The organism is Leifsonia sp. 10N434 (assembly GCF_056394405.1).
This window is the reverse complement of the sequence record NZ_JBFTHV010000001.1, coordinates 509,917-565,051: the sequence shown is the minus strand read 5'-3', so window position 1 is coordinate 565,051 and position 55,135 is coordinate 509,917. Positions and strand designations below refer to the sequence as shown.

56 protein-coding genes and 1 tRNA gene (2 of these 57 running past the window's edge) are annotated in these 55,135 nt (G+C 68.1%); 34 read left to right on the top strand and 23 right to left on the bottom strand.

Annotation, left to right across the window (positions count from 1 at the left end):
- Positions 1-440, bottom strand: the beginning of a protein-coding gene (locus tag AC1DB1_RS02700; RefSeq protein ID WP_477199693.1) for an MFS transporter. It extends 958 nt beyond the left edge of the window; only the first 440 of its 1,398 coding nucleotides appear in the window; the start codon lies at positions 438-440; its stop codon lies off the left edge, out of view.
- Positions 441-495: 55 nt separating this feature from the next.
- On the opposite strand from AC1DB1_RS02700, the gene AC1DB1_RS02695 reads away from it, so the two are divergent.
- The 4 genes from AC1DB1_RS02695 (at position 496) to AC1DB1_RS02680 (ending at position 4,038) form a co-directional block, all read left to right on the top strand.
- Positions 496-1,455 (top strand): ArsR/SmtB family transcription factor, encoded by a 960-nt coding sequence (locus AC1DB1_RS02695; protein ID WP_271176855.1) that lies wholly within the window; start codon positions 496-498, stop codon positions 1,453-1,455.
- Positions 1,456-1,487: 32 nt separating this feature from the next.
- Complete coding sequence (locus tag AC1DB1_RS02690; RefSeq protein ID WP_271176856.1) at positions 1,488-1,916, top strand: helix-turn-helix domain-containing protein; 429 nt, start codon at positions 1,488-1,490, stop codon at positions 1,914-1,916.
- A gap of 63 nt (positions 1,917-1,979) precedes the next feature.
- Positions 1,980-2,390, top strand: a complete 411-nt coding sequence (locus AC1DB1_RS02685; RefSeq protein WP_271176857.1) for a VOC family protein — start codon at positions 1,980-1,982, stop codon at positions 2,388-2,390.
- Between the two features lie 412 nt (positions 2,391-2,802).
- A complete protein-coding gene (locus AC1DB1_RS02680) occupies positions 2,803-4,038 on the top strand; it encodes an MFS transporter (protein ID WP_477199692.1) in 1,236 nt (411 codons plus the stop codon).
- Positions 4,039-4,048: 10 nt separating this feature from the next.
- Here AC1DB1_RS02680 and AC1DB1_RS02675 read toward each other — a convergent pair whose 3' ends face one another.
- Complete coding sequence (locus AC1DB1_RS02675; RefSeq protein ID WP_271176859.1) at positions 4,049-4,249, bottom strand: hypothetical protein; 201 nt, start codon at positions 4,247-4,249, stop codon at positions 4,049-4,051.
- Positions 4,250-4,274: 25 nt separating this feature from the next.
- Positions 4,275-5,729: a right-handed parallel beta-helix repeat-containing protein gene (locus AC1DB1_RS02670; RefSeq protein WP_477199691.1), complete on the bottom strand. Its 1,455-nt coding sequence runs from the start codon at positions 5,727-5,729 to the stop codon at positions 4,275-4,277.
- Positions 5,730-5,907: 178 nt separating this feature from the next.
- On the opposite strand from AC1DB1_RS02670, the gene AC1DB1_RS02665 reads away from it, so the two are divergent.
- Positions 5,908-6,441, top strand: a complete 534-nt coding sequence (locus AC1DB1_RS02665; protein ID WP_477199690.1) for a GNAT family N-acetyltransferase — start codon at positions 5,908-5,910, stop codon at positions 6,439-6,441.
- 11 nt (positions 6,442-6,452) lie between these two features.
- Here AC1DB1_RS02665 and AC1DB1_RS02660 read toward each other — a convergent pair whose 3' ends face one another.
- Complete coding sequence (locus tag AC1DB1_RS02660) at positions 6,453-6,884, bottom strand: VOC family protein (RefSeq protein WP_477199689.1); 432 nt, start codon at positions 6,882-6,884, stop codon at positions 6,453-6,455.
- A gap of 201 nt (positions 6,885-7,085) precedes the next feature.
- Here AC1DB1_RS02660 and AC1DB1_RS02655 point away from each other — a divergent pair, with 201 nt between their 5' ends.
- From AC1DB1_RS02655 to AC1DB1_RS02615, 9 genes are all read left to right on the top strand, one after another.
- Complete coding sequence (locus AC1DB1_RS02655; RefSeq protein WP_477199688.1) at positions 7,086-7,853, top strand: DUF2510 domain-containing protein; 768 nt, start codon at positions 7,086-7,088, stop codon at positions 7,851-7,853.
- A gap of 76 nt (positions 7,854-7,929) precedes the next feature.
- Positions 7,930-8,019 (top strand) — tRNA-Ser (locus AC1DB1_RS02650).
- Between the two features lie 211 nt (positions 8,020-8,230).
- The gene (locus AC1DB1_RS02645; RefSeq protein ID WP_477199687.1) at positions 8,231-9,391 is read left to right on the top strand and encodes an ABC transporter substrate-binding protein; all 1,161 of its coding nucleotides are present in this window, start codon (positions 8,231-8,233) and stop codon (positions 9,389-9,391) included.
- 24 nt (positions 9,392-9,415) lie between these two features.
- Positions 9,416-11,218: an ABC transporter permease gene (locus AC1DB1_RS02640; RefSeq protein WP_477199686.1), complete on the top strand. Its 1,803-nt coding sequence runs from the start codon at positions 9,416-9,418 to the stop codon at positions 11,216-11,218.
- A complete protein-coding gene (locus AC1DB1_RS02635; RefSeq protein ID WP_271176866.1) occupies positions 11,215-12,072 on the top strand; it encodes an ABC transporter ATP-binding protein in 858 nt (285 codons plus the stop codon). The genes AC1DB1_RS02640 and AC1DB1_RS02635 overlap by 4 nt, the downstream gene beginning before the upstream one ends.
- Complete coding sequence (locus tag AC1DB1_RS02630) at positions 12,069-12,794, top strand: ABC transporter ATP-binding protein (RefSeq protein ID WP_271176867.1); 726 nt, start codon at positions 12,069-12,071, stop codon at positions 12,792-12,794. The genes AC1DB1_RS02635 and AC1DB1_RS02630 overlap by 4 nt, the downstream gene beginning before the upstream one ends.
- Complete coding sequence (locus AC1DB1_RS02625; protein WP_477199685.1) at positions 12,791-13,831, top strand: putative FMN-dependent luciferase-like monooxygenase; 1,041 nt, start codon at positions 12,791-12,793, stop codon at positions 13,829-13,831. The genes AC1DB1_RS02630 and AC1DB1_RS02625 overlap by 4 nt, the downstream gene beginning before the upstream one ends.
- Before the next feature lie 44 nt (positions 13,832-13,875).
- Positions 13,876-14,463 (top strand): CMD domain protein, encoded by a 588-nt coding sequence (locus AC1DB1_RS02620; protein WP_477199684.1) that lies wholly within the window; start codon positions 13,876-13,878, stop codon positions 14,461-14,463.
- The gene (locus tag AC1DB1_RS02615) at positions 14,460-15,068 is read left to right on the top strand and encodes an alkylhydroperoxidase domain protein (RefSeq protein ID WP_477199683.1); all 609 of its coding nucleotides are present in this window, start codon (positions 14,460-14,462) and stop codon (positions 15,066-15,068) included. Before AC1DB1_RS02620 ends, AC1DB1_RS02615 begins: the two co-directional genes overlap by 4 nt.
- A gap of 49 nt (positions 15,069-15,117) precedes the next feature.
- Here AC1DB1_RS02615 and AC1DB1_RS02610 read toward each other — a convergent pair whose 3' ends face one another.
- The gene (locus tag AC1DB1_RS02610; RefSeq protein WP_477199682.1) at positions 15,118-16,140 is read right to left on the bottom strand and encodes a LacI family DNA-binding transcriptional regulator; all 1,023 of its coding nucleotides are present in this window, start codon (positions 16,138-16,140) and stop codon (positions 15,118-15,120) included.
- Positions 16,141-16,274: 134 nt separating this feature from the next.
- Between AC1DB1_RS02610 and AC1DB1_RS02605 the strand changes: the two genes are divergently transcribed.
- The 3 genes from AC1DB1_RS02605 to AC1DB1_RS02595 are packed head-to-tail and all read left to right on the top strand — an operon-like array spanning position 16,275 to position 21,226.
- Positions 16,275-17,768, top strand: coding sequence for an MFS transporter (locus AC1DB1_RS02605; RefSeq protein WP_477199681.1), 1,494 nt, complete (start codon positions 16,275-16,277; stop codon positions 17,766-17,768).
- A gap of 12 nt (positions 17,769-17,780) precedes the next feature.
- Entirely contained in the window at positions 17,781-18,767 is a 987-nt protein-coding gene (locus AC1DB1_RS02600) for a Gfo/Idh/MocA family protein (protein WP_477199680.1), read from the top strand.
- A 20-nt stretch (positions 18,768-18,787) separates the two neighbouring features.
- Positions 18,788-21,226, top strand: a complete 2,439-nt coding sequence (locus AC1DB1_RS02595; protein WP_477199679.1) for a glycoside hydrolase family 2 TIM barrel-domain containing protein — start codon at positions 18,788-18,790, stop codon at positions 21,224-21,226.
- An 85-nt stretch (positions 21,227-21,311) separates the two neighbouring features.
- On the opposite strand, the gene AC1DB1_RS02590 is transcribed toward AC1DB1_RS02595, so the two are convergent.
- Complete coding sequence (locus AC1DB1_RS02590; protein WP_477199678.1) at positions 21,312-21,884, bottom strand: TetR/AcrR family transcriptional regulator; 573 nt, start codon at positions 21,882-21,884, stop codon at positions 21,312-21,314.
- Positions 21,885-21,995: 111 nt separating this feature from the next.
- On the opposite strand from AC1DB1_RS02590, the gene AC1DB1_RS02585 reads away from it, so the two are divergent.
- The 3 genes from AC1DB1_RS02585 to AC1DB1_RS02575 all read left to right on the top strand — a co-directional run bounded on the left by AC1DB1_RS02585 (position 21,996) and on the right by AC1DB1_RS02575 (position 23,792).
- Positions 21,996-22,562 (top strand): hypothetical protein, encoded by a 567-nt coding sequence (locus tag AC1DB1_RS02585; RefSeq protein ID WP_477199677.1) that lies wholly within the window; start codon positions 21,996-21,998, stop codon positions 22,560-22,562.
- Positions 22,563-22,621: 59 nt separating this feature from the next.
- Entirely contained in the window at positions 22,622-22,927 is a 306-nt protein-coding gene (locus AC1DB1_RS02580; RefSeq protein ID WP_271176877.1) for an EthD family reductase, read from the top strand.
- A 136-nt stretch (positions 22,928-23,063) separates the two neighbouring features.
- The gene (locus AC1DB1_RS02575; RefSeq protein WP_477199676.1) at positions 23,064-23,792 is read left to right on the top strand and encodes a hemerythrin domain-containing protein; all 729 of its coding nucleotides are present in this window, start codon (positions 23,064-23,066) and stop codon (positions 23,790-23,792) included.
- A gap of 18 nt (positions 23,793-23,810) precedes the next feature.
- Here the strand turns inward: AC1DB1_RS02575 and AC1DB1_RS02570 are convergent, their stop codons facing one another.
- Both AC1DB1_RS02570 and AC1DB1_RS02565 read right to left on the bottom strand, forming a co-directional pair.
- Positions 23,811-24,782, bottom strand: coding sequence for a nucleoside hydrolase (locus AC1DB1_RS02570; protein WP_271176879.1), 972 nt, complete (start codon positions 24,780-24,782; stop codon positions 23,811-23,813).
- 80 nt (positions 24,783-24,862) lie between these two features.
- Positions 24,863-26,284, bottom strand: coding sequence for an MFS transporter (locus tag AC1DB1_RS02565; RefSeq protein WP_477199675.1), 1,422 nt, complete (start codon positions 26,282-26,284; stop codon positions 24,863-24,865).
- A 146-nt stretch (positions 26,285-26,430) separates the two neighbouring features.
- On the opposite strand from AC1DB1_RS02565, the gene AC1DB1_RS02560 reads away from it, so the two are divergent.
- From AC1DB1_RS02560 to AC1DB1_RS02535, 6 genes are all read left to right on the top strand, one after another.
- Positions 26,431-27,219, top strand: coding sequence for a GntR family transcriptional regulator (locus AC1DB1_RS02560; protein ID WP_271176881.1), 789 nt, complete (start codon positions 26,431-26,433; stop codon positions 27,217-27,219).
- Positions 27,216-28,082 carry a PfkB family carbohydrate kinase gene (locus tag AC1DB1_RS02555; protein WP_477199674.1) on the top strand — a complete coding sequence of 289 codons (867 nt, stop codon included), beginning with the start codon at positions 27,216-27,218 and terminating at the stop codon, positions 28,080-28,082. The genes AC1DB1_RS02560 and AC1DB1_RS02555 overlap by 4 nt, the downstream gene beginning before the upstream one ends.
- Positions 28,083-28,266: 184 nt before the next feature.
- Complete coding sequence (locus tag AC1DB1_RS02550; RefSeq protein ID WP_271176883.1) at positions 28,267-29,982, top strand: ABC transporter ATP-binding protein; 1,716 nt, start codon at positions 28,267-28,269, stop codon at positions 29,980-29,982.
- A 1-nt stretch (position 29,983) separates the two neighbouring features.
- A complete protein-coding gene (locus tag AC1DB1_RS02545; RefSeq protein ID WP_477199673.1) occupies positions 29,984-32,041 on the top strand; it encodes an ABC transporter ATP-binding protein in 2,058 nt (685 codons plus the stop codon).
- Positions 32,042-32,093: 52 nt separating this feature from the next.
- Complete coding sequence (locus tag AC1DB1_RS02540) at positions 32,094-33,125, top strand: alpha/beta fold hydrolase (RefSeq protein WP_477199672.1); 1,032 nt, start codon at positions 32,094-32,096, stop codon at positions 33,123-33,125.
- 89 nt (positions 33,126-33,214) lie between these two features.
- Positions 33,215-33,892: a class I SAM-dependent methyltransferase gene (locus AC1DB1_RS02535; protein ID WP_477199671.1), complete on the top strand. Its 678-nt coding sequence runs from the start codon at positions 33,215-33,217 to the stop codon at positions 33,890-33,892.
- Between the two features lie 55 nt (positions 33,893-33,947).
- Here the strand turns inward: AC1DB1_RS02535 and AC1DB1_RS02530 are convergent, their stop codons facing one another.
- Entirely contained in the window at positions 33,948-34,364 is a 417-nt protein-coding gene (locus AC1DB1_RS02530; RefSeq protein ID WP_477199670.1) for a hypothetical protein, read from the bottom strand.
- Between the two features lie 120 nt (positions 34,365-34,484).
- Here AC1DB1_RS02530 and AC1DB1_RS02525 point away from each other — a divergent pair, with 120 nt between their 5' ends.
- Positions 34,485-35,666, top strand: a complete 1,182-nt coding sequence (locus AC1DB1_RS02525) for an MFS transporter (protein ID WP_477199669.1) — start codon at positions 34,485-34,487, stop codon at positions 35,664-35,666.
- Between the two features lie 32 nt (positions 35,667-35,698).
- Here AC1DB1_RS02525 and AC1DB1_RS02520 read toward each other — a convergent pair whose 3' ends face one another.
- The 7 genes from AC1DB1_RS02520 to AC1DB1_RS02490 are packed head-to-tail and all read right to left on the bottom strand — an operon-like array spanning position 35,699 to position 42,291.
- The gene (locus AC1DB1_RS02520; protein WP_477199668.1) at positions 35,699-37,360 is read right to left on the bottom strand and encodes a CDP-alcohol phosphatidyltransferase; all 1,662 of its coding nucleotides are present in this window, start codon (positions 37,358-37,360) and stop codon (positions 35,699-35,701) included.
- A complete protein-coding gene (locus AC1DB1_RS02515) occupies positions 37,357-38,103 on the bottom strand; it encodes a RibD family protein (RefSeq protein ID WP_477199667.1) in 747 nt (248 codons plus the stop codon). The genes AC1DB1_RS02520 and AC1DB1_RS02515 overlap by 4 nt, the downstream gene beginning before the upstream one ends.
- The gene (locus AC1DB1_RS02510; RefSeq protein ID WP_477199666.1) at positions 37,985-39,052 is read right to left on the bottom strand and encodes a lysylphosphatidylglycerol synthase transmembrane domain-containing protein; all 1,068 of its coding nucleotides are present in this window, start codon (positions 39,050-39,052) and stop codon (positions 37,985-37,987) included. Before AC1DB1_RS02510 ends, AC1DB1_RS02515 begins: the two co-directional genes overlap by 119 nt.
- Entirely contained in the window at positions 39,049-39,867 is an 819-nt protein-coding gene (locus tag AC1DB1_RS02505; protein WP_477199665.1) for an SAM-dependent methyltransferase, read from the bottom strand. Before AC1DB1_RS02505 ends, AC1DB1_RS02510 begins: the two co-directional genes overlap by 4 nt.
- A complete protein-coding gene (locus tag AC1DB1_RS02500; protein WP_477199664.1) occupies positions 39,864-40,919 on the bottom strand; it encodes a glycosyltransferase family 4 protein in 1,056 nt (351 codons plus the stop codon). Before AC1DB1_RS02500 ends, AC1DB1_RS02505 begins: the two co-directional genes overlap by 4 nt.
- Entirely contained in the window at positions 40,916-41,314 is a 399-nt protein-coding gene (locus tag AC1DB1_RS02495) for a 6-pyruvoyl trahydropterin synthase family protein (RefSeq protein WP_477199663.1), read from the bottom strand. Before AC1DB1_RS02495 ends, AC1DB1_RS02500 begins: the two co-directional genes overlap by 4 nt.
- Positions 41,314-42,291: a zinc-dependent alcohol dehydrogenase gene (locus tag AC1DB1_RS02490; RefSeq protein ID WP_477199662.1), complete on the bottom strand. Its 978-nt coding sequence runs from the start codon at positions 42,289-42,291 to the stop codon at positions 41,314-41,316. The genes AC1DB1_RS02495 and AC1DB1_RS02490 overlap by 1 nt, the downstream gene beginning before the upstream one ends.
- Before the next feature lie 98 nt (positions 42,292-42,389).
- Between AC1DB1_RS02490 and AC1DB1_RS02485 the strand changes: the two genes are divergently transcribed.
- A complete protein-coding gene (locus AC1DB1_RS02485) occupies positions 42,390-43,148 on the top strand; it encodes a CDP-alcohol phosphatidyltransferase family protein (protein ID WP_477199661.1) in 759 nt (252 codons plus the stop codon).
- Between the two features lie 9 nt (positions 43,149-43,157).
- Here the strand turns inward: AC1DB1_RS02485 and AC1DB1_RS02480 are convergent, their stop codons facing one another.
- On the bottom strand, positions 43,158-43,994 hold the full coding sequence (locus tag AC1DB1_RS02480; protein ID WP_477199660.1) for an undecaprenyl-diphosphate phosphatase: 837 nt from the start codon (positions 43,992-43,994) through the stop codon (positions 43,158-43,160).
- 103 nt (positions 43,995-44,097) lie between these two features.
- Between AC1DB1_RS02480 and AC1DB1_RS02475 the strand changes: the two genes are divergently transcribed.
- Both AC1DB1_RS02475 and AC1DB1_RS02470 read left to right on the top strand, forming a co-directional pair.
- Positions 44,098-44,868: a hypothetical protein gene (locus AC1DB1_RS02475; RefSeq protein WP_477199659.1), complete on the top strand. Its 771-nt coding sequence runs from the start codon at positions 44,098-44,100 to the stop codon at positions 44,866-44,868.
- Positions 44,869-44,981: 113 nt separating this feature from the next.
- Positions 44,982-45,740, top strand: a complete 759-nt coding sequence (locus AC1DB1_RS02470; protein WP_477199658.1) for a DUF3800 domain-containing protein — start codon at positions 44,982-44,984, stop codon at positions 45,738-45,740.
- 103 nt (positions 45,741-45,843) lie between these two features.
- On the opposite strand, the gene AC1DB1_RS02465 is transcribed toward AC1DB1_RS02470, so the two are convergent.
- Entirely contained in the window at positions 45,844-46,497 is a 654-nt protein-coding gene (locus tag AC1DB1_RS02465) for a DUF1697 domain-containing protein (RefSeq protein ID WP_477199657.1), read from the bottom strand.
- A 107-nt stretch (positions 46,498-46,604) separates the two neighbouring features.
- Entirely contained in the window at positions 46,605-48,080 is a 1,476-nt protein-coding gene (locus AC1DB1_RS02460; RefSeq protein WP_271176901.1) for an MFS transporter, read from the bottom strand.
- Positions 48,081-48,201: 121 nt separating this feature from the next.
- Between AC1DB1_RS02460 and AC1DB1_RS02455 the strand changes: the two genes are divergently transcribed.
- Positions 48,202-48,837: a TetR/AcrR family transcriptional regulator gene (locus tag AC1DB1_RS02455; protein WP_477199656.1), complete on the top strand. Its 636-nt coding sequence runs from the start codon at positions 48,202-48,204 to the stop codon at positions 48,835-48,837.
- Here AC1DB1_RS02455 and AC1DB1_RS02450 read toward each other — a convergent pair.
- Complete coding sequence (locus tag AC1DB1_RS02450; RefSeq protein ID WP_271176903.1) at positions 48,803-49,441, bottom strand: TetR/AcrR family transcriptional regulator; 639 nt, start codon at positions 49,439-49,441, stop codon at positions 48,803-48,805. The genes AC1DB1_RS02455 and AC1DB1_RS02450 overlap by 35 nt on opposite strands.
- Positions 49,442-49,573: 132 nt before the next feature.
- Between AC1DB1_RS02450 and AC1DB1_RS02445 the strand changes: the two genes are divergently transcribed.
- The 3 genes from AC1DB1_RS02445 (at position 49,574) to AC1DB1_RS02435 (ending at position 53,707) form a co-directional block, all read left to right on the top strand.
- Positions 49,574-51,070 (top strand): MFS transporter, encoded by a 1,497-nt coding sequence (locus AC1DB1_RS02445; protein WP_271176904.1) that lies wholly within the window; start codon positions 49,574-49,576, stop codon positions 51,068-51,070.
- 68 nt (positions 51,071-51,138) lie between these two features.
- Complete coding sequence (locus tag AC1DB1_RS02440; RefSeq protein WP_271176905.1) at positions 51,139-53,169, top strand: hypothetical protein; 2,031 nt, start codon at positions 51,139-51,141, stop codon at positions 53,167-53,169.
- A 67-nt stretch (positions 53,170-53,236) separates the two neighbouring features.
- Positions 53,237-53,707, top strand: a complete 471-nt coding sequence (locus AC1DB1_RS02435; RefSeq protein WP_477199655.1) for a heme-binding protein — start codon at positions 53,237-53,239, stop codon at positions 53,705-53,707.
- A gap of 40 nt (positions 53,708-53,747) precedes the next feature.
- Here AC1DB1_RS02435 and AC1DB1_RS02430 read toward each other — a convergent pair whose 3' ends face one another.
- The 3 genes from AC1DB1_RS02430 to AC1DB1_RS02420 form a co-directional block, all read right to left on the bottom strand.
- Positions 53,748-54,131: an SHOCT domain-containing protein gene (locus AC1DB1_RS02430; protein WP_477199654.1), complete on the bottom strand. Its 384-nt coding sequence runs from the start codon at positions 54,129-54,131 to the stop codon at positions 53,748-53,750.
- Between the two features lie 107 nt (positions 54,132-54,238).
- Positions 54,239-54,910: a response regulator gene (locus AC1DB1_RS02425; protein WP_477199653.1), complete on the bottom strand. Its 672-nt coding sequence runs from the start codon at positions 54,908-54,910 to the stop codon at positions 54,239-54,241.
- On the bottom strand, positions 54,907-55,135 hold the final stretch of the coding sequence (locus AC1DB1_RS02420; RefSeq protein WP_477199652.1) for a sensor histidine kinase. The gene runs 962 nt beyond the window's last position; 229 of the gene's 1,191 nt are visible here — the last part of the coding sequence; the start codon falls outside the window, past its right edge; its stop codon occupies positions 54,907-54,909. The genes AC1DB1_RS02425 and AC1DB1_RS02420 overlap by 4 nt, the downstream gene beginning before the upstream one ends.

Here is a 55,135-nt window from a genome sequence, read left to right as displayed (position 1 = left end):
ATCGCTCGGGTCCCCGCACGGGACGGCCCCTCGAAAGCACGGGCGATGATCGCGGAGCGCACCGCGTTCGACGCACGGTTCGCGCCGATCGTCACAGAGGCGAGCACGGTCACGACGATGACCGCTGGTGACCAGGCGAACGCGATGAGGGCGCACCCCTCGACGGCGACCAGGGCGACGAGGAGGCGACGGGGCGACATCCGGTCTGCGAGGTGGCCGGCGATGATCGACGTGAGCACGCCGACCCCGCTGGCGATGGTCAGCACGACGGCGACGGCCGTCGCGGACAGCCCGGCGAACAACGTGAGATAGAGGATCGACAGCGTGAGGAAGACGCCGCGCCCGAGGGTGTTGACGAGGGCGGCGGACGCGAGGATCCGCAGCACCGGATCGGCCAGGGCGGTCAGGAGGGGCGGGGTTGCGCGAGTCTGTGTGAGCACCTGTCCGTTATCGCAGCATCGCGCGTCACGGCGAATCGATGTAGCGTATCGCTTCATGTTGACGTACGAGCTCGACGAGGACGACATCGGCGCCATCCGGCTCGCGCTCTCGCCCCTCAGCGAACTGGGGCTCTCGATCCGCGCGCTCAAGCGGCCCGACCTGTACCCTCTGCAGTTGCCGTGGGTGCGGCTCACCGAGGACGCCCGGCGCACCGTCGATCAGGATGTTCTGCACGCCCTCGTGAACGACGGTCTCACCACGCCAGACTTCCTCAACCCACGCCCGATGGGCCCGCTCACCCGCATCGACGACGAACTCGACGCGCTGCGGAGGCTCGACCCCGATCGCTTCCGGCAGCAGCTGACCGAGGTGCACGGCGAGCTCCCCGCTCCGCTCCGCGGGTCCCCTGCGCGCGCGATCAACCGGATGGTCGACGTGCTCGCGGACTACTGGACCGTCGCGTTCGCGCCGCACTGGGAGCGGATGCGCCGCATCCTCGAAGCAGACATCGTGTACCGCGGGCGCGAGGTCGCCCGCGGCGGCGTCGCCGGAATGCTGAACGGCATCTCGCCGAACCTGCACTTCGAGAACCGCGTGCTCTCGGTCACGCTGCACACCAGGGTCAACCGCCACGAGCTGATCGGTGGACATGGGCTGACACTGGTGCCGACGATGTTCTCCCGTCGGGTGTCTGCGCCGATCGCCGCCGGCGAGCCGCCGATGATCCTGTACGCGGCCAGGGGGCAGGGGATCATGTGGGAGAAGGGCGCCCCCGTCGACGACCGCGCCCTCGTCGCGCTCATCGGGCGCACCCGCACGACACTGCTGCACGCCGTCGCCGAACCCGCATCGTCCACCGAACTGGCCGCACGGTTCGGCGTCACGACCACCGCCGTGAACCAGCACCTGCGAGCGCTCCGGGATGCACGCCTCGTGACGTCGACGCGCTACGGGCGCAGCGTGCTCTACTTCCGCAGCGACCTGGGGAACGCGCTCGCGGAGCGCGAGGACTGACGCGGCCGTCGACGGCGGCTTAACCTGGAAGGGTGAGCCGCGAGGCGGAAGAACTCAACCGGCGACTGCTGCGTGCCCGTGACGCGATGGATCGTGCCTACGCCCATCCGCTCGATGTGCCTGCCGTGGCGGCGGTCGCCCACATCTCGCCCGCGCACTTCAGCCGCTGCTTCCGTGCGGTCTTCGGTGAGTCGCCCCACCACTACCTGCAGCGGCGTCGCGTCGAGCGCTCGATGTTCCTGCTGCGCGAGACCCGACGCACGGTGACGGAGATCTGCTTCGATGTCGGCTTCAGCAGTCTCGGCACGTTCAGCCGGACCTTCCGCGAGATCGTCGGGCAGACGCCGACCGCCTATCGGGAGGGGCACGGCCCGATCGTCGCGCCGCACTGCGTACAGCTCGCGGCGATGAGGCCTCTCGGCGCGGTGCATCGCCCTGCAGCACAGAGCACATTCGGATAAGCCGCGCCAGGGAGCGGCTCCCTAGGATCGAGGCAACTGACGCGAACGGAACGGGAGAACACGATGATCACTGCACTGAATGTCACGACCATCTTCGTGCTGGACAAGGACGAGGCGCTGGATTTCTACGTCGGCAAGCTGGGGCTCGAGAAGGGCAACGACGTGCAGCAGGGCGACTACCGCTGGCTGACGGTCCGCGTGCCCGGCGAGGGCGGAACCGAGATCTCGCTCGAACAGCCCGGTCCGCCGCTGCATGACCAGCAGACAGCCGACCAGATCCGCGAGCTGATCACCAAGGGCGCGCTGGGCGGCGGGCTCGTCTTCATCACCGACGACGCGCACGCCCTCTACGACACCCTTCGCGAACGCGGCGTCACCGATTTCACGCAAGAGCCCACCGAGCACTTCTACGGAACGGACATGGGCGTTCGCGACCCCTTCGGCAACGCCATCCGGATTCTGCAGCAGGGTTAGGAGGCTCGATCCCGGCTCACGATTGGTCTGGAGTCGGTTCATCACGATGTCCGCCGGCACGTTACCGGGGCGAGCTTGTGGCGTCGATCACCACAGACCGGGACCCTTCGAGTGCGCGCCGTGCGCGCCGGCGAGCCTCGTCGTTCGTGCGTGGCCAATCCTCGAGGGTGACCCCCTGCCCGCCGAACAGGCCGCGCTCCTCGTTGATCGCGTCGAAATGAGGGTGTCAACACGATCCCCTTCTGGCCGGTCGGGTTCCACTATGCATCGCGCGTGCACCACGCGCCGTCGTTCGGGCATTCGGAAGACGCCGGTGGAGAGGCTTCTTGCGTGCATCCATTCGACCACGTAGCATCGCAGAAACCGTTCGCTTAACGGTTTTCTGCCTTCGCTCGATGGGGACGCGACTTCGATGACCGACCAGCTCACCCGCTCCCCGTCGGCCGTGCGCGTCGTGCTCCAGAACCCGCTCTACCGGGGCGCGACGGTCGCGCTCTTCCTGTCGGGGCTCGGCACGTCGGCCGCCGCACCGCAGATCGCGCAGTTCCTGGTGAACGACCTCGGCAGCTCGCTCGCGGTCGCCGGGCTGTACTACCTCACGAACCTCACCGCGCCGATCGCCGGCTATCTGATCGGCCGCCGCTCGGATCGCACAGGGCGGCGGCTCGGGCTCTTCCGGCTGTGCGCGGTTGCCGGTGGCGTCGGCTGGCTCGCCATCGCCTTCGCCGGACAACTCTGGATGCCGTTCGTCGTCAGCGCGGTCATCCTGGGTTTCGCGGGCGCCGCCGCCTCGCAGCTCTTCGCCGCGATCCACGACGAGCTCGCGGCGACGCCGACACCCGTCGGTGACGGCGTCGTGTCGATCGCGCGGATGGCGCTGACGTTCGGCTGGGTGATCGGCCCGGTCGCCGGCACCTACCTCGCGGCGCAGACCAGCCTGCGGGTGACGCTGATCGCAACCGCGGTCTGCACGTTCGCGCAGATCATTCCCATCGGGACGCTGCGCGAACGGGCCGACGTGTTGCCCGTCACCGAGACGCACCCCTCTGGCGCGGTTGTTGCGCGGGCGCACGTGCCGGTGCGATCGATGCTGCCCCTCCTCGCGTTCACCGGGTTGTACGTGCTCGTCTACGCCGGCGAGCCCATCAAGTACGCCTACCTTCCGATCTACATGAACGAGCAGCTGCACCTCCCGCCTGCCCTCAGCGGTGCGATCATCGGCATCCAGCCGCTGGTGGAACTGGCGCTCATGCCGCTGGCGGTGGTCGTCGCGCGACGGACGGGCATGATCCCGCTCATGGTCGTCGGCGCGCTGTTCGGTGTGGTGGCGAACGTGCTCTTCGCCACGACGGGGACCGCGGTCGGGCTCTTCGCCGGTCAGATCCTGATGGGTGGGGTCTGGGGCGTCTTCGCCGGGCTCGGGATCATCGTGGCCCAGCGGTTGCTTCCGACCGCGATCGCGACGGCATCTGCGATCTTCATCACGGCGCCAGCCCTGAGCTCGGCGCTCGGCGGGCTGGCCGGCGGCATCGGTGCGGCGACGATCGGACTGCCGCTGGTGTTCGTCATCCCCGCCGTGCTGGCGCTGATCGCTTCGGCCGGACTCGTGGTGCTCCACAAGCGGGTGGGCGCCGAGCGGGTGCGGTAGCCGGCTCTCGTCAGCGCGCCCGGCGGCGGCGGACGATCCCGACGACGATCAGCACCACACCGACGACGAGCAGGATCGGACCGATGGTTCCCCACAACGAGGAGCCGCTCATCGCGGAGCCGCGCAGCACGTTGAGCCCCTGCAGGGTCCACACCAACCCGATGGCGGCCAGGATCACACCCACGACGAGAAACGGCCAGCTGCGCTTCATGAAGCCCACCCTAGTGCGCTTGCGGTCATCCCACCCTCAGTGTGCTGTGCAGATCCTGTCCCGTGGCCTTCTGGTAGGCCTTCAGGCTGGAGTAGGTCTTCCCCAGCCATCCGAAGGAGACGTTCGTCGTCCCGCTCACTGCGAACCGGTTGCGATCGCTGACGTTGTGGCCGCTGACCTTGTCAGCGCCGGCTCGATCGACCGTGCCGAGCAGCGCGCCGGCGTCGTTGGTCGCCGTGATCGTGTTGTTCTGGATCACGTTGTCGTAGGCGTAGAACTGGATGAGTATCTCCGGCGACCCGTCGTTCAGCTTGTTGTTGTTGCGCAAGGTATTGCCGGTGAATCTGTTGTCGTGCGATTGGCCGGTCTTCACGCCGCCGCAGTCGCTCGCGCCGTCGCAGTACCCGCCGGTGGCGATGCCGACATAGAGGCTGTTGTCGATCGTGTTCGATCGCACGTCGACGAAGTCCGCCGAACCGCGCGGGTTCTCGGCGGCGACTTCGATCCCGATGTCGTTGCCTGTCACCACGTTGTTCGTCACATCGATGTGGGTGCCGCCGTCGATGTAGATCCCGTCGGCGCAATTGCACCAGACGCCATCCTCGTAATACGCGGGGTTGCCCTGCGACCGGATGTAGCTCACCCGGTTGCCCGAGATGACCCCGTTCCTGGCGCGATTGAGGTCGGTGTACCGATCCTTGCCGGTCAGGGTCGACTCGTAGCCGATCGCGTCGATGCCGATGTTGTTGTTGTCGTGGATGTCGTTGTTCGTGATGGACCATCCGTCGACATTCCCGTTCACGACAACGCTCTCGCTCGCACCCAGGCTGAGGTGGTCGACCGTGTTCTTGGTGATCGTCAGGGCGGTGATGGAGTGGGCGGCGTTGTCGCCGTAGACCGCGATGCCGTGCGCGTTGATATCGAAGCTGCCGAGGGTCTGGTTGTCGTTGCCGAGGTCGTGCACGTGGTTGCCGCTGATGACTATGTGATCGTCTGCTCCGTGCACGTAGATGCCGATCGGCATCGCATCGAGCGCGCTCGACCGATAGTCGGTGATCTCCACGCCTGTGAGCGTCACGTGCGAGCTGTTGCTGATGTTCACCATCGCGGACCGGCCGTCGGCGGGCTTGAACCGGGAGCCGTCGAGGATCACGTGCTCGTGCCGATATGCCTCGACGGTGATCCCGGTCACGCCGGTGAGATCGATCTTCTGGTAGTAGCGTCCACCGCGGATGTCGACGGTGCCGCCGCTTTTGTTCCCGCCTCCGCTCAGGCGCTTGATCGCCTCCTGCACGGTGTGGAGTGGGGCGGAGACGCTGCCGGAGGCGTGGTCGTTGCCGTCGACCGCGACGGTGATCGTCTTCGACGCGTTGCCGGTCGAAGCAGGCGCCGCGAGGGCGACGCCGAGACCGGCCAACGCGATGACGGCGAGGGAGGGCAGTAGCGCAGGACGGAAGAACGACAGCATCGTGAATCCCATCTACGAATACCCCGCCTCGAGGAGAGTCTCTGGCGAAACGCGCCGGACCTACCGCAAGGGGCAGCCGGCTGGGCTCTTCGTAACAATCGTGAAGCTACCACCGGATGCGCTGCGCTCGCAGGAACGCGCACTCCGACTGAGCGGTTGGCCCGCGCTCGGACGCGGCTAGGGTTGCGAGATGGAAATCGAACTGCGAGAGCTGGTCCTGCCGCGCGACCGCGACCGCGTCATCGAGCTCCTCAGTGGCAGCGCGTGGCCGTTCCACTCGGCAGCGACCCTCAGCGCTGCGGCCGCAGCCGGACGACTGGATGCCGGTCTTTACAGTCCGCCCGGAGCGGCGGCATGGTGGATCGTCGTGCCACATGACGGGCATGCCGGCATCGTCTCGGTCGACGAGCTCGATGACGGAGCGCCGATGCTCGACCTTCGCCTGGCGACCATCCATCGCGGACGCGGCATCGGCCGTCGTGCTCTCGGTCTCGCCACCAGCCGCGTGTTCGAGTCGGACCCCGCCATCCGCCGGATCGAGGGAACGACGCGCGCGGACAATCTCGGCATGCAACGTGTGTTCACCGCCTGCGGGTACGTGCAGGAGGCGCGTTATCGCGAAGCCTGGCCGGTCGCGGGCGGTGACTTCACCGATTCGCTCGGCTACGCCATCCTGCGCCGCGAGTGGGAGGCCGCTCGAGGCTCAGGGTCGTCGGCTCCGTGAGGTCGGGCCGGTCACTGCAGGCAGAACTCGTTGCCCTCCGGGTCCCGCATCATGATCGCGAACTCCTCGAACGGTCCCCACGAACCGTCGAGCGTCTTCTCGACGGATGCTCCCAGCGCGACGAGGCGGTCGCGCTCGGCCTCTAATTCCTCGCGGGAGGCGCGGCGGTCCTCGAACGGAGTGATGTCGATGTGCATGCGGTTCCGCTGCCGGCGCTTGTGGTGGTAGCGGGTGAAGTAGAAGCGCTGGTGGGCGGGGTTCTGGTCCCACGCCTCTGCGCGCTCGGCGAGCTGGTCGTCGTCCATCCCCGCCTCTTTCAGCGCGGCGACTTCGTCCGGTTCCCAGGAGGTCCACTCGGGATAGCCCATGGCGGCGCACCAGAATCGGGCGAGGGCCGCCGGGTCTTCGGCATGGAAGGTGACGTTGGCGATGCGCGCGGTCATAGGGAAGAGGCTATCGTCGGCCGGCTTCGTTGAGGGGCGGCAAACGCGGGCTTCATCGGCGTGTTTACCTGCGTTTGCCACCCCTCAACGGAGGCTTTGCCGCCCTCAACGAAATGGGGCAGCGCTCGGATGATCCATAGGTCGGCGGCGATACCATCGAACCGTATGCGTCGCCGCAGGCGGCAGAACTGGAGTCGCGCGATGAGCAACACGAACGGACAGGTCCCGGCCGGCTGGTACGCCGACCCCAACGGAGGCCCGCAACTGCGCTGGTGGGATGGCGCCCAGTGGACGGAGCACTACGCGCCCGACCCGAAGGCGGCGCAGCCCGCGCAGCCGACGCAGCCGGTGGCCCCGACGCAGCCCGTATACACGCAGCCGGCGGCTGCGCAGCAGCCGGCCTATGCCGCGCCGTCCACTTATGCGACCCCGTATCCGCGCGCGGTCGTCCCCGAGCGCGCCAAGCTCGCGCCGGGCGCCGCCATCTACAACGCGTACATCTGGCTCGTTGTCGCTCTGCCGTTCGTGCTCGTGCTGGTGCTCCCGTTCTGGAACCCGCTCTCGGGCATCGCGCTGACCCGCACCGCCGACGGCAGCGTTCGCGCCTACACCGACCCGAGCTTCCTGCTCAACCCGGCCTACTTCATCCTGATCTTCGGCGGCTTCATCCTCGACGCGCTCGTCGTGGTGTTCGCCTGGCTCGACTACCGGGACCTGCAGCGCAAGGGCGTCGAGCGCCCGTTCCACTGGGCCTGGGCGTTCTTCGTCTTCGTGAACCCCGGCTTCCTCGTCTATGTGATCGGCCGCTCGATCGTCGTCCGCAAGGTCGCCCCCGGTCGTGGACTCGCACCGATCTGGGTCGCCATCGGGCTGTACGTCGTGTCGATCATCATCGCCATCATCTGGGTGGCGACTCTGTTCTCGTCGCTGATGGGCCTGATGCACACCTACGGTGGCTACGGGGTCTAACCTGCGAACCGGCTGTCCGAACCGCCGCGCGATGTCCGTTATGATGGCTGTCGTGCGTCTGCGGTCCGGACGCTCAGGAGACGTCGCATAGTTCGGCCTAGTGCACCACCCTGCTAAGGTGGAGTGCCCGTCAAGGGCACCGTGGGTTCAAATCCCACCGTCTCCGCACTTCATGAAACCCCCTCCGGCGAGGGGGTTTCGTCGTTCCTGGGAACGAACAGATCGCGCCTAGCCCTCGGCGACATCGAATCGCAATCTTCGTGACAGCTGATTACGCATCACTACCGACTGTGACTGTGAGGGGTGCTGCCGCGAGAAACAGCCTCTAGCTTCGGCGTTGCATCGAACCCCCACCACGCAGCCCGAAGGAAACGATCATGAAGAGACTTATCCGCAGCACGGCCGCAGCTTCTGTCGCGACTCTCGCGATCGTCGGCCTCGCCGCTTGCGCCAGCGGCGCCGGCGCATCGTCTGACAACTCGTCCGGTACGAGCCCGGTCTATTTCGGCGTCTCCGCCGCGACGACGGGACAATACGCGCAGTACGGCGAGCAGTTCAAAGAGGCCTTCGACCTGGCAGTCGAGGAGGTCAACGCCGACGGCGGCATCGACGGCCACCCGGTCGCGCTCAAGTACGAGGACTCGCAGTCCGACCCGAAGCAGTCCGTGGCCGTGGCGCAGAAGTTCGTCGGCGACGACAGCATCAGCCTCGTTTTCGGTGACTACTCCTCGGCCGCATCCATCCCTGCGTCGCCGATCTACACCGCGGGCAAGCTGCTGCAGTACGGCTTCAACAACTCCAACCCCGACTTCACGGCCAAGGGCACGCAGTACCAGTGGTCGACATCCATCACGACGAGCGCCACCTACACGTGGACGGCCGACTACATCAAGAAGCAGGGGATCGACTCGGTCGGTGTCAGCTACCTGAACACTGCCGACTGGGGCATCCCCGCATACAACGCATTCAAGGCGGAGGCGAAGAAGGTCGGTCTGAAGATCACCGACGCAGAAGGCGTGCTCGACACCTCCGACGACTACCGCCCGTCGCTGACGAAGGCCGTGGCCGACAAGCCTGAGGCGTTCGTCCACATCGGCTACGGCCCGGACGCGGCGAAGATCGTGACGCAGCTGCGCGCGATCGGCTACGACGGGGCGTTCTACGGGGGCCAGGACGAGGAGTCGTTCGACGGAACCAAGGACGCCGAGGGTGCCATCAACGGCGCGGAGTTCCTCGCCTCCAATCCGGCGAAGGAGGTCCAGGACTTCGTGAAGGCGTTCAAGAAGAAGTACCCGCAGGAGACCGAGGTCACCGGCTTCGAGGCGGGCGCCTACGACGCCCTCCACGTGGCTGTCGAGGCGGCGAAGATCGGCGGCACCAGCCGGGAGGGCATCCTCGCGGGCTTCAAGAAGGTCAAGGATGTCCCGAGCGTCGTCTACGGGAAGATCACTTTCGACCAGTCGACCCGTCGCGTCGCGTCACCGCAGCTGACCCCGAGCATCCTGAAGGACGGAAGCTGGGTCGCGCACAACGGTTGACCCGTTGACGCCACCGAACACACCATGCTCGACACTCTGATCGCCGGCCTGCTCCGAGGGAACGTCTACGCCCTCGGAGCGGTCGGCATCTCACTCGTCTTCGGCGTCATGAACGTCGTCAACTTCGCCCAGTTCTCGTTCTTCGGGCTCGGCGCAATGCTGTCCTGGTTCTTCATCGTGAAGCTCGGGCTCCCCTTCTGGCTCGCGCTGATAGCCGTGCTTGTCGTCTGCGGCGCGATCGGCCTGCTCATCAACGTGACCGTCGTGCGTCCGCTCGCGAAGTACCTGCCGCTGGCGGCCATGCTCTCGACCTACGCCATCTCGCTGATCCTGGACAACGCCTCCCAGATGGCGTTCAGCGCGCAGTTCCGCGTGTTCCCGGATGTGCTGCCCACCTCGAACCTGCAGATCGGCAATATGCGGTTCGGTACCTCCGACGTCGTCATGCTGGGGACGACCGCGGTCATCATGGGCGTAATGACCCTGTTCCTCAAGTACGGGAAGGTCGGCCGCGCCATCCGGGCCACCGCGCAGGACCAGGAGGCGGCCTTGCAGATGGGAATCCCCGTCGGCCAGGTGCAGCACGTGTCGTTCGTGATCGCGTCAGCGCTCGGCGGTCTCGCCGGCGTCTTCATCGCCCTCTACGTCGGAATCGCGAACCCGAACTCGGGGCTCGACGTCGGACTCACCGCCTTCGTCGCGGCCACCCTCGGTGGGCTCGGATCGCTCGTCGGGGCGGTGATCGGCGGCTTCGTGCTTGGCGTCCTGGAGGCGTTCGGCATCCACTTCTTCGGCGACACCGCGCGCCAGATCATCGTGTTCGTCATCCTGATCGTGGTGCTCATCGTGCGCCCGGGCGGTCTGCTCGGCAAGGTGCCGCTGGTCTCGAGCGAGCCGTTGACGGGCACCTTCCTCGGCAAGGGGCGGCCGATCCGCATCCCGCGGTGGGTGTGGCTCGTGGCGTTCCTCGCCGGCGGCGTCGTCATCCCGCTGGTCGCGAACGACTTAATGCTGACCACCGGCACCCAGGTCCTGGTCTATGCGATCATCGCCGCCGGGTTCACCGTGACGGCCGGGCAGGCGGGCGTGCTCGCGCTCGGGCAGGCGGGCCCGATCGCCATCGGCGCGTACACCTCGGCGCTGCTCTCGCTGTATCTGCACTTCCCGTTCTGGGTGGCGCTGCCCGTCGCCGGAATCGTCGCCGCCGTCGTCGCATCGATCCTCGCCTCGCCGATCTGGGGGGTGAAGGGCCACTACATCTCGATCGCGACACTCGGCCTCGGTATCGCCATCGTCGCGGTGATCCAGCTGGTGCTGCCGCAGGGCCTCTACAACATCCCCGTGCCCGAATGGTTCGGGACGCCGCTGAACACCCCGCAGGCGTACTACCTGATCGACTTCGGCGTGCTCGTGCTGACACTGCTGGTGATGTGGCGGATCCGTGGGTCCCACCTCGGCAAGGTGATCTCGTCCGTCGGCTCCGACGAGGTCGCAGCGCTTGCGTCCGGAGTCCGCGGCCGCAACTACAAGGCGCTCTCGTTCGCCGTCTCGGGCTTCTTCGCCGGCGTGGGCGGCTCCCTGCTCGCACACCAGTACACCTACATCGACCCGACGATCTTCACCATGCTGATGTCACTCCTGGTGGTGACCATCGTGATCCTCGGCGGGATCAACCTGCCGTATGGGGCGGTGATCGGCGCGATCGTACTGATCGGGGCGATGGAGCTGCTGCGGTTTACACCCGAGCTGCGCATCATCGTCTACGGGCTGGTCCTCATCCTCGCGGTGCGGTTCCGGCCGGGAGGGATCCTGGTGAAGAACGCATGAGCGAACCACTGCTGGACGTGCGCGACCTCGAACGGCACTTCGACGGCGTCAAGGCCGTCGACGGCATCTCCTTCTCCGTCGCACACGGAGAGGTCGTCTCCATCATCGGACCCAACGGTTCCGGCAAGACAACGACGCTCAATCTCGTGACCGGCACCTTCCGGCCGAACAGCGGGACGATCGCTCTGGAGGGTGAGCGGATCGAGCGCGCGGACAGCGCGCGGATCGCCGAGCACGGCATCGCCCGCACCTTCCAGAACGGACGCGTCTTCGCGACCCTGTCCGTGGCGGACAACATCGAGGTGGGACTCCACTCGACACTGACGGCGAACCGCCCGTTCCGCCGCTTGTCGAATGTGTTCCTGCTGCGCTGGATCCCCTTGCTCGCCGAGCTGTACATCGCGATCGTCGGCACGCCCGCCTCCCGCCGGGAGCAGGCGGAGATCGCGGCGGTCGTCGAGTCCGAGATCGACCGGTTCGAGGCGCGGCTCGGGCCACGGCGCGACGACCCGGCGTACTCGCTCAGCTACGCCAACCGGCGGCGCACCGAGATCGCCCGAGCCCTGGCTCTCGCACCCAAGCTGCTCGTGCTCGACGAGCCGACGGCCGGGATGAACCAGTCGGAGACAGCGGAGGTGCTCGAGCAGTTGCTGGAGCTCAAGGCGGCCGGCCAGACCATCCTGCTGGTGGAGCACAAGCTCGACCTCGTCATGGCCGTCTCCGACCGCGTGATCGTGATGGACGGCGGCCGCATCATCGCCGAGGGGCGCCCCGACGAGGTCCGGACGAACGCCGCCGTCGTCGAGGCGTACCTCGGCCGCCGCCGCGGACTGGGAGGGGTGGACCTCAAATGACCGAGCTGCTCGCGCTGGACGACGTGAACGTGTACTACGGCCCCTTCCACGCGCTGCGGGGTAACTCGCTGACCGTGGGGGAGGGGGAGATCGTCTCGCTCCTCGGCGGCAATGCCAGCGGCAAGTCGACGACGATGAAGACCATCCTCGGCCTGGTCCGGCCGAAGACCGGTACCGTCCGGTTCGCCGGCGAGGATGTCACCCATGCGCCCACGCGCCGCCGGGTCGCCGCCGGCATCGCCTCGGTACCGGAGGCCCGGCGCGTCTTCCCCGAGATGACCGTCGACGAGAACCTGATCGCCGGCGCGTACACGCGGCGCGACAAGGCAGGCGTCGCCGAGGACCTCGACCGGATGCGCACCCACTTCCCCCGTCTCGCCGAGCGTCGCCGCCAGCATGCCGGGACGCTGTCGGGCGGGGAGCAGCAGATGCTCGCATTCGCCCGCGCGCTGATGAGCCGACCGCGCCTGGTGTGCATGGACGAGCCGACGATGGGGCTGTCGCCGAAGCTCGTCGACCAGGTGCTGGACGAGATCGTCCGTATCAACCAGGAGTTGGGCGTGGCAGTGCTGTTCGTCGAGCAGCAGGCGGAGCTGGCGCTCTCCATCGCCTCCCGCGGCTACGTGCTCGCGACGGGTGCGATCGTGCTCGAGGGCACCGCGCAGGAGTTGCTCGACGACCCTCAGATCCAAGAGGCGTATCTCGGAAAGGCGGGACAGTGACCGACACAGTGCAGCGACCCCAGCGGCTCGGGTTCTTCACCCGGCTCCTGGACGACGGGAGCGCCCTCGACCGCTACCGCAACGCGCTCGACCAGTTCGTGCGCGCCGAGGAGGCCGGGCTCGACAGCGTCTGGGTCGCCCAGCACCACTTCCACGAGGACGAGGGCGGTCTCCCATCACCGTTCGTGCTGCTCGCGCAGGCGGCGGCGCGCACCTCCCGCATCCACCTCGGCACCGGTATCGTGACGCTGCCCCTGGAGGAGCCGCTGCGCGTAGCGGAGGACGCAGCCGTGCTGCAGCTGCTCTCGAACGGCCGGGTCGAGCTCGGCATCGGCTCGGGAGGAACCCCGTCGTCGTTCCCGCCGTTCGGGCACGAGTCGGGCGACCGCGCGGCGATCTACGACCGTCATCGCGAGACGCTGGTGGCCGCCCTGCGCGGTGACGAGCTGACGTCGGATGGCGGCACGCTGTACCCCGCCGCACCCGGTCTGCTCGGGGCGGTGTGGGAAGCGACCTTCTCCGCGGCGGGGGCCGAACGCATCGGACGCCGAGGCAACGGCCTGATGCTCTCCCGCACCCAGCCGCGGAAGAACTGGACCGACCCGACCTCGCCCGAGCTGCAAGAGGCCGTCGTCGACGCCTACCTGGCGGCGCTTCCCGACGGCGTCGAGCCGCGCATCCTGGCGTCTCGCTCGGCGCTCGTCGTCGATACCGAGGCGGAGGCGGACCGGTGGATTCGACGCGGCATCGACCGCGGGCGCAGCTTCATCGACGCTCAGGGGCTGGAGGTTCCGCGCGGAGCCTCCGACGCCGAGCTGTTGGCCTGGCTCGACATCCACATCGGGACGCCGGAGCAGGTGCTGGCGACGCTACGGAACGACGGAATCCTGGCGCGGGCGACCAACGTCGCCTTCCAGCCGCACCCCATCGACCCGCCGCACGACGCGGTGCTGCGCTCCATCGAGCTCATTGCCGCCGAGGTCGGTCCCGAGCTCCTCGACTGGACGCCGGCCGTGACCGCGGCCGCGCACCACTGACAGTCGAAACCACTGACACCCGAGAATCACCGAAAGGACCGCCCATGCCCACCGACGTCATCGATCAGCTCGTCGGCATCGCCCCCGGCGACGCCCTCGATGCCCTCCGCGACCAGCGGCCGAACGCGCGCGCCAACGCGCAGGCCAGCTACGACGCCCTCTTCGACTCCGACGAGCGCGAGGACGTCAGTCAGCGCGAGCGGCTCGCCGTCGCCTACTGGACGGTCGCCCTCTCGCAGTCGCCGACCGCCTCCCACTACCGCGACCTGCTCGCGGCGGAGGACGCCCGCCTCCTCGCCGCCCTCGAGGCCGCGCTGCCCGGGGCGCTCACCGAGGGACCGTACGGCGACTACCCCGCCGGACCGTTGACCGTCGAGAACGTCGCCGGTCTCGTGTGGGCGCCCGACGCAGCACTGACCGGGGCGGCGGGTGAGCGCCTCGTCGCCGCACTCGCCCACACGCACCTGCTCGTCTACCGGCCGCGGGATTCGTCGGCCGACGCCCTGCAAGTGCTGCTCGACGCCGGCTGGTCCACGACCGGCATCGTCACTCTGTCCCAGCTCGTCGCGTTCCTCAGTTTCCAGCTTCGCGTGGTCGCGGGGCTCACCGTCCTGAAAGGAGAGCTCGCATGAGCGGCACCGTCATCCGGCACGAAATCGAGGCGCCCAACGCCTTCACCCAGGCCGAGCTCGGCTGGGAGGCGTGGCTGGAGCCGCTGCCCCTCGACGAGCTGACCGAGCGCCACTACGAGGGGCTCGTCGACAAGGGGCGGGCGAACAGCCCGTACTTCCGTCTGCTCGTGCGCGACCCCGACATCCTGGGTGCTCGCACCCGCACGGACAACGACATCTTCTACAACGAGAAGGGCGGCCTGACCCGCGCGCTGCGCGAGCTCTCCGCCGCCAGCGCCTCCCGCACCAACGGCTGCATCTTCTGCGCGTCGGTCCATTCCCGCTTCGCGACGCACAAGTCCAAGCGACCGGACGACGTGCAGCGCCTGCTCGACGAGGGACCGGCCGGGCAGCAGGACGATCCGCAGTGGCGCGCCGTCATCGACGCGTCGGTCGCCCTCACCGTGATCCCCAACGCGTTCGACGCGGACAACGTGCGTCAGCTTCGGGAGGCAGGTCTCGACGATCTGGCGATCATCGATGCGATCAACGGCGCGGCGTTCTTCAACTGGGCGAACCGGCTGATGCTGTCGCTCGGGGAACCGACTCCCGCCACGGCCGGCTGAGTGTCGGAACGAATGGTCAACGCGGCTCAATCGGCTGCCGCGCTCCAGGTCAGGACGTCTCGCCCGCCACCACACGCACCAGACGGCTCGCATCGAGGACGGCATCACCCGGGGCATCCTCGTCGCCCCGACTGTGATTGCGCACCAGCTCGCGGCTGAGGGAGTCCATCAACGCGGGCTGATCGACCGCCACGGTCGTCAAGCGGGGGGAAATAAGTTGCCCGATGTCGGTTCGGTCAACTCCGATCAGCGAGATCCGGTTCGGCACGTCGAGACGAAGTCGGCGCGCTGCGGCGATGACGGCGATTGCGACGTCGTCGTTGTAGCAGCAGATGCCGAGTGGTGGGCCATCGGACAGCTGCAACAGCGGCAGGAGGGCTTCGACCGCTCCGCTCTCAGACAGCGGTACCCGTATGGTGATCGGCTCGACCAAGCCGTGCGCGGCTGTCGAGCGGCGAATGCCTTCCAAGCGCGGTGGGCCGAACGGGTCGAGGCGGCCATCGTCGAGTGACGCGTATACGATTTGTCGCTCACCGCCTCGGAGAAGCTCGTCGACCTGGAGACGACCGATCAGGATGTCGACAGGGTCGACGTCACCCGTCGGTGTGTCGAGGCGTCGTCGCGGCACCACGCGAGTGCCGGCCGCCTCGATCCGTTCCCGTTGCGCATTGGTGAACACGCCCATGTCCACGACGGCAGCCGGGCGCAGGTCGAGAACCGAGATCAGCGTGGACTCGTCGTCTGGGCGGCCGAAGCGGACTACAACGCTCATGCCAGACGCCGCAGTTGCGTTGGTGATGCGATCGACCGAGTCCTGAAGATGTGGGCCGAACGTGGCGTTGGGCACCACGACGACCACGATGTCGCTGAGCCCTGTGACGAGCGCTCGGCCGGCTCGTGATGGCCGGTAGTTCAGAGCTTCGGCTGCCGAGCGGACGCGTTCGCGGGTCGCGAGCGGAAAGCGTTCGTCGTCTCCGTTGAGGATCTGGCTCACCGTGGAGCGCGAGACGCCCGCTTCCCGCGCCACGTCGGCGCTTGTCGGACGCCTCGTCGTCTGCAGCCCTACGGTCATTGAGCCAGTCTGTCACATACGTGTTGACACGTGACACTTGACGTGTCTATCTTAGTGTCGCGTGTCAGTAACACGTGTCACCTAATCTCGCATCACTAGATCGCCGCACCTGTAATCGACGAAGGAGTCAACCGATGGCGAAGGATTCAACCCGCACGTCAGCCGAACAGCAACGAGCCGCCGTTGCCCTCAGCACAGAGGATTCGCTGACCGCATCGCTCGCAGCCGGGGCCGTAGGAGAGGCCGTCGGGGACACCCGTGGTGAGCGACTGAAGATCCGTGAGCGCCTCGCCTACGGCGTCGGCGACATCGGAGGCAACCTGATCTTCGCGCCGATCTCCGCATTCCTCCTCTTCTACTTCACCGACACCGTCGGGATCGGCGCCGCGATCGCCGGAACCCTTCTGCTCTTCGGCCGGGTCCTCGACGGCACGATGGATCTTCTGCTCGGCACGCTCATCGACCGCACCTCGACCCGCTGGGGCAAGGCGCGACCCTGGATCCTGTTCAGCGCCCCCGTGGTCGTCATTTCCTTCATCCTGCTGTTCAATATCCCGGCGGGGATGCCGACCGGGGCGAAGGAGGTCTACGCCTTCGTCATGTACTTCCTGTGCCTTGGGGTCGGCTTCGTCGGATCGAACCTCGCCTATCACACACTGCTCTCCGTGATCACGAGCAACTCGAAGATGCGCGTCTCTCTGACGGTCATCCGCACCTTCTTCGCGCTCGTGACCACCCTCGTGGTGAACTTCATCACCATCCCGATCGTCACCGCCAATGGCGGTGGCCAGGGCGGCTGGACATTCATCTCGATCGTCTATGGCGTGATCTCCGCCGTCACCTTCCTCATCGTCTTCTTCGGCACCAAGGAACGCGTCAAGGGCACCATCAAGAAGGGTGACGGTGAGAAGCTGCCCCTGGGCGCCACGCTGCGCATCCTGTTCCGCAACCCGTACTTCTTCCTCGCGTTCGGATTCTTCCTGCTCAACTACCTCCTCACCGGAGCGGCAGGCGTCGGAATCTACTATGCGAAGGATGTGCTCGGCGACCCCAACATCTACAGCTTCCTCGGCCTCATCCAGATCCTCCCGCTCATCATCGGGCTGTGGTTCATGCCGGCCGTCATCGGACGATTCGGCAAGCGCAGGCTCATCCTCATCGGCGTCGTCGTCACTGTCGTCGGTGCTCTGATCTCGCTGATCGATCCGACCAACCTCACCTTGCTCATCAGCGGAGGCCTCGTGCGCGCCGTCGGAGGCATCCCAATCGCTGCTGGACTGTTCGCCCTGGTCGCTGACGTCGTCGACTACGGCGAGTGGAAGAGCGGCGTGCGCCTCGACGGAATGACCTACGCTGCCGCGACCGCCGGCCAGAACTTCGGAGCCGGTCTCGGTGTCGCACTCGTCGGCTGGCTGCTCGCCGCCGGTAACTACGACGGGCAGGCAGCAACCCAGCCAGCGTCGGCCGTGAGCATGGAGATCTTCCTCTACCTCTGGCTGCCCCTGATCGTTGCCGCGCTGATGGGTGTCATCATCTGGTTCCTCAACATCGACAAGAATCTGCCGCAGATCCAGCGGGACCTCGCCGCGCGACGTGCGGAGCGACACGACGCCGAAGCACAGGCTTGACTGAGCCATCCGATGACGGAACAGAGCGAACTCGGCTGGGCGGTCGTGGGCACCGGCCAGGTGTCCCGACTCATCGCATCTGATCTTGCCCTCATCCCGGGAGCGCGACGCTTCGCGGTGTGCTCCCGGGATGCGGCGAGGGCAGCCGAACTCAGCGACGAATTCGGCTTCGAACGCGCCTACGACGACTTCAGCGCCATGCTCGATGAGCCCGAAGTCGACATGGTGTACATCGCGACGCCCCACTCGACGCACGCGACGCTCGCAATCACGGCTCTGCAGAGGGGCAAGCATGTACTGATCGAGAAACCCATCGCCGCAAATGCAGTTGAGGCGGAGCAGATCGTCGCGGCTGCCTACGACAGCGGACGATTTGCGATGGAGGCGATGTGGATGCGTTTCCATCCCGCCTATCGTGCGATGCTCGACGCAATCGCTGCCGGCAGCATCGGCGAGGTGCGGAGCGTGCGCGCGTCGTTCGGTCTGCCGTTCGACAAGCCGGACTCGGAACGATGGAGCGCGGAGCGGTCGAGCAGCGCTTTGCTCGACCAAGGCATCTACCCGGTCACACTGGCTGTCGATGTGCTCGGCAGGCCCGGCGCCATCACAGCTACGGGGCGAATAAGACCGGACGGCGTCGACCTGGCTGAGCACATCACCCTGGAGTACGACAACCACCGGTTCGCCCAGCTCGGTGCGTCAATGGTGGAGTACTTGGAGCCGAACGCGTCCATCAATGGCACTGACGGTTGGATTACCGTGCCCGCGCCATTCTGGGCTGCCGCAAGCTTCGAGACGCGCAGCGGTTCGATCCCCGACGCGCTCAGCAGTCCCGAGGTCACCTCCTTCGAGAAGCGCGGCTTCGGGTACGTGCCCATGCTCACCGCCGTCGGGGAGGCCATCGAGACCGGACTCACCCAACACCCCACCCACCCACTTGCCGACAGTCTCGAGACCCTCGGGATTCTCGACCTGATCCGGCACGCGATGACTGGCTAGGTCCAACAGGAGGAAATTCAATGAAGCGTTCACCGTTCAACGACGGATGGCAGTTCCGTGAAAAGGTCAACCCGTTTGCCGAGCTCGGCGGCGAAGTTGCCCCTTACACGGACATCGTCGTTCCGCACGACGCTCAGATCGCCCGAGAGCGAGACCCGAACGGCGACGGCGCTGTCGCGTACTTTCCGGATGGCGCGTACCAGTACCGCAAATTGTTCAACGTCCCCGCCGAGCTCGCAGGCAGCCGGATCGTGCTCGAGTTCGAAGGCGTCTACCGCGACGCCATGGTGTACATCAACGGCGCGTTCGCGGGCCAGCGCCCGTACGGATACTCCGGATTCACCATCGACGCCGACCAGTTCCTTTTGCCTGGAGAGGAAAACCTCCTCGAGGTCGAGGCCCGTAGCGGCAAGGACTCGCGCTGGTACACCGGCGCCGGCATCTACCGAGATGTGTGGCTGCTCACCGGATCCGACGTGCACATCCCAACGAACGGGCTGCGCGTCTCGACTCCGGACATCGACGCCGAGGGCGCGATCGTCGAGGTGGAGATCGTTGTCGAGAACACCCGGAACCGTCCCGTCACGGTAGACCTCGAGGCTCTCCTCGCCAACCCGGCCGGCGCCGAGATCGCCAATGGAACAGCACGAGTGACGATTGCTGCGCACACCACCAGCGTCAGCCGGCAGCGACTCTACGTCGCCGACCCAGCCCTCTGGTCAGCCGAGTCCCCGGCGCTGTATACGGCGGACGTCAACGTTCGTTTCGAAGACGATCCCATCGACCACTCCGCCACCAAGTTCGGTATCCGACGCCTTCAGGTCGACCCCGTGCACGGCCTGAGGATCAATGGCGAGACAGTGAAACTACGTGGCGCGTGCATCCACCACGACAACGGCATCCTCGGCGCGGCCACCTTCGCAGCCGCGGAGGAACGCCGTGTTCGCCTTCTCAAGGAGGCAGGCTTCAACGCGATCCGCTCAGCCCACAACCCACTCAGCGCATCGATGATCGAAGCATGCGACCGACTCGGGATGTATGTAATGGACGAGACGTTCGACATGTGGACCTCGGGCAAGATGCCCAACGACTACTCGCTCCATTTCGCCGAGTGGTGGGAGCGCGACGTCGAAGCCATGATCGCCAAAGACTTCAACCACCCATCAGTGATCATGTACTCGATCGGGAACGAAATCCCCGAAACCGGCTCTCCTGAAGGTGGCCTCACGGGGCGAGCCTTGGCCGAGAAAGTGCGTGAACTCGATCCGACACGATTCGTGACCAATGCGGTCAACGGAATGCTCGCCGTGATGGACGACATCAAAAAGCTCGCCGCCGAGCGAGGCGCTGGAGCCGACGAGGGCGCCGGAATCAACACACTGATGTCCGGTCCGGGCGAATTCATGAACATGATCGGCGCCTCGCCGATGGTGACGGAGAAGACGGCCGAATCCTTCGGTGTGCTCGACATCGCCGGGATGAACTACCTCGACGCCCGCTACGAAATCGACAAGGAACTCTTCCCGAACCGTGTCATCGTAGGCACCGAGACCTTCCCCACCCACATCGACGTCAACTGGCAGCTCGTACGAGAGAACAGCCACATAATCGGCGATTTCACCTGGACCGGCTTCGACTACCTCGGCGAGGTCGGCATCGGCCGACCACAGTATCTGCTGGAAGGGGAAGCGCCCACCCACGGCGGCCCCTTCCCATGGATCGCGGCCTGGTGCGGCGACATTGACCTGATCGGAAATCGACGACCGGCTTCGTACTATCGCGAGATCGTATTCGGCCTGCGCACCGCACCGTACATCGCCATTCAGCGACCCCGCCCCGACGGTACGTCCTTCTACGCGGGACCGTGGACATGGAGCGACAGCATCGGCTCGTGGACCTGGTCCGGAAATGAAGGGCGAACGCTCACCGCCGAGGTATACAGCGACGCCGACGAGGTCGAACTTTCGCTCAATTCAACGTCTCTCGGCGTCGCTGCGGCGGGCCCCCGGAACCGCTTCAGGGCTGAGTTCCAGGTTCCGTACGAGGCTGGCGAGCTGATCGCGACCGCAATTCGTGGCGGAGAAAGGGCGGAGGTCTACAGCCTCCGGACCGCGACAGGGGTGCCGGTACTGAAAATCGAGGTTGATCCCGGCGTCCCGGATGACAGGCTCGTCTTCATCGACATCTCACTCGCCGACTCGGAAGGTCGTGTTTTCACCGACCGCGACAAAGCACTGACCGTGCAGGTCTCGGGCGACGGTGAACTCCTCGCTTTCGGTGGCGCCGACCCGGCGCCCAGCTCGAACTATGCCGGTGCCGCGCATGCGACGTTCGACGGTCGAGCACTTGCTGTCGTGCGCCGCACGGGCAGCGGTCCGGTGGACTTCCTCGTGTCAGCCGATGGCGTCGCGCCTGTGGAGACAACGGTTGCGGGTCTCCACTACGTGGAAGCTCTCTAATGCCACCAAGCGGTCTTTGGATGCCGCCTTAAAGAGCACGCACGGAGTCATTCGGCCTTCGACCGATCGTCGCACGCTTCACGCGCTACTCGGCGTTCGAGCGAGTCAGAGCCCGAGCGCTCCGGAGGAAGGACGCCGCCAGGATGTCGGCGTCGTCGAGGTAGCCGGCGACCATCGCACCGTCGCGGATGAGCATGAGGTCATGCGCGACAGCCGGCGGGTCGGGCAGTCCGAGCGGGGTCACGACCGCCTCGAACGTCGCCAGGCACCAGGCGCGATGCTGGTCGACCGCCTGGCGCACTGAGCTGGCGGGATCCGGATACTCGGCTGCCGCGTTGATGAACGGGCACCCTCTGAACCCTTGCTCGCAGGCCATCGTTCCCAGCGCGCCTGCGATCGCCTGGAACACGCCGTCCGGGTCGTCGCTCGCCGCGATCGCCGCGGTGATGCCGTCGCGTTCCTGCTTGGCACGGAGCTCGAGGTGGGCGACGACGAGATCGTCTTTGCTCTTGAAATGCCGGTAGAAAGTGACCTTCGTCGTGCCGGCGCGCTCGATGACGCTGTCGACGCTCACAGCGCGCAGTCCTTTGGCGTAGAAGAGTTCGGTCGCGGACTCGATCAGACGCTCGCGCATCGACGGCTTCACAGTGTCGATCATAGGTGTTTCCTCCTTCGCTGCTTGCGTTCCTGGTCCATCGGTGCCTATGGTTACTCCTTGTAGAGTGACTAGTCATTCTACATCGAATAACAGCCAAAAGGACGGACCCTCGTGACCACGATCACCACAAGCGGGAACACGGCGACGATCGCCGGTGCTCTCAGACGCCTCTACTTCATCCGCTTCGGATTCGCCGTCGTGTGGGCCGCAGTCGTCGCGGTCACGGCCTCCGCGGTCAGCCCGCTCGTCGCTGTCCTGCTGGTTCTCTATCCGGTCTTCGATCTTGCGGCGGCCGTCGTGGATCACCGTGCCACGCGCTCCACGCGACCGGCTGCCCTGCTCTACGTGAACATGGCGCTCAGCCTGCTCGCGGCGGTCGCACTCGGCTTCGCCGCGACATCCGGCACATCGGCCGTGTTGGTCGTGTGGGGTCTCTGGGCACTCACGGCCGGCGCTGTTCAGTTGATCGTCGGGCTCACCCGCCGCGGTCTCGGCGGGCAGTGGCCGATGATCATCAGCGGCGGAATCTCTGTTCTCGCAGGCTTCGCGTTCATCCTGATGTCCAGCGGTTCGTCACCGTCACTTGTCGGGCTCGCCGGCTACGCGACCCTCGGTGGGATCTTCTTCCTCGTCTCCGCCATCCGCCTGGGCCGCACCGCGAAAGCAGGCACCCGATGACCGGGCTCGCCTCCAACAACTCCTAGAGACTCCATCAACTCCTAGAGAAAGAAGAAACCATGCCCACCAAGATCACCCTCATCATCGACAACCCGGCCGATCCCGCCGCGTTCGAGGCCGACTATCCCGGCCTGTCCGCCCTGGCGGAACGGCTTCCAGGGCTCCGTCGCCTGGAGGCGGCCAAGGTCTGGCCGAAGGAGGACGGCACCCCGACGCCGGCGCACCGGACGCTCGACCTGTACTTCGACAGCTACGAGGATGCGTCCGCGGCCGTCGCCACTCCGGCTGCCGGCGAGTTCTTCCAGCGGCTCATCGGCACCGGATCCTCGTTCACCGGTCTGTTCTCCGACATCGAACGGGCGTGACCGCCTCCGGATGATGCGCCACAGAGGGGGTAGGGGCGGAACCTCGCGACGAGTGAGCAATTCTCACGCAAGTCTTGTCGCCCGCCCGCAGTCCGAATAGAGTGCCTTCGCCGGTTCATCGACGAACGGAGGACTCATGCCCGCGACAGCCCTGCCCCCGAGCGGCGATGCGCCGAAGCGCCCGAGCGGTGACGTCAAGACCTGCGATGCCCGTGGGATGGCCGAGATCCATCGGCTGTTCCGCGCGGGCTTCGCCGAGGCACCGAGGCTGGTCTCGGGCGTCGCCGACGGCGATCGAGCGCACGCGGATGTCGTGGGCGACCACCTCGCGATGCTCTCCGTCTCCCTCCACGCCCATCACGAGGGCGAAGACACCCACCTGTGGGGAACGCTCGAGGAGCGCGCGCCGACGTGCACCGTGCACGTCGAGCGGATGAAGCAGCACCACGCCGAGCTGCTCGTGCACCTGAACGAGATGGATGTGGCGCTACCCGCCTGGCGGGCGAGCGGGCGGCAAGCGGATGCGCGAGCAATCCAGACCGCTCTCGACGGGATCAACGCGGCCCTCGCCGTTCACCTGCCCGACGAGGAGGCGAACATCGTTCCCGTCATGGAGACCACGCTGACTCCGAAGGAGATCGACTGGTTCGCCGAGCACGGGCGCAAGGCGACGCCCAAGGGCAAGACCTGGGAGACGCTCGGCGCGATTCTCGCGGCTCAGCCCGACGGGGGAGCGGAGTGGCAACGCGAGAATCTGCCGGCGCCCGTCCGGTTCCTGTGGCGCACGATCGGCAAGGGCCGCTACGAGAAGAACCGGCGGGAGCTGACCAAGGGCGTCGCGGGCGCGGGTTCCTCCCGGGGGTGACACGCCTCGGCGGCCGCCCTACACGGATGCCGTGAGCCGCTCCACGAGGTGGGCGTCGAGCGGGCGGTCGGTGCCGAGCACCACGCGCACGTGCGCGCCCGTCTGATCGACCGGGCCGAGGCGCTGGCCGCGGAGGTCGCAGATGGTCTGACCGCGGCCGGGGCCGTGCGTCGCATCCACGACCACGTCGACCAGGGGCGCGTTGGTGGCGACCACGCCGCCGACCGCGATCGCCGCTGCGAGGGGGTCGTGCAGCGCGCTGCTCCGGCGGCCGTAGAGCTCGACGTAGAAGTCGAAGTAGAAGTCGAGCATCTCGCCGACAGCGCGGGCGAGCGGGCGGTCGGAGTCGAGAAGCTGCTGGCGGTGGGACTCCTCGAGCGTGTTCTCGACCGTGACGTCGAGTGGGACGAGCACGACGGGCCAGGGGGCGGCGATGAGTTCGGCGGCCGCCTCCGGGTCGTTCCAGATGTTGGCCTCGGCGACCGGGGTCACATTGCCCGAGGCGAACGCGGCCCCTCCCATCGCCGTCACCTCGACCACCCGTGAGGGCAGCGTCGGGTCGAGCCGGAGGGCCAGGGCGATGTTGGTCGTCGGTCCGACGGTGATGATCTCGAGCCGTCCCTCGTATTCGTGCGAGAGACGCACGAGCAGCTGCGCCGCGTCCAGGTCGATCGCCGTGAGCCCGGATTCGGGCAGCTCGACCTCGCCGATTCCGTTGGAGCCGTGCACGTGCGGCGCCCCGCCCTCGAACGCGCGGGTCAGTGCGTCGTGCGCACCGACCGCGACCGGGATGTCGCCCCGTCCGGCGAGCGCGAGGATGCGCAGCGTGTTCTCCGCGGCCTGGGCGGCGCTCACGTTGCCGCTCACCGTGCCGATGCCGACGAGCTCGATCTCGGGAGACGCCAGCAGGTAGGCGAGGGCGAGCGAGTCGTCGATGCCGGTGTCGCAGTCGAAGTAGACCGGGCGGCGAGGGGTGTCGATGGTTGTCATGCGGGTTGCTCCGTGTTTCTGAGTGTCAGGTCGTGGTGCGGGGCATCCAGGTGATCCGGATGCCCGCGGTTCGGTGCGGATCAGATGGTCTGGCCGCGGCGGGGCGCGATGAACATGCTGGCGACGAAGGCGAGCACGGTGATGCCGACGGAGATCCAGAGCGCGGTGCCGTAGCCGGCGATCGTCCCCTGCGCTGCGAACGGAGCAACGATACCGATTCCGAGGCTCGCGCCGATGCCGAACGCGGCGCCGTTGAGGCCGGGGAGCGCTGCGGGCGCGTCCGGCGGGGAGAGCAGCACGCCCAGCCCGTTCGTGGTCGTCAGCACGAGGCCGTTGTAGGTGAGGCCGAGCAGCGCGATCATCGCGAAGACGACGGCCTCGTTGTGCGGCAGGAGGCTGATGACGACGAGCGCCGCGATGCAGAGCACCATGCCGACCCGCAGCATCCGGATCCAGCCCTGCTTTCCGGCCAGCCAGCCGGAGAGCGGCGCCGCGAATACACCGATCAGGGCGGGCGGCGCGAGGAAGAGGAGAGCCGAGGTGGAGGCGTCGAGGCCGAAGCCCACCTTCGTGTCCTGGCTGAGCAGCACGACGGTGAAGTTGATCACGGCGAAGACCCCGGACAGGGTCAGGATCGTGGTGGCGATGACCGGCCACACCTGGCGCGAGCGCAGGTGCTCGACGGCGATCAGCGGGGTGACGCGCTTCTTCTCGACGAACCAGAAGGCGACGAGAGAGACGATCGTGCCCGCGAGGTAGAGCAGGGTGATCGGTGCGGTCCAGCCGGCAGACGAACCCTGCGAGACGAAGAACGTGACGCAGATGAGCGCGATCGAGAGCACGGCGGCTCCCCACCAGTCCATGCGGCCGGTGGAGACCGGCTTGGACGTCTTGGGGACCACGAGCAGCACGCAGGCGAGGGCGACCAGGCCGACTAGGAAGATCACCACGAAGATCGAGCGGAAGCCGAAGGTGTCCGCCAGCAGGCCGCCGAAGTAGCCGTCGACGCCGCCGACGCCGCCGTTGACCGCGGTGATGATGCCGAGCGTCGTGCCGAAGACCTTGGCGCTCATCCGCTCGCTCAAGATCACGTACGAGAGCTGGAACGCCGCGCTCGACGCGCCCTGCAGCGCGCGGCCGATGAGCAGCACGGTGAGGTTCGGCGCGAACATGCACAGCAGTGTGCCGGCGGCCAGCATCAGGAGCACGATGACCAGGGCCTGCTTGCGGCCGATGAAGTCGCTCCAGCGCGAGAGCACGACGCCGCCGATCGCACCGGCGAGGAAGAACAGCGACGACACCTGTGACACAGCACCGACGTCTTCGTGCAGGTCGCGGGCGATGTCCGGCAGCGCCGGGGTGATCATGCTGGCGTTCAGCTGGAACGACAGCACGCCGAGGATCAGCGTGGCGACGAGTGCGACGGCCTTCCCTCCGTGGAGCGGCGGCGCCGATGGATGCGCAGCTGCCGTCGCAGTGCTGTCGAGCGTGGGGGAACTCACGGGGGCGACTCCTTTGTCTGACTGTTTCGTTGCAGGACCGCGGTGGATGCGGTGGGTACGATGTTATACCTCTTCGGTACGACATGCGCACACACCACCTTTTTGTGGTTGAATTGCGTGAGCTTACGAGCGAAGGAGCCACCGCGATGACCATGACCGTCGACCAGTTCTTGGAACGCGACCTCACCACCACGGTCGGTCAGCCGTTGCGCGTGGCGGTGTACTCGCGCATCGCCGAGGGCATCCGCGGGCACGTGTTCCCGCTCGGCTCCGCTCTGCCTCGCGAAACCGAGCTCGGCGCATCCCTCGGTGTCAGCCGCACAGTCGTGCGCGAAGCGCTCATGCTCCTCGAAGAGGACGGTCTCATCGTCACCCGCCGCGGGATCGGCCGATTCGTCGCCACGAGCATCCCGCGCGTCGGACTCGAAGAACTGCGCCCGTTCGAGCAGGCCCTTTCCGACGGCGACCGCGCAGTCTCCGTGCGGCCGGTGGAGTTCACCATGCAGCCGACGACTGACTTCGTCTCGAACAAGCTGGCTCTTGACCTCGCCGCGAACACCTGGTTCCGCGAGAGCGTGATCGAGCAGGATGGCGAGCCCATCGCGATCGTGCAGGAGCACTTTCCCGCCGGGCGCTACCTGAGCGACGTCAGCCCGGCCATCGCGGAGAACCTCCAGGCCGCGGCCGAGGCGCCGGCCACCCTGCTCGCGGAGCTCATCGAACGCATCGGGCCCGTGTTCGGTTCGGGGGTGTGCCAGATCGCCGTCAACGTCGCAGGTTCGTCCCGCGCGAAGCTCCTCGACCTCGGAGCGAACGACCCCGTGCTCATCCTCACGCAGACCGCCGAGCTCGACGGCACGCCCATCTACCTCGCGAAATGCATCGTGTCGTCACGGGTCGGGCACCTCTCAGTGGTGCAGGCCTCCCAGGCATGACCGCCCGCGTCCACCGGAACCCAGAGAGACCCAGCGTGCAGAAGCTCACCGTCGTCGGCAGCATCAATGTCGACCTCACCGCCATCACCGACCGGCTTCCCGAACCGGGCGAGACGATCGGCGGTGGCCGGCTGCGCCGCGACGCCGGGGGCAAGGGCGCCAATCAGGCCGCGGCCGCCGCGCGTCTGGGCGCCGAGGTGCGGATGGTCGGTGCGGTGGGCGACGACGCCGACGGCGGGTGGATGCGCTCGGCGCTCGTCGAGGCGGGCGTCGACACCACACACATCGCCACGGTGAGCGAGGCGACGGGAACGGCGCTCATCGTGGTCGACCGCGAGGGCGAGAACCAGATCGCGGTCTGCGAAGGGTCTAACGCGCTCGTCGACATCGATGGCGTCGAGTTCTCCGACGACGAGACCGTGCTGGCCCAGCTCGAGATCTCGATGGAGCTGGTGTCGCAGCTCGCCGACCGGGTCCCCGGCTATCTCGCGCTGAACGCGGCGCCCGCCCAGCAGCTGCCCAGGGCGGTGCTCGACCGCGTCGACCTCTTCATCGTGAATGAGACCGAGTACGCGCTGATGCCCGAGCTGCAGGATGCGCCGCTCGTCGCTGTCACCTACGGTTCGAAGGGCGCGGCCCTGCTGGAGCGGGGTGAGGTCATCGCGTCCGTGCCCGCCGTGGCGACGACGCCGGTGAACACCGTCGGCGCCGGAGACGCGTTCTGCGCCGCTCTGACCATCGTCCTGCGCGACGGGCTGTCCCCTGAAGCTGCCCTGAGCACGGCGTGCGCCGTCGGCGCGGCCGCCGTTGCCGACCCGTCGTCGCAGCCCGCATTGCGTCCGCTGGCCGCCTACCTTCCCTGACGGGCACCCCTCCGGCGAGACGGATGTCGGCGGATCGCGCTACGGTGTTGTCTGTTCGGGGGAATGAGACTATGGCGTCGCGGCCGTATGCCGATGGCGACTGTGGTTTATTGGAATGTTCGTCCGCCCCGCGCACGCACCTCCCTACACTGCGACCACAGGAAATCTCGTGACTCTCCTCCGAATGACAGCACACTACGCCCGTCCCTATTGGCGATCGGTCGTGGCGGTCGTGATCCTGCAGCTGATCGCGACGCTCGCCGCGCTGTACCTGCCCACCCTCAACAAAGACATCATCGACAAGGGCATCTCCCTCGGCGACACCGACTACATCTGGTCGACCGGCGGGATGATGCTGATGGTCTGCTTCGTGCAGGTCATCGCGGCGATCACCGCCACCTACTTCGGCGCCCGCGCGTCCATGTCGGTGGGGCGCGACATCCGCCGCTCGTTCTACCGCAAGGTCGACGAGCTGCCGTCCCTCGACCTCGCCCGGTGGGGGATGCCGACGCTGATCACGCGCAACAGCAACGACGTGCAGCAGGTGCAGATGCTCGTGCTGCTCACGCTCAACTTCATGGTGTCGACGCCCATCATGTGCATCGCCGGCATCATCCTCGCCGTGCAGGTGGATGCCGCGCTGTCCTGGCTCATCTGGGTCTCGGTCGCGGTGCTCTTCGTCGTCGTCGGCGTGATGGTCTGGCGACTTCTGCCGTTGTTCCGCGAGATGCAGGACCGCATCGACGGCGTCAACGGGGTCATCCGTGAGCAGATCGTCGGAATCCGCGTGATCCGCGCGTTCGTGCGCGAGCGGTTCGAGAGCGAGCGGTACGACGACGCCAACCTGGCGCTGACGCGGGTGTCGGTGCGGGTGGGCAACATCTTCGTGCTGATGTTCCCGGTGATCATGCTGATCCTGAACGTAGCGACGGTCGCCGTGCTGTGGTTCGGCGGCCACAGTGTGAACTCCGGAGAGATCCAGATCGGCGCGCTGACCGCGTTCCTCCAGTACCTCCTTCAGATCCTCACCGCGGTCATGATGGGCGTCTTCATGGCCATGATGATCCCGCGCGCGATGGTCTGCGCCGAGCGCATCGACGAGGTGCTCAGCGCGACCCCGTCGCAGCAGGGCGCCGCCGTCTCCGGTGCCGAGCCGGCCGACGGCACGGTTCAGATCGACGGTGTGACCTTCGGGTACCCCGGGGCCGAGAAGCCGGTGCTCAGCGACGTGACGTTCACCGCCGAGCCGGGCAAGATCACGGCGATTGTGGGCTCCACCGGAGCGGGAAAGACCACCCTGGTCTCCGTGATCGCCAACCTGTTCACTCCGCAGTCCGGTCACGTGCGCATCGGTGGCGTTGCGGTCGACTCCCTCACCCGCCGGCAGCTCTCGGGTGTGCTGGGGCTGGTGCCGCAGCGGCCGTACCTCTTCTCGGGGACGATCGCGAGCAACCTCCGGTTCGGAAACCCGGATGCCACGGACGACGAGCTCTGGGAGGCGCTGCGGATCGCTCAGGCCGAGCCGTTCGTGCGCGCCAAGGAGCACGGGCTCGAGGAGCGGATCGCCCAGGGCGGCACGAACGTCTCGGGAGGTCAGCGACAGCGGCTCTGCATCGCGCGGGCGCTCGTCGCGCGGCCGAAGGTGTTCCTGTTCGACGATTCGTTCTCAGCGCTCGACGTCGCTACGGATGCCCGGCTGCGCGAGGCGCTCGCCCGCTCCACCGGAGACGCGACCGTGATCGTCGTGGCCCAGCGGGTGTCCACCATCCGCGAGGCCGACGCCATCATCGTCCTCGACGACGGACGCGTCGTCGCCTACGGAACGCATGACGAACTGCTGGAGACGAGTGAGACGTATCGCGAGATCGTCGAGTCGCAGCTGAGCCTGGAGGTGGCCTGAGATGGCCCGCACGCAGAAGACGAAGACGCCGAAGAAGGCGAAGACCGACGTCGACCTCGCCGCGAAGGAATCCGCCGTCGAGGCGGTGCTCGAAGGCATCGACGACGAGTTCGTGCCCACGGAGGCGGACGGCGACCTGTTCGGCGGCACGCCGGCCAAGAAGGCGGAGCACTTCTGGCCGTCGTTCAAGCGGCTGCTCTCACTGCTGAAGCCGGAATGGCTCGGGATGACCTGGGTCACCCTGCTCGTCGTGGTCTCGGTCGCCCTGATCGTCATCGCGCCGAAGATCCTCGGCGCCGCCACGGACGTGATCTTCCGCGGCTCCATCGGGCTGAGCCTGCCTGCCAACCTGACGCTCGATCAGGCGGTCGCGGCAGCGCGCGCCGCCGGCCAGAACCAGTTCGCCGACGTGCTGGCGGGCTCCGGAGCGACTCCGGGGCAGGGGATCGACTTCGTCGAACTCGGGCGCCTGCTCATGATCGTGATCGCGATGTATCTGGTCGCATCGCTGCTGCAGTGGTGGCAGGGCTACATCCTGAACGGCCTGGTGATGCGGGTGGTCTACGGGCTGCGTGCCGACATCGAGAAGAAGCTCAACCGGCTGCCGCTCCGCTACTTCGACACCCGGCAGCGCGGCGACCTGATGTCCCGTGTCACCAACGACGTCGACAACATCCAGACGGCGCTGCAGCAAGCGTTCTCGCAGCTGATCCAGTCGGTGCTGATGGTCATCGGCATCGGCATCATGATGTTCATCGTCTCGTGGCAGCTGGCCCTGATCGCGCTCATCTCCATCCCGCTGTCCGGCGTGATCGCCGGTGTGATCGGCTCCCGGTCGCAGAAGCTCTTCAAGCAGCAGTGGAACGCGACCGGGTCGCTGAACGGCCACATCGAGGAGTCCTTCTCCGGCCTCGAGCTGGTGCGGGCGTTCGGCCGCGACGGCGTGATGCTCGAAGAGTTCGACGCTCGCAACCAGAAGCTCTACTCGTCGATGGTCGGCGCCCAGTTCGTCTCCGGCATGATCATGCCGGCGATGAACTTCGTCTCGTACCTCTCGTACGTGCTCATCGCGGTGGTCGGCGGCCTGCGCGTCGTCTCCGGTCAGATGACCATCGGTGACGCGACCGCGTTCATCCAGTACTCGCGCGAGTTCTCGCAGCCGATCGGCCAGATCGCGGGCATGGCGAACATGCTGCAGTCTGGTGTCGCGTCGGCGGAGCGCACGTTCGAGTTCCTCGACGCCGACGACCAGACGCCGGACCACGAGACGCAGCACCTTCCGGAGCGCGCCGACGGCCGGGTGCAGCTCGAGGACGTCACGTTCTCGTACGACCCCGAGACCCCGCTCATCACCGATCTCAGCCTTGCGGTCTCGCCCGGTCAAACGGTCGCGATCGTCGGGCCGACCGGCGCGGGAAAGACGACGCTGGTGAACCTGATCATGCGGTTCTACGAGTTGAACGCTGGCGCCATCCGCCTCGACGGCATCGACACGACCGAGCTCTCCCGCGCCGAACTGCGCGGCCAGGTCGGCATGGTGCTTCAGGACGCCTGGTTGTTCTCAGGCACCATCCGCGAGAACATCCGCTACGGCCGCCTCGACGCGACGGACGACGAAGTGATCGAGGCCGCGAAGGCGACCATGGTCGACCGCTTCGTGCGGCAGCTCCCCGACGGGTACGACACCGTCATCGAGTCCGACGGAGGAAACGTCTCGGCGGGCGAGCGACAGCTCATCACCATCGCGCGCGCCTTCATCGCGAACCCGTCGCTGCTCATCCTCGACGAGGCGACATCGTCGGTGGACACCCGCACCGAGCTGCTCGTGCAACACGCGATGGCGGCCCTGCGCACCGACCGCACGTCGTTCGTCATCGCTCACCGCCTGTCGACGATCCGCGACGCGCACACCATCCTGGTGATGGAGAACGGCGACATCGTCGAGCAGGGCGACCACGCCACCCTGCTGGAGAAGCGCGGCGCCTACTACGAGCTCTACATGACGCAGTTCCGCGGCGCGGCGACCGAGGAGGAGGCGAGCGAAGTCCCGGTCGGCTGACCGCGGGTGGGCCGACCTGGCTCAACCGGCGAGGCGTGACCACAATGGAGGCATGCAGCAACGCATCGCGCAGCTGACGACGGCAGACGGCACGGAGCTGGCGTATGCGACCCTCGGCGACGGAAGGCCGATGGTCTACGTGTCCGGCTGGATCGGCCACCTGCAGCTGAGCTGGGACCTGCCGGAGGAGCGCGCGTTCTACGAGAGCCTGGCTGAGGGGCGCCGCCTCGTGCGCTACGACCGCGCGGGATGCGGCCTGTCAGGACCGATGACCCGGCCGCCGTCGCTGGAGTACGAGCTCGAGCAGCTGGCCGCGGTCGTCGCGACCCTCGGCGCGGAACCGTTCGACCTCATCGGCACCTCGATGGGAGCGCTCGTCGCCGTCGCGTGGGCAGCCGAGCATCCGGAGACCGTAAGGCGCCTCGTGCTCTACGGCGGCTGGGTGACCGGCACCGAGATCTCACCACCGGATGCACGGGAGCACGTGCTGGGGCTGGTCGAGTCGCACTGGGGGCTCGGCTCCGACGTTCTCACCGACATCTTCGCCCCCGACGCCCATGGCGCGTCGCGCAGGGAGTTCGGCCGCTACCAGCGGGCGTCGTCGACGGCCGCCACGGCACGATCGCTGCTGGAGCTGAGCTATTCCCTCGACGTGAGCGACCTCCTCGCTCACGTGAGCGTTCCGACGCTGGCGGTGCACCGGGAGCACGATCGTGCCGCTCCGGTCGCGCAAGCCGAAGCGCTCGCCGCGGGCATCCCGGGCGCCGAGCTCGTCCTGCTGCCCGGCCGTTCGCATCTGCCGTACGCCGGCGACACGGACCGGCTCGTGGCGACCATCCGCCGATTCCTCGGCCTGCGCGCCTCGCGAAACGGCACGGCGCGGCTGACACCCCGGCAATCCGAGGTCGCCGCACTGGTCAGTGCCGGACGCACGAACCGCGAGATCGCCGCGAAGCTGGGCATCGACGAGCGGTCCGCGGAGGGTCATGTCGAACGGATCCGCCTGCGCCTCGGCTTCCGATCCCGGGCCCAGATCGCGAGCTGGTACGCCGGTCAGCACGACCGCACGTCGTCGGCGAACTGAGGTAGTTCTACGCCTGACGCGGCCCACGGCCGTCGCGCACGCTGGTAGCGATCGATCGAGCGATCGACCACGAACCCACGGGAGCAGCCATGACCGAAACGAACACCACGCCCACGACCCCGACCCCGACGACCACGGAATTCGAGCTGCACCGCGGTCGCGGCCCTTTCAACGCCGCGTTCTTCCGGGCGATGGGGCCGTACCTGGAGCGGAGCCTGCGCCGTCGCAAGCAGCGCGTCTTCGCGGAGCTCCCGGGCAAGGTCGTGGAGATCGGCTCCGGGGTCGGCGCCAACCTGGGCTACCTCCCTGCGGGCGGCACTCTCATCGCCATCGAACCGAACCGCTACATGCACGGCGGCCTGCGCGCCGCCGCGCTCCGCGAAGGCGTTCAGCTCGACCTGCGGGACAGGATGGCCGAGCAGACCGGTCTGCCCGACCGGAGCGTCGACACCGTGATCTCCTCGCTCGTGCTCTGCTCGGTGCAGGACCCGGCCGCCGTGCTCGCCGAGATCCGTCGCATCCTGCGCCCAGGGGGCACCTTCCGTTTCGTCGAGCACGTGGTCGCGAAGGCCGGCACGCCGACCCGCGCCGCTCAGCGCCTCTTCCGCCGGCCGTGGGCCTGGACCTTCGAGGGCTGCTCGTGCGAACGGGACCTGGAGCAGTCGTTGCGCGCCGCCGGATTCGAGACCGTCGCAGTGGAGCACTACCGGCTCCACACGCCGTTCCTGCCCTTCAACACCCAGATCGCCGGCACCGCGCAGGCTTGACGGCGGGGACTCCGCCCGTCCCTGAACGGTCGCGCGCGTCCGAGCGGACCGGCGGTCAGCCCGCCCGCCGGGCGCGCAGCACGACCACCGAGGTGATGGCGAGCACCACGACGCCGATCGCCTCGATGATGACCGTCTCCGGCACGAGGGTGAAGGTCCACGTCTCTGTGATGCCGAACAGGCCCACGGTCAGCGCGAGCAGAAGGGCGATGAGGCTCGCGATGATGAACAGCAGACTCAGCACCGTCGCGAGCGCGAGAAGCCCGCGATGCAGCGTGAGCATCCCGATCCCCAGAACGATTCCCGCGATGGCGTTGAGCGTGAAGAGCACGCCGAGCAGCCCTCCGACGCCGTTGAAGATGAGGTAGAGGTGGATCCCGCCGGTCACGACCAGCACGATCGCACTCAGAATCCGCATGACCCAGAGAAGCCCCTGACCTCTTTGCGCCACCTGAACACCTGCGTCAGTCATCTGAACACCTGCTTCCGATCCGAGCCTCTACCGGTGGAGACCACACCAAGAACACGAGCGAGCCGCGCAAACAGTTCAATCGCCGAGAAGCTCGGCTCTCGGTCAAGCTAGCATCGCTTCATGTCTGTCGCGTCGGCCTGGCGGCCCGGAACCGTGCGCGCGGCCGCCGGGGGACTGTTCGCACTGACCATCGCGACCTTCCTCGCGGTCACGACGGAGATGCTGCCGGTCGGCCTGCTGCCGGCGATCGGCGACGAGGTCGGGGTGTCCGACTCGATCACCGGGCTCCTCGTCACGGTGTACGCCTTCATGGTCGCCGTGCTCGCGGTGCCGCTGACCCTGTGGACCGCCCGCATCTCGCGCAAGCGGCTGCTCCTGGCCACCCTGGTCGCATACACACTGAGCAATGTCGTCGTCGCGGTCGCGCCGAACTTCGCCGTGCTCGCCGCGGGTCGGGCCTTCGGCGGAATCGCCCACGCCCTGTTCTTCTCGGTGAGCATCGGATACGCCTCCCGTCTGGTGCAGGCGGCGTACACCGGGCGCGCCCTCGCGCTCGTCACGGCCGGCGCCTCCGCCGGGTTCGTTCTCGGGGTGCCGTTGTCGACCTCGCTGGGAACCGCGCTGGGATGGCGTGCCGCGTTCGGCGTACTGGCGGTGGTGTGCGCCCTGACCGTGGTGATCGTCGCCCTGCTGCTTCCGGCCGTGCCCTGCGGCGGCACGAGCCACAAGGGAGAGGGCGCCGGGGCTCGTCGCATCCGGCTCGGAATCGTCTCCACGGCGAACGCGGTCGTCTATCTGGGGCACTTCACCGTATACACCTACATCTCCGTGCTCCTGTTGGCGGCTGGGCTGTCGGCGGCGGGTGTCGGTCCCGTACTGCTCGGCGTCGGCGCCGTCGGTCTCCTCGGCACCTGGTTCGCGGCGACCAATCTCGATCGCCGGCCTCGCACCGCGGTCATCATGCTGCTCAGCGTCGTGACGGTCGGACTGGTGGCGCTCGGGATCGCGTACCCGGCACTCGGGGGCGTGCTGGCGGCGACGGCGTTCTGGGGTGCGGGGTTCGGCGGTGTCGCCTCGGTGTTCCAGACGGCGGCGATCCGCACCCGTGGCGCGTCTCCCGAAGTGATCGGCGCTCTCGTCAACTCGACGGCGAACATCGGCATCGGTGCGGGAGCGGCGATCGGAGCGGCCGTTCTGGCGGGGCCGGGCCTCGGCTGGCTGCCGTTCGCGGGTGCGGCGCTCGTCTTCGCTGGGGGGATCATCGTGCTCGTGGCGCGCCGATCCTTCCCCGCGTCGCCGTAGAGTTCAGCCGACGACGAGCACAGCCGGAGGGCTCAGCCCCCGTACGCCGCGAGGAACCGATCGCGGAACGCGTCCATCCGCCACACCGGCGCCGCGGCCGACGGCAGCATGCCCGGCTCCCACTTCCACGACGAGATGCGGTCCATCACAGCGGGGTCCTTCGAGATGATGCTGATCGGAACGTCGTGGTTCGCGCCCGTTCCGCTGACCTCGGTGGCCGGCTGGTGGTCGCCGAGCACGACCAGCACCAGATTCGGATCGTCGAAGGTGGTGAGGAACGAGAAGAGGCTGCTCATCGAGTACTCGATCGACTGGCCGTAGACCTGCTGCACGTGACGCGGGTCCTGCCAGACGACGCTGGGCGGCAGGCCCTGCGCGGGCTGCGGGTCGTAGATCGAGCCGTCGCCGACCGATGCCCACGGCACGAGGTGCGGCAGCGGCGTCCAGGGCGTGTGCGACGACACGAAGTCGATCTCGGCCATCAGCGGCTTGTGCGGCTTCGCCAGTTCGTGCTGCTGGAAGTACGACCAGGTGTACTGGTCGGGAACCCGCGCGTAACTGAACTTCGGGCCCGCATACCCGACATTCGTCGCATTGAGCTGGCTGCCGTAGTGGTAGAACGAGCGCCCGACCGGCCACGGCTTCGTGTCCGACGGCACGTCGCTGATCGTCTGCCAGCCCGCCTTGCTGAAGGCGTCGCTGAGGGTGAAGCGGGTGCCCGATGTGACCTGGTCGTACTTCTGCTGGGAGTCGATCCACAGGCCGGTTTGCAGTGTCGAGTGGGCGAGCCAGCTGATCCCGCCGAACGTCGACGACGTCAGGAACGCGCTGCGCTCGGAGTAGCCCTTCGCGGCCAGCTGGGCGTTTCCCGTTCGGAGCACGGCATCCACCCCGCTGGAGAAGGGGGTGTTCTGCACGGCCACCTGCCCGTAGCTCTCGATGAACGCGACGATGACGTCCTTTCCCTTCAGCCCGGTGAGCAGCTTCGATGCGGGCTGCGATGCATACGCGTCCGTCGCCGCCGCCTGGTCGAATGCCGCCTGGCTTCGCGCAGCAGCGCCCAGCTGATCGGTCTTCGCCACGGCTGCCGCGACGGAATCGGACGCCGCGATCGGCTCGCCGGGCACGAGCTGCGCGCCGACGAGCGCGAGCACGACCCAGCCCGCGGTGAGAGCAGACACCCCGATGAGCGAGATCCGCCGCCCGCGGCCGAGGATCGCGGCGAGGTGCAGCAGCGAGGCAGCGACCGCGACGATGAGCCCGGCCGTCGCGACGACCACGAGAACCAGGATGGCGACCGCTGCGATCGATCCCGTCGCATCGCTGACAACGCCGTACCCATCCACCAGCTCGGGCCAGCCGGTCACCACATCGAACGGTCGGCCGACGGTCGCGGTGAATCCGCGGTCGAGGGCGGCGGTGAGCGTGGCGAGCACCAGAACGACGGCGACGACCGTCGCGACGATACGGCGCACCCAGCGCCAGGGAACGAACGCCAGCACGATGAGCGCCAGGATGCTCTCCAGCGGGATCCGAGCCAGCGCCAGCGCCGAACCTGACGCAATCACGCCGGGGGCCAGCGAGACGACGAAGAGCGTGATCGCCGACAGCACCGTCGCGATGGCCGTCCTGACGGTGCGGGCACGCGTCCGAGTGGACGACCTCTGGGCGGGCGCCGTCGGGGTACCGCTCACGACCGGTCCCGGGCGGTCGCCCGGGGCTCCGGGCACACGGGTGACGCGTCGGGTTCGCGCACGAACCGGTCGGACAACGCGTAGCGCAGCAGCACCACGTCGCCGACCTGCTTCACGCCGGCGAGTTCGGCACGCCGGTCGGCGGTCCACGGGAAGGCGCCGTCGCCGACGAAGCGGGGAGCCCGCCGGTCTCCGACGAAGAGCGGGGCGACGGCGACATGGAGTTCGTCGACGAGATCCGCCGCGAGGAACTGCGTCAGCGTGGTGCCGCCGCCTTCGACCATGACGCGCCGCGCGCCCCGATCCGCCAGCTCCGAGAGCAGGTCGGCCATCACCACGACGTCGCCGAGCGGGACCACCGTCGCGGCATCGCCGAGCCGCCCGCGGATGCGCGCCGCCTCCGAGCGCGGGCAGTACACGAGCTTCGTCGCGTCGCCGTCGGTGAAGAACGCGGCCTCAGGGTCGAGGTCGCCCGTCGCCGTCACGGTCACCTTCCAGGGCGTGCGCGCCAATCCGGATGCCACCCGCCGGTCCTGCCGCTCTGCACTGCGCACCAGCAGGCGCGGGTTGTCCAACCGCACCGTGCGCGCCCCGACCAGGATGGCGTCGTGGTGCGCGCGGACCTCATCCACCCGATCGAAGTCCGCTGCGTTCGAGAGGGCGAGCCTCGGCGGGTCGACGCTGTCGAGGTACCCGTCGAGGGAGATCGCGCAGCTGAGGGTCACGTAGGGCTTGTCGATCACGATGAGACCTCCTGGTGATGAGGGATGCGAGCCGCGCCACGATCACGCCGGGCGCGACCGAGAGGATCGCGAGCACGCCGAACAGGGTCGCCGCGGAGACCCCGGCGGCTGCGCCGAGGCCGGCGACCGCGAAGGCCCAGCCGGCGACTCCCTCGCGGGGCCCCCATCCGCCGATGTTGAAGGGAATGGAGGCGGCGAGCAGCACGACGATCGCGAGCGTCAGCAGTCGCAGTGGCGGCACGTCGAGGCCCACCGCGAACGTCGCGACGGCGAACGTCGCCACGTGACAGCAGACGACCACGACCGAGGCGGCGACGGCCTGGATGGCGACCGCGGGGGAGCCCAGTCCCGCGCGGAGCTCGTCCACCTCGTGCCGCAGCACGCGCCTGACCCGGATGCTCGCCCAGGCCGCCGCGATGGCAGCAACGGCCAGCACGACGAGAATCGCGCCGATCGCGGGGAACAGGACGCCCTCGAACTCGGCTCCGAAGAGCATCACGATCACCACGGCGATCCCGAGCTGCACCACCTGACCGACCGTGCGTTCGACCGCGACGGCGCGCGCGGCCATCCCGACGCTGTCGGCACGGCGGCCGTGGCCGACCGCCCGCTGCACGTCCCCGATCACCCCGCCCGGCAGCACCGTGTTGAGGAACTGGGACTGGTAGTACATGCCCACCGCCGTCGGCCAGCCCAGCCCGACGCCGAGGCGTCGGGCGATGAGCTGCCACCGCCAGGCAGCCGCCGCCGTCGCGATCGCGGCCAGAACGACCGCCGCGCCGATCGCGGCCCCGTTGAGGCTCTGCAGCCCGTGGAGGAACGGCCCGGTGCCGACCCGGGCGACGATGGCGACCAGCACACCTCCGCCGATGACGACCCGAACGGTCAGCCGGAACCACCGCGAGCCGACGACGGCGCGGGCGCGTTCGAGGGCGATGCGACGAGTCATCGCGGCCACGCCAGCAGATCGAGGTGATACACGACCACCGAGAGCTCCCCGCGATCCGCCTGGGCCCGACGCAGCTCCCGGTAGGCGGCGCCGTGCTCGCGCAACGCGGGGGACTGCTCCTCGGCGGCATCGACCCAGCCGTCGAACCACTCGGCGAGCAGCCGGGGGTCGCGGTCGTCCAATCGCCAGCTCGTCCGCGCCGTGCGCACCTTCCACCCCGCCTCCGCGAAGAGCCCGCGGACGATCGGAGCACCGTACCGGCCGAGCAGCCTGCGACCGTGCACCTCCCGTCGTTGATGAGCGTTGAACGCGCTCTCGACGAGCAGGTCGTGTGGATCGCGGGGTCGCAGCTCGACCTCGCCGACCACACTGAGCGACAGGAGCGTCGGTGCACCGACCGCGACGCAGGCGGTGACGATCGCGTGCGCCTCGCGGGAGGTCAGCACGTCGAGCAGGGCCGACGCCGTCACGAGCGAGGCACCGGCAAGGTCACCTGCGGCGAGCTCCGCCAGTTCTCCCAGGCGGGTGCGGATCGAGACGGGGGACCCGGACAGATCCCGGGGAGGTTCGGGATCGCGTGCGTGCGCGGTGAGGCGCGCGTTCCAGTCGTGGAGCACCCAGGTCTGCGGGCCCGGCAGCTGAGGTGCGAGCCAGCGCATCATGGACCCGGTGCCGCTGCCGAGATCGTGGACGGTGATCGGTCCGACGGGGAGAAGGGCACGGACGTTCCGCGCGAGGTCGCCGGAACGGGCGCGCGCGTCCTCGGCCTCGCGCAGCGCGAGCCAGTCGCTGCTGACCTCGACCACCTTTGTCATGATCGCGCCACCACTTCCCCGACCGCGCGTGTTGTGACGGCGGCCTCGAGCGCCGCTGCGACGATCGCGGTAGTGTCGCTCCACCGCCGCGCTGTGGCGCGCGCCTCGAGTGCCGCCGCCGTGAGCTCCCGGCGCCGATCGGCACTGGCCCACCATTGACGCAGAACGACGGCCAACGCCCACGGGTCGTCGGGCGATACGATCATGCCCGCCTCGCTCCGGGCGATCGCCTCGGGGATGCCGCCGACACCGCTCGCCAGCACCGGGATGCCGCGCGCCAGGGCCTCGGCGACCACCATGCCGTAACTCTCGGTACGCGACGGCAGGATCACGAGGTCCGCCCGGCCGTACGCCGCGTCGAGCGCCGGGCCGGTGAGCACCCCGGTGAACGTGATCCGCTCGGCGAGTCCGGCCGACGCGATGGCATCCTTCAGCTCGGCGACGAAGTCCGGAGCTGCCGCCAGTGATCCGACGATCATGCAGGTCCAGCCCTCGAGGTCGGCGAACCCGGCCAGGGCTTGCACGAGCAGATCCTGGCCCTTGTGCGGCGCGACCGTCGCGACGCAGAGCAACCGCCCACCGGATGCGGACACCGTCGTCACCGGTGCGGCGTCCGTCCCCGGGCGGGCGACGACGATGCGGTGCGGATCCGCCGCATCCTGCGCGATGAGCTCGGAACGTGTCCAGCCGCTCGTCGCGATGATGCGCGGAGCGACCCGGAACGCGGCGCGCTCGTCGTCGGTCAGCTCGCCTGCGACCATGTGCGCGAGAACGACGAGGCGCAGTCGTGCTCCGTGGTCGGCGACAGCGGCGGATTCGCGGGCGAGGAGGAGCCCGTCGAGCAGCACCAGGGCGCCGTCCGGCAGGGCGGTCAGGGCGGCCGCGGTCTGCCGGTCGTCGTCGCCGACGAGCGCCATCCGCACATCCCAGCCGTCCGCTCGCAGCCCGTCGCGGACGCGCTGGTCGTACAGGTTGCCGCCGCTTACCCGACTCGGATCGTCGATGACGTCGGGGACCGCGAAGAACACGGGCGTGTCCGGATGCGCACTCATAGCGACCTCGAATAGCTCGCCCACGCGACGTGCGATTCGTGGAGGGTGACGGTGATCGAGGTCAGGTTCCCGCCCCGGCCGAGCGGCCCGTCGGCGACGCGCTCGGCGAGCCGGTCGGCGATCGCCCGGCAGAGCACCTCCGTCGTCGTGTTCGTGCCGGCGAACGCGGGCTCGTCGTTGAGGTTGCGGTAGGTGAGCGAGCCGGTGATCTCCGACAGGGCGGCGGTCGCGAGCCCGATGTCGACCACGACGCCATCCGGATCGAGGTCGTCGGCGCCGAACGTCGCGTCGACGACGAAGGTCGCGCCGTGCAGCCGCTGCGCGGGTCCGAAGACCTCGCCCGTGAAGCTGTGCGCGATCATGATGTGGTCTCGCACGGTCACCGAGAACGGCATCAGGCATCTCCCCAATCGATCGTGTGGCAGAGGTCGGAACTCGGGCCCTCGGCCAGCCCCGCCAGCACCTCGGGCAGGTCCCGCCACGACGACTCGGCCGTGAGCAGAGCGTCGAAGACCGGATCGCGCAGGAGGTCCAGGGCCAGGGCGAGGCGGTCGCTCGTGGTCCGGGTGTCCCGACGACGGCGGGAGACAGCCCCCACCTGGCTCGCCCGGATGGTGAGGCGCCGCGAATGGAAGTCGGCGCCGAGCATCAGCGACGCCGGCCGGTCGGCGTACCAGCTCGCCTCGATCACCTCGCCCTCGGTGACGACGGTCTCGAGGGCGAGCCGCAGCCCGGCATCCGAACCGCTCGTGTTGATCACGAGGTCGCGATGGTGCGGAGCCGCGTCCGGCTCGGCGAAGGCCACGCCGAGCCGCTCGGCGAGGGAGCGCCGCGCCGGGTCGATGTCGACGAGCGTGACCTCGACCCCGGGGATGCCCTGAGCGAGCCGCGCGACGCAGCACCCGATCATCCCGGCCCCGATGACTGTGAGGCGGTCGCCGACCAGCGGTGCGGCATCCCACAGCACGTTGACGGCGGTCTCGACGGCGCCCGCGAGCACGGCGCGCCGGGGCGGCACCCCGTCAGGCACGGGCACGACGGCATCGGCCGGGACGACGAACGCGGACTGGTGGGGGAAGAGGGTGAAGACAGTTCGTCCGCGCAGCTCCGGCGGTCCCTGCTCGATGACGCCGACGTTCAGATAGCCGTACTTCACCGGGCCCGGGAAGTCGCCCTCCTGAAACGGCGCCCGCATCCGTTCGTGCTCGCTCGCCGGCACGTGGCCGCCGAAGACGGACGTCTCGGTCCCGCGGCTCACACCGCTGAACAGGGTGCGGACGAGCACCTCGCCGTCGCGGGGAGGCGAAAGGGTCTGGGATCGGAGAGCGCCGGCGCCCGGCTTCTCGGTCCAGAAGGCAGTGGCTTCGAGCACATTTCCTCCTCGGTGAACCAATGGTGCGCGCTCGGCGTGTTAACGGCAACAGGTGCCGTCGACGGACGAGGTGCCGTCGAGAGAGACACGAGACGCATGTGAAAAGGGTTCAACTCGAAGCGATCGGCTGGGCATCAGCCGGTGCAGCGCTCGTGCTGTTCATGGGCGTGCTGGTCGTGCAGTGGCGGATGGCCCTGCTGCCGCCATCCGGCTGGGTGGCTGTTCTCGCCTACCTACTGGTGTCGAACGCCCTGGTCGTTCGGGGGCTGCGGCGTCGCCGCTCCGCCCGATTCGGTTCCGCGAACATCGTCACCGCAATGCGCTCCACGATCGTCGGTGTGATCACCGGGCTGGTCGTCGCGTCCTTCACCGCGCCGATCTCCATCGGGCTGCTCGTCGCACTCGTCGTGCCCGCGCTCGCGCTCGACGCGGTCGATGGCTGGGTCGCGCGACGCACCGGCACGACGAGCGAGCTCGGCGCCCGGTTCGACATGGAGGTGGATGCGTTCCTCCTCCTCGTGCTCAGTGTCTTCGTCGCGCAGACCATGGGGTTGTGGGTTGTGGCCATCGGGTTGCTGCGGTACGCGTTCGTGGCGGCCGGATGGGTGCTGCCGTGGATGCGACGGCAGCTCCCGCCCCGCTACTGGCGCAAGGTGGTGACGGCCGTCGCGGGCATCGCCCTCGCGATCGCCGCCTCCGGCCTTCTGCCCGGCATCGACATCGCGCTCGTAGCGTTCGCGCTGGCTCTGCTCGTCGAGTCGTTCGGACGTGACGTCAGCTGGCTGGTGGCCAGACGTCGCGACGAGGTGGGCGTGCGTCGTGCGGCGTTGAAGCAGTCGACGGTCAGGTCGCGGTGATGTCGACGGTCAGGTCGCGGTGATGACGCCGGTCAGCAGCAGCACGGCGACGAGCAGTGCCAGCCCGATGCGGTACCAGATGAACACGGTGATCGGGTGGTGGGCGACGATGCGCAGCAGCCAGGCGATCGCCGCGTACGCGACCACCAGGCTGACGATCGTCGCCAGGATCGTCGGGAGCCAGCCGACGGATGCACTGATCGCGCCCGCCTGCGTGACCCCTTCGTAGCCGCCCGCCGCCACGAGGGCCGGGATCGAGAGGAAGAACGAGACGCGGGTCGCCGCCACCCGGTTCAGTCCGCGGAAGAGGCCGGCGCTGATCGTGGCGCCGGACCGCGAGACGCCGGGGATGAGCGCGATGCACTGGAACAGCCCGATCACGATCGCGTCGACGATGGTGACGTTCCGTTCGTCGCGTTTCTGGGTGGCGACGCGTTCGGCCGCCCACATCACGATGCTCCAGAGCACCAGCGCGGCGACGACGACCCAGAGATTGCGCAGGCCGCCCGAGATGAGGTCTTTGGCCAGGAAGCCGACGATGCCGATCGGGATGGAGCCGACGATCACGTACCAGGCGAGCCGGTAGTCGGGGTCGTTCCTGGCCCGGCGGCTGCCGAGGCCGCGGATCCAGGCGAGGAAGAGCCGGGCGATGTCCGACCGGAAGTAGATGATCACGGCGAGGATGGCGCCGACCTGGATGATGGCGGTGAAGGCGGTGACACCCTGGTCGTCGACGGTCAGCCCGAGAAGCTTCTCGACGATCGTGAGGTGACCCGTGCTGGAGACGGGCAGGAACTCGGTGATGCCTTCGACGATCCCGAGGATCAGGGCTTGCAGCAGGTTCATCCGTCGCCTCTCGTCATCACATTGTCAGCCTTCTCGACGCTCACTAAGAATCCACTAAGCGGGGAGATACTGAGATTCTGCTCCGGCGTGGGAGGAGGGCACTGTGGCCGACGCGGAGGACGGACGGTACGACCGCCCGCTGAGCCAGGATGCGGACGCCCGGCTGAGTCCGGAGGAAGTGCGCGTGCTGTGGGACTTCGTGCACGGTGACATCATGAACGGCGCCACCCGGACGAGGCTGCGAGAGAACTGGGGGATGTGCGCCCGGCATTCCTGGGCCTACGCGGTGGTCGAGATCGAGCTGTGGGAGGCCGGCGCCGGCATGAGGGGCGGGCATCAACCCTTCGATCTCACGATCCTCTACGCCGACCTGCTCCGGACGATGGTGGAGAAGCTCGGCACCGGGCACGCCGGGCGCCGCGGCCGGACGAGGGCACTCGAACGGCACGGAGGCTGTGTGATCTGCGCCGACGTACGCGGCGAGACGCCGGGCGGGGTGACACACGCCGGTCTCGACCTCCGGCAGCTCACGCTGGAGGCGAACTGGATGCGCTTCACCCGAGAGTGGCTCGCCGAGACGCGGCCGGAATGGTCGGCGAGCGTGTGCCCGGATTGCGCGGCGGCGGCAGGGGCGACGGTTTCGCCGGGGACCCTGCCCTGCCGGGTGCACCTGCTGACTTCGGGCGTGTCCAGCGACGCGTGGTGGGAGCTGACGCGAACGGTCCTCGCCGAGCTCGCGGTCGAGGTGCGCGCCCTGACCGATTCGATGACCCAGAGCGGACTCCCGGCCACGGCCGCCGAGAACGCGTCGTGGGTGAAGGCGGTCGGCTGGTTCACCGGCTGGGACTTCCCGCTGGCCCTCAGCCGGTCGTAGCTCACGCCTCGGAGCCCAACACAATCCCACCCGATGATTACGTCCCGCTTGGCTCGCCCGCAATCTCATGGAAAGACCGTCGGTGCGATCGATCCTGGTGACACGATGCCGCTGTGTTGTTGGCATACATAGACGAGTCGGGAAACACCGGCGACGTTTCCAAGGGCGGATCGACCTCCCACTATGTGCTGGGGTGTGTCCTGGTGGACGCCGATAAATGGTCGGCGGGGTTCGACGATCTCGTCGAGTTCCGACGGCGGCTGCGCGACCGGTTCCAGCTTCCGGTGCGGGCGGAGGTGAAAGCCAACTACCTCATCCGTTCGAGCGGCCCGTTCCGTGCGCTCGGGCTAGCGCCCGCGGAACGTGCTCTCATCTACGGGGCGCATCTGGACATGCTTGCCGGTATCGACGCTCGCGCCTTCGCGATTGTGATCGACAAGGAGCGCAACTCAACGGTCGGCACCGCGTGCTTCGAGCTGGCGTGGACCACGCTTCTCCAGCGTCTCGAACGCACGACCCACTACGAGCGCGAGGGGATGATGCTCATCCACGACAACGGCGAGAACGACGCCGTACGCAGGATTGTTCGAAAGGCGCGACGGTTCATGACCGCCGGGAGCATGACAGGGAACGGGTCCATCCGGGTCGATGCCAAGAACTTCATCGATGATCCGGTGCCCCGAGCATCGCACGAGTCGTACTTCGTCCAGATGGCCGACCTGGTTGCGTATGCCGGCTGGCGTGCTCTCGTGCCGCCGAGTTCGTCCGTCGCTACCGTTGCGCCTGCGGAAACCTGGCAACGGCTCGGCTCTGCCGTCCACACCGCAGTGAATCGATACTCAGGGGGCGTGCCCGGTGTCGTCTTCCGGTAGCAATAGAAAGGCCCCCGGCGAGGCCGGGGGCGGGAAGCGCCTACCCCTGACATGCGTCAGGATCAGCACTTATAGGCAGAGTATCAGGCCGGTTCGAGCTTCGTCACGAAACCGCACCGTTCATCCTCAACGCGCGCTGATCATCGGGTAATGAATGCAATTGGCGGGTCGGACGCGACGACCGCAGGCCAAGCGGTGCAGCCGCTCCGTCGCCGTCGAGCAGCTCGAGCAGGCGGGTGGTCGTACGCCAGCTGCGCGACGTGATCTGCTGAAAGACCGGCATCGCCATGAAGCGCTGGATCCGCGTTTTCGTCGCCCGCGCCGCGACGCGTGAGAAGTAGATGGCGCCGGGGCCGAGCGCGACGGCGTCGACCCCCTCGCGCAGCTCCGGCAGCTCGGCGTAGGCGGCTTCTGCGGTGAGCGGCTGCTTCACGAAGAACACGTCGCTGCGCAGCTGATCGGAGCCGTGGTCGGCGGGCGCCGCCGCGACCGTCGCGGCGAGTTCGTCGTGCGAGCGGACCACCACGAGGATCGGGAGCTCGAACCGTTGCCGGAGCATCCGCTCCAGAGCATCCTCCACGCCCGCTCCCGTCGCCGGATGCCCGGTGAACAGCACGTTCCCGCTCTGCAGGTGGGTGCGCACATCCTGGTACCCGGCCTCAGTGAAGGCCTCGGCCAGGGCGGGCATCCCGATCAGGTTCTTGCCGCCCACATTGATGCCGCGCAGCAACGCGACCGACGACGCCGTTGGTGTCATCTCCCCAGCATCCCACCGGTGGCCGACACAGCGGCCGACAACGTCGCCGACACAGCAGAGCGGCCGGTGCGCACACGCGCACCGGCCGCTCAGCCGTCGAGAGTCCGTCAGTCGAGGTCTTCGACCCCGAGAGCGAGCGCCTGCGCGCGGCGCGTGCGCATCGACGGTGCGATGATCGCGGCGATGATCGCGAGCACGGCGACGCCCGCGCACACCCAGAAGCCTATGGTGAAGGCGTCGTCCGTCGGCAGCCCCTGAGGGGACGCGTTCGACGAGATGATCGCCGCGATCACGGCCGTGCCGATCGAGCTTCCGATCGTCCGCGCGATCGTGTTGACGCTCATCGCCTCACCGGTCTGGCCGGCGGGGACGCTCTCGATGATCGCGTTCGACATCGACGCGAACGCCAGGCCGATACCCGCGCCGGTGAGAACACCGGAGGCGACGACCTGCCACAGCTCGCCGTGCGAGATCGCAGGCAGGATGAACGCGGCCGTCACGAGGATGCCGCCGGCGATCATCGGCGGCTTCGGGCCGATCTTGCGCACCATGATGCCGGCGACCGGTCCGAAGATCACCATCATGACCACGGTGGGCAGCAGGAAGAGGCCAGCGGAGGAGACCGTCTCGCCGAAGCCGTAGCCGGTGATCTTCGGCAGCTGCAGCAGGGTCGGAACCAGCACGAAGGTGCCGAACATCGCGAAGCCGAAGATCAGGGCGACCGCGTTGGCCGTCCACACGCCGCGCACCTTGAACAGCCGCATGTCGATGAGCGGCTCCTTCACGCGCAGCTCCACGAACACGAACACGATGAGCGCCACGGCGCCCAGGATCAGCAGGCTGATCGTGCTGCCGGCGTCCCAGCCCCACTCCTCGCCCTTGCTGATCGCGAGCAGGATCGAGACGAGCGCCACCGACAGGATGGCCGCGCCGACCACGTCGAGGCGACCCGGCTTGCGGATCGGCGACTCCGGCATCCCGAAGATGACGCCCAGCAGCGCGATGGCGATCAGGATGCCCGGCAGCCAGAACAGCCACGGCCACGAGAGGTTCTCGATGATCGGGCCGGCCGCGACGATGCCGATACCGGCGCCGACGCCGAAGATCGCCGACAGCAGACCGATGGTCACGCTGACCCGCTCGTGCGGCAGTTCGTCGCGCACGATGCCGATCGAGAGCGGCATCACCGCGCCGGCGGCTCCCTGCAGCGCTCGCGCGACGATCAGCACGCCGAGGTTCGGGGCGATGGCGGCGAGCACGGTTCCGACGAGAGCCAGCGCAAGCACGACGATCAGGATGCGGCGCTTGCCGACCATGTCGCCGAGGCGTCCGAGGATCGGTGTCATGACGGACGCGGACAGCAGGTAGGCGGTGATGATCCAGCTGGCGTCGCTGGTGGTGGCGCCGAGGTCTTTGCCCATGGTGGCGAGCGCCGGCGCGACGAGGGACTGCAGCACCGAGAACGCGAGGCCACCGAGGGCCAGGTAGACGACGATGAGGGTGGACCTGCGTTTTGCAGGGGTCTTCGCGGGGGCGACCGCGGGAACGGAGCCCGTTGCGGGCCCGTCGATCGTTCGAGACATTTATCTCCGGGATGATGTAAACAGTTGCTGACTTACGAATACTAGTCAGAGAACGCGACAAGTCAATGCGCGTTTACTTCCCAGGCGGCGACTTGTACCGTGGAGGAGACGAAAGGACGACATGGCTTCCGGCACGCCCGTGCTCACCGTCAGCGACGACGAAGTGAGCGCCTCCAGCCCGATCAAGACCCGCGACGCCGGCAACACGCAGCAGCTCCTGCTCCACGCTGCGCGTCGGCGCTTCGCCCGCGACGGCTACGCCGCGACGACCGTGCGCGAGATCGCTGCGGACGCCGGCGTGAACGTCGCGCTCATCAACCGATACTTCACCTCGAAGGAGGGGCTGTTCGAGGCCTGCCTGACCCGAGTGGTCGAGCGGCTCGAGCGGCCTGGTGAGGTGGTGGATTCCATCGAGCACGCGGCGCGCGACATCATCCGCACGATCAGCGATTCGCCGAACGGCGACGACTCGCTTCAACTGCTCCTGCTGTTGCGCACCTCGGGCGATGAGGGTGCTGAGCGCATCCGGCGCGCCACGTTCCGCAACTTCACCGAGCGCCTGGCGGCCGCTGCCGGATGGCGGCGCGACGATCCGACCACCGAGCACCTCATGCTGCGCGCACAGCTCGCCATGGCGACCGCGTTCGGCACCGTACTGCTGCGCTCGACCTCCGGGCTGGAGCCGCTCACGTCGGCGAGCGAGAGCGAACTGAGCGGACCGCTCACCGAGGTGCTGACGGGACTGCTTGCGCCGTAGCCTCGGCGACCACGGGTGCGTCGACCCCGAGAGCGCGCAGCAGATACACCATGTGTGCGCGCACGTCGATCGTGTTGTCATAGAGCCATTGGGTGCGCAGGCCGTCCCAGCTCGCGAAGACCAGAGCCGAGACCGCGTCAGCGTCGACATCCGCCGCGACGCGGCCGGCGGTCTGCAGGTCGATCAGCGCGTTGCGCACCAGCAACCGGATGGTCTCATAGCGGTTCCGCAGGTAGTCGTGGGCGACGTGCTCCGGCTCGGTCGCCTCTCCGGTCACCCGCAGGGCCAGCTGGGTCATGCCGGGTGAGGTGATCTCGGTCTCGATCGCATCCAGGATGCCCGTCACCAGGTCGTCGGCGAAGTTCCGGTTGTCCGCGTCGGTCTCGATCGCGGTGACCTCGTCTTCATGGCGGAGGATCTCGGCGAACAGGGCGTCCTTCGAGCCGAAGTAGTGGAGCAGGCCGTTCTGGCTGAGCCCGGCGGCATCCGCGAGGTTCTTGACCGTCGCGGCCGAGTATCCGTCGCGGGCGATCACCTCGAGTGCGACGTCGAGGATCTCGGCGCGCTTCGCCTTGCCTTTCGCGTACGGACCACGGGCTCCCATAAACAGCATGATATGCGGCTTTGACTTGCGCCGCACGAAAGCCGTATGGCATGCTGCTTTCGCCGACACATGGCGGACGACCGTTCTGCCATACACCTGAGTGCCGGTCATCACCGACGATGGGACCCCTCCATGAGCGACACCCTGGCCCCCGAACCCACCTCTGCGTCCAGCCCGGACCCCGACCCCGTGTCCGAAGCCGCTGGTCGCAAGGCCGGCAAGCGCGACGTCATCCTCGACCCTGCCGAGCCGGGCACCTCCCCGATCCTGGTCAAGGGTCCGCTCTCGCGTCGCTACCTGACCTGGTACACGATCCTCACCATCGCGATCAGCGCGGTCTGGGGCGCCGTGCTCGGGATCATGCTGCCGAACCACGTGCAGCTGCTCGAGTTCGGCCAGTGGTTCACCGGCGCGAACGCCGGAGTCGACCTCCAGAAGCTCACCCTGCTGCAGCAGGCGGTCGACGCGGGCACGACCACCGCGACGGGCGCGCAGGCCCACCAACTCGACCTGCTCACGGGGTTCAACGCGGCACGGGCTCAGTCGCTGGCGATCATCACCTCGATCGGTGTGGTTCTGACGATGCTGGTGCAGCCGGTCGTCGGTGTTCTCGCCGACCGGACGCGCAGCCGCTGGGGCCGACGCGCTCCCTGGATCCTGTTCGGATCGCTGATCGGCTCGCTCCTGCTCGTGCTGATGCGCTTCGCTCCCACGCTCGCTGTGCTGGCGATCGTCTACATGGTCGCGCAGGCGGCCATCAACGCGGCCGTCGGGCCGCTCGCAACCACCGTGGCCGACCGGATGCCCGTCAACCGACGCGGAACGGCCTCGGCTCTCGGCGGGTTCGGCAACTTCTTCGGAGGCCTGCTCGGCGGCCTCGCCGCAGGATCGCTCTTCGCGGTGCTCGGCCTCGACATCTACTTCATCGTGGCGGCGTTCGTCGCCTTCGCCGGAGTGATGTTCGTGCTCTTCGCCCGCGACCGGTCGTCGAAGAACCTCCTCGTGCCGAAGATGAACTGGAAGTCCTTCTTCATCGGCTTCACGATCGCTCTGCGGTCGCGCAACTTCCGCTGGGTGTGGGTGGCTCGCATCCTGCTCAGCTTCGGCTACACGGTGTCGACGGCGTTGAGCCTCTACATGCTGCAGAGCTACATCCGGCCGGCCCTCAGCCAGGTGCAGGCGACCCAGCTGGCGCCGCTGCTCACGCTGGTCGGCGTGCCCATCACGATCATCGCGCTCTTCATCGCCGGCAAGCTCTCCGACAAGCTCGGAAAGCGACGCATCTTCGTCATCGTCGCCTCGGTGCTGATGGCGCTGTCGATGCTCATCCCGATCGTGTCGCCGACCATTCTGGGACTGTTCCTGCAGGCGATCGTGGGCGGTATCGCGTTCGGCATCTACCTGCCGGTCGACCAGGCGCTCTTCATCGACGTGCTGCCCGACGAGAAGGCGGCCGGGCGCGACCTGGGCGTCGCCGGGCTCGGCTCGAATCTCGGCCAGGCGCTCGGCCCCATCCTCGCGGGCGCCGTCGTGGCGACGACGGGCGGCTACGTGGGCGTCTGGATCGCTGCATGCGTGCTCGTGATCCTGGCGGCCGTCGCGATCTTCCCGCTCAAGGGCATCAAGTAGCCGGATGCGCACTGCCGCATCCCGCGCATCCCACCGCATCCGCCCCATCGATCCACAGGAGTGACCCCATGAGCGCAGAACAGAGCACGACCGAACGCACCGGCCTCATCGGCGTCGAGTGGGAGGCGGACGGCGTGGACGAGGTGCACGCGCATCCGTACGTCGACGTCGACGAGTGGCGGGCGAGCCCCGTCGCCCACCGCTACGTGCACGGCGGGTTCACTGGCACCGACACCCGGTTCTCGTTCTACTTCCCCGAAGAGGCGGACTACCAGGGACGGTTCTTCCAGCACGTCACGCCCGTGCCGCAGAGCGAGAACCTCGCCCCGGAGGAGCTCGGCGAGTACAACAAGATCGCGTTCGCGGTCGAGAGCGGCGCCGCCTTCGTCGAGACGAACGGCGGCGGTCCGGATGCCGCGAACCCGTTCTCGGGCATGGATCCGACGATCGGCGCGTACCGCGCCAACGCCGCTGCAGCGCGCTTCGCTCGCGTCGTTGCGCGGGAGCTCTTCGGCGACCACCGCACGTACGGCTATCTCTACGGCGGCAGCGGTGGCGCGTACCGCACGATCGGCGCGGCCGAGAACACCCGCGGTGTCTGGGACGGGTTCGTCCCGTACGTCCCGGGCAGCCCGCTGTCGATCCCGAATGTGTTCAGCGTCCGGATGCACGCCCAGCGCGTTCTCCGCGATGCGTTCTCGGCGATCGTCGACGCGTACGACGTCGGCGGAGACACCGCAGCGCTCGACCTGACGGACGATGAAGCCGCCGCGCTGGCCGAGGTCACGAAGATGGGGTTCCCTCCCCGTTCGTGGTTCGGCTGGCGGACCATGGGCATGCACGCGTTCAGCGTGCTCTATCCGGGCGTGTTGGCGGCCGATCCGACGTATCCGGCGGAGTTCTGGACCGTCGACGGCTACCTCGGCTCCGACGCGGCGTCGTCGGTGCACCGCGATCGTGTGCAGCTGACCACGTCCATCACCGAGCTCGTCGACGAGGGCGCGAGCCGAGGCGATGAACTCGTCGCCGGCGGTGTCGACGAGTCGTTCCTCCACACCGCGTCCGCGGGAACGGTGGTCTCTTCACTGCGACTGGCCGAAGCGCCCAACGGCTGGATCCTCGGTGCGCAGCTCGCCGTCGCAAGCGGGGCGGCTGCCGGCAGTGTCATCCGGTTGTCGGGTGTCGAGGGGGATCTCGCCCGGATCGAGCCCGGCCAGGACGCGATCGTCGCGGCGCTCGCCGTGGGCGACGAGGTCACCGTCGACAACTCGAACTTCCTCGCCGCCCAGACGTACCACCGGCACCAGGTGCCCGGCGCCGAGTACACCGTCTGGGATCAGTTCCGTGGCGACGACGGCGCGCCCCTGTATCCGCAACGGCCGATGCTGCTCGGCCCGCTCTTCACGCAGAGCACAGCCGGATCGCTGCCGACCGGAACGATCTCGGAGAAGATGATCGTGGTCGCGTGCCTGCTCGACCGGGAGGCGTTCCCGTGGCAGGCGGACTGGTACCGCGCCAGGGTCGCTGAGCACGTCGGCGGTGACGTCGACGATCAGCTGCGCCTCTGGTACGTCGACAACGCGCTGCACGGCGACGACGACCCGCAGGAGTTCCCCACGCGCACGGTCGCCTACGTCGGCGCGCTCGAGGCGGCGCTCCGGCAGCTCGCGGCCTGGGTCGAGGAGGGGGTCGAGCCGTCACCGACGACGTCGTACGACGTGGTCGACGGTCAGATCGTCGTGCCGAGCGACGCCACGGAACGGCGGGGCATCCAGCCGGTCGCGTCGCTCACCGTGAACGGCTCCGTCTGCGTGTCTGCGCGAATCGGCGAGTCGGTGTCGGTGCGGCTCGACGTGAAGACCCCCGCCCCCGGCGTCGTGGTCGAGGTCCTCCCGGACTTCGGGGGCACGGGCGTGCTCGGCGACGCGCTCGACCTCGAGGCCGCCTCTCGTGTCGTGGTCGAGCGCGAGGTCGCCTTCGACGCCCCCGGCACGTATTTCGTCGCCGCGCGTGTCGCGGCGCAGGTCGAGGGGGATGCCGCCTCGACGCACGCGCGCGTGCTGAACGTGGCGCGGGCGCGGGTGGTCGTCGAGGGGTGAGTCCGTCCCGTGCACGCACGGTGGTCCAGACTGTGTGTGCACTCATTACGGAGAGAAGGGGCCGCCCATGGCTGAAGCAACGGATCGGATCGCACAGCTCGAGGCCGAGGAGGCCGAGTTGGTGCTCACGGGCTTCGATCGCCGGGATGCCTGGGAACTCGGCAGCCGCCTCGCCCGCATCGCCGTGGAGCAAGGCCTGCCCGTCGTGGTCGACATCCGCACATCGACCGGGATCCTCTTCCACGCCTCGCTCCCGGGCGCGACGGCCGACAACGACAGCTGGGTCGAGAAGAAGTCGCGCACGGCGCTGAGGTTCGAGCTGAGCACGGCGCTGCTCACGGCCCAGGCCGAGCGCGACGACATCCCGTTCCTGTCGCCGGGCTGGCTCGACCCGGCTGTCTACACCCTGGCCGGGGGAGCCGTTCCCATCCGGGTCGCCGGCGTCGGGGTGGTCGCGGTGGCGACGGTCTCCGGGCTCGCCTCCGACGTCGACCACCAGCTCGTGGTCGACGCCGTTCGCGAACTCGCGGGGGCGTGAGCCGAAAGGCCCAGCCCCCTGTCGCGAGCGATGGAGCGGCTCAGGCGGCCGCCAGCGCCTTGCTCTTGATCGAGTCGTACTCCGCCTGCGTGATCGCGCCGGAGTCGAGCAGCCCCTTGGCCTTCTCGATCTCGGCGGCCGGCGACGCCGTGTTCGCCACCGTGCGGATGTAGTCGTTCGTCTCCGTCTGCGCCTGACGCATCTCGCCCGCCCGGCGTTCTGCCATGCTGCGCCCGCGTGCGATCAGGTAGATGAAGGCCGCGAGGAACGGGAAGAACACCAGGAACAGCACCCAGAGCGCCTTCGCCCAGCCGTTCAGGGTGCGATCCCTGAACACGTCGATGATGACGGTGATGAATATCCAGATGCAGGAGATGGCGATATAGAACCAGAAGAACCAGACCAGATAATCCCAGAAACTCATCTCACTGCCTTTCGCTCTGCGACGTGTCGATCACGCCGGGCTGGCTCGAACATAGGGCGGCGCGGCACAGGCGGGCATCACCCGATCCGGGTGATCCGCGTGGCCGGCTACGGGCGCAGGATGCCGAGGTTGCGTGCGACGGAGACCGCGGCGGTTCGCGACGCGACGTCGAGCTTCGAGAAGATGTGCACCAGGTGCGACTTCACGGTCGTCTCGCTGACGACGAGATCCGCGGCGATCTCGCTGTTGGAGCGACCGGCGGCCACCAGGCTCAGCACCTCGATCTCGCGCTTGCTGAGGCTCACCTGAGGGGACCGCATCCGGTCGAGGAGCCGGCCGGCGATCGCCGGGGCGAGCGCGCTCTCTCCGGAGGCGGCCGCACGCACCGCGGCGATCAGTTCGCGCGGCGGGGCGTCCTTCAGCAGGTAGCCGCTCGCGCCCGCCTCCACTGCGCCGAGGATGTCGCCGTCGGTGTCGTAGTTGGTCAGCACGAGCACGTAGGGCGGGGCGTCGAGTGCCCGGATGCGGCGGGTCGCGTCCGCCCCGGTCGCCACGGTTCCGCTCGCACCCGCACCGGTCCCGGCCCCGGTTCCGCCGGCGGCGGGTCCGAACTGCAGATCCATCAGCACGACGTCCGGGTTCTCGCGCTCGGCCAGCGCGACCGCCTCATCGGGCGTCGACGCCTCACCGACGACCGTGAGGCCGTCTTCGTGATCGAGCAGGGCACGCAGTCCGGCGCGCACCACCGGATGGTCGTCGGCGATCACCAGGCGGATCATCCGGCGTCCTCGACCTTCAGGTCGACTGTGATGGTCGATCCGTGACCGGGCTCCGCGTCGATCGTGAGCACCCCGCCCAACTGGTCGACGCGCTCCCTCGCCGCGGTGAGGCCGAAGGAGTCGGAGGCCCCTGACGCCTTCGCGGCGGCGGCCGCGGCGGGATCGAATCCGCGCCCGTCGTCGCTGATCGTCAGTCGCACGGTGTCGGCATCCCGTTCGATCGCG

Coding starts and splice junctions, on each gene's coding strand:
- AC1DB1_RS02540 (WP_477199672.1), top strand. CDS start 32,094: ATGCAGCAACGCATCGCGCAGCTGACGACGGCAGACGGCACGGAGCTG.
- AC1DB1_RS02530 (WP_477199670.1), bottom strand. CDS start 34,364: ATGACTGACGCAGGTGTTCAGGTGGCGCAAAGAGGTCAGGGGCTTCTC.
- AC1DB1_RS02620 (WP_477199684.1), top strand. CDS start 13,876: ATGCCCACCGACGTCATCGATCAGCTCGTCGGCATCGCCCCCGGCGAC.
- AC1DB1_RS02425 (WP_477199653.1), bottom strand. CDS start 54,910: ATGATCCGCCTGGTGATCGCCGACGACCATCCGGTGGTGCGCGCCGGA.
- AC1DB1_RS02630 (WP_271176867.1), top strand. CDS start 12,069: ATGACCGAGCTGCTCGCGCTGGACGACGTGAACGTGTACTACGGCCCC.
- AC1DB1_RS02680 (WP_477199692.1), top strand. CDS start 2,803: ATGACCGACCAGCTCACCCGCTCCCCGTCGGCCGTGCGCGTCGTGCTC.
- AC1DB1_RS02675 (WP_271176859.1), bottom strand. CDS start 4,249: ATGAAGCGCAGCTGGCCGTTTCTCGTCGTGGGTGTGATCCTGGCCGCC.
- AC1DB1_RS02455 (WP_477199656.1), top strand. CDS start 48,202: ATGGCTTCCGGCACGCCCGTGCTCACCGTCAGCGACGACGAAGTGAGC.
- AC1DB1_RS02580 (WP_271176877.1), top strand. CDS start 22,622: ATGCCCACCAAGATCACCCTCATCATCGACAACCCGGCCGATCCCGCC.
- AC1DB1_RS02535 (WP_477199671.1), top strand. CDS start 33,215: ATGACCGAAACGAACACCACGCCCACGACCCCGACCCCGACGACCACG.
- AC1DB1_RS02430 (WP_477199654.1), bottom strand. CDS start 54,131: ATGAGTTTCTGGGATTATCTGGTCTGGTTCTTCTGGTTCTATATCGCC.
- AC1DB1_RS02500 (WP_477199664.1), bottom strand. CDS start 40,919: ATGAGTGCGCATCCGGACACGCCCGTGTTCTTCGCGGTCCCCGACGTC.
- AC1DB1_RS02505 (WP_477199665.1), bottom strand. CDS start 39,867: ATGACAAAGGTGGTCGAGGTCAGCAGCGACTGGCTCGCGCTGCGCGAG.
- AC1DB1_RS02615 (WP_477199683.1), top strand. CDS start 14,460: ATGAGCGGCACCGTCATCCGGCACGAAATCGAGGCGCCCAACGCCTTC.
- AC1DB1_RS02665 (WP_477199690.1), top strand. CDS start 5,908: ATGGAAATCGAACTGCGAGAGCTGGTCCTGCCGCGCGACCGCGACCGC.
- AC1DB1_RS02435 (WP_477199655.1), top strand. CDS start 53,237: ATGGCTGAAGCAACGGATCGGATCGCACAGCTCGAGGCCGAGGAGGCC.
- AC1DB1_RS02570 (WP_271176879.1), bottom strand. CDS start 24,782: ATGACAACCATCGACACCCCTCGCCGCCCGGTCTACTTCGACTGCGAC.
- AC1DB1_RS02635 (WP_271176866.1), top strand. CDS start 11,215: ATGAGCGAACCACTGCTGGACGTGCGCGACCTCGAACGGCACTTCGAC.
- AC1DB1_RS02460 (WP_271176901.1), bottom strand. CDS start 48,080: ATGTCTCGAACGATCGACGGGCCCGCAACGGGCTCCGTTCCCGCGGTC.
- AC1DB1_RS02595 (WP_477199679.1), top strand. CDS start 18,788: ATGAAGCGTTCACCGTTCAACGACGGATGGCAGTTCCGTGAAAAGGTC.
- AC1DB1_RS02660 (WP_477199689.1), bottom strand. CDS start 6,884: ATGACCGCGCGCATCGCCAACGTCACCTTCCATGCCGAAGACCCGGCG.
- AC1DB1_RS02670 (WP_477199691.1), bottom strand. CDS start 5,729: ATGGGATTCACGATGCTGTCGTTCTTCCGTCCTGCGCTACTGCCCTCC.
- AC1DB1_RS02545 (WP_477199673.1), top strand. CDS start 29,984: ATGGCCCGCACGCAGAAGACGAAGACGCCGAAGAAGGCGAAGACCGAC.
- AC1DB1_RS02560 (WP_271176881.1), top strand. CDS start 26,431: ATGACCATGACCGTCGACCAGTTCTTGGAACGCGACCTCACCACCACG.
- AC1DB1_RS02610 (WP_477199682.1), bottom strand. CDS start 16,140: ATGACCGTAGGGCTGCAGACGACGAGGCGTCCGACAAGCGCCGACGTG.
- AC1DB1_RS02550 (WP_271176883.1), top strand. CDS start 28,267: ATGACAGCACACTACGCCCGTCCCTATTGGCGATCGGTCGTGGCGGTC.
- AC1DB1_RS02605 (WP_477199681.1), top strand. CDS start 16,275: ATGGCGAAGGATTCAACCCGCACGTCAGCCGAACAGCAACGAGCCGCC.
- AC1DB1_RS02495 (WP_477199663.1), bottom strand. CDS start 41,314: ATGCCGTTCTCGGTGACCGTGCGAGACCACATCATGATCGCGCACAGC.
- AC1DB1_RS02445 (WP_271176904.1), top strand. CDS start 49,574: ATGAGCGACACCCTGGCCCCCGAACCCACCTCTGCGTCCAGCCCGGAC.
- AC1DB1_RS02640 (WP_477199686.1), top strand. CDS start 9,416: ATGCTCGACACTCTGATCGCCGGCCTGCTCCGAGGGAACGTCTACGCC.
- AC1DB1_RS02525 (WP_477199669.1), top strand. CDS start 34,485: ATGTCTGTCGCGTCGGCCTGGCGGCCCGGAACCGTGCGCGCGGCCGCC.
- AC1DB1_RS02480 (WP_477199660.1), bottom strand. CDS start 43,994: ATGAACCTGCTGCAAGCCCTGATCCTCGGGATCGTCGAAGGCATCACC.
- AC1DB1_RS02695 (WP_271176855.1), top strand. CDS start 496: ATGTTGACGTACGAGCTCGACGAGGACGACATCGGCGCCATCCGGCTC.
- AC1DB1_RS02645 (WP_477199687.1), top strand. CDS start 8,231: ATGAAGAGACTTATCCGCAGCACGGCCGCAGCTTCTGTCGCGACTCTC.
- AC1DB1_RS02600 (WP_477199680.1), top strand. CDS start 17,781: ATGACGGAACAGAGCGAACTCGGCTGGGCGGTCGTGGGCACCGGCCAG.
- AC1DB1_RS02685 (WP_271176857.1), top strand. CDS start 1,980: ATGATCACTGCACTGAATGTCACGACCATCTTCGTGCTGGACAAGGAC.
- AC1DB1_RS02655 (WP_477199688.1), top strand. CDS start 7,086: ATGAGCAACACGAACGGACAGGTCCCGGCCGGCTGGTACGCCGACCCC.
- AC1DB1_RS02465 (WP_477199657.1), bottom strand. CDS start 46,497: ATGACACCAACGGCGTCGTCGGTCGCGTTGCTGCGCGGCATCAATGTG.
- AC1DB1_RS02590 (WP_477199678.1), bottom strand. CDS start 21,884: ATGATCGACACTGTGAAGCCGTCGATGCGCGAGCGTCTGATCGAGTCC.
- AC1DB1_RS02555 (WP_477199674.1), top strand. CDS start 27,216: ATGACCGCCCGCGTCCACCGGAACCCAGAGAGACCCAGCGTGCAGAAG.
- AC1DB1_RS02510 (WP_477199666.1), bottom strand. CDS start 39,052: ATGACTCGTCGCATCGCCCTCGAACGCGCCCGCGCCGTCGTCGGCTCG.
- AC1DB1_RS02440 (WP_271176905.1), top strand. CDS start 51,139: ATGAGCGCAGAACAGAGCACGACCGAACGCACCGGCCTCATCGGCGTC.
- AC1DB1_RS02450 (WP_271176903.1), bottom strand. CDS start 49,441: ATGGGAGCCCGTGGTCCGTACGCGAAAGGCAAGGCGAAGCGCGCCGAG.
- AC1DB1_RS02575 (WP_477199676.1), top strand. CDS start 23,064: ATGCCCGCGACAGCCCTGCCCCCGAGCGGCGATGCGCCGAAGCGCCCG.